47 protein-coding genes, 1 tRNA gene, 5 other RNA genes and 3 pseudogenes (2 of these 56 only partly in view) are annotated in these 57,671 nt (G+C 51.6%); 22 read left to right on the top strand and 34 right to left on the bottom strand.

All coding sequences use genetic code 11. The annotated features are described in order from the left end of the window. The 6 genes from K6K13_RS06760 to wecA all read right to left on the bottom strand — a co-directional run. On the bottom strand, nt 1–1,061 hold the 5' portion of the coding sequence (locus tag K6K13_RS06760) for a N(5)-(carboxyethyl)ornithine synthase (protein ID WP_222160080.1). It extends 64 nt beyond the left edge of the window; the window shows 1,061 of its 1,125 coding nt (coding positions 1–1,061); the start codon lies at nt 1,059–1,061; its stop codon lies beyond the left edge, outside the window. 1 nt (nt 1,062) lies between these two features. Next, entirely contained in the window at nt 1,063–2,061 is a 999-nt protein-coding gene (locus K6K13_RS06755; RefSeq protein ID WP_222160079.1) for an ATP-binding protein, read from the bottom strand. A 65-nt stretch (nt 2,062–2,126) separates the two neighbouring features. After that, entirely contained in the window at nt 2,127–4,298 is a 2,172-nt protein-coding gene (gene wzc / locus K6K13_RS06750) for a tyrosine-protein kinase Wzc (protein ID WP_222160078.1), read from the bottom strand. Nucleotides 4,299–4,313: 15 nt separating this feature from the next. Next, complete coding sequence (locus K6K13_RS06745; protein ID WP_222160077.1) at nt 4,314–4,748, bottom strand: arsenate reductase/protein-tyrosine-phosphatase family protein; 435 nt, start codon at nt 4,746–4,748, stop codon at nt 4,314–4,316. A 26-nt stretch (nt 4,749–4,774) separates the two neighbouring features. Further along, nucleotides 4,775–5,911, bottom strand: coding sequence for a polysaccharide export protein (locus tag K6K13_RS06740; protein WP_222160076.1), 1,137 nt, complete (start codon nt 5,909–5,911; stop codon nt 4,775–4,777). A gap of 114 nt (nt 5,912–6,025) precedes the next feature. Then, a complete protein-coding gene (gene wecA, locus K6K13_RS06735; RefSeq protein WP_222160075.1) occupies nt 6,026–7,114 on the bottom strand; it encodes a UDP-N-acetylglucosamine--undecaprenyl-phosphate N-acetylglucosaminephosphotransferase in 1,089 nt (362 codons plus the stop codon). Between the two features lie 593 nt (nt 7,115–7,707). On the opposite strand from wecA, the gene K6K13_RS06730 reads away from it, so the two are divergent. The 3 genes from K6K13_RS06730 to hepT are packed head-to-tail and all read left to right on the top strand — an operon-like array spanning nt 7,708 to nt 10,099. Next, nucleotides 7,708–9,294, top strand: a complete 1,587-nt coding sequence (locus tag K6K13_RS06730; protein ID WP_222160074.1) for a TerC family protein — start codon at nt 7,708–7,710, stop codon at nt 9,292–9,294. A 23-nt stretch (nt 9,295–9,317) separates the two neighbouring features. Then, a complete protein-coding gene (mntA, locus tag K6K13_RS06725) occupies nt 9,318–9,701 on the top strand; it encodes a type VII toxin-antitoxin system MntA family adenylyltransferase antitoxin (protein ID WP_222160073.1) in 384 nt (127 codons plus the stop codon). Next, on the top strand, nt 9,698–10,099 hold the full coding sequence (gene hepT, locus K6K13_RS06720; RefSeq protein ID WP_222160072.1) for a type VII toxin-antitoxin system HepT family RNase toxin: 402 nt from the start codon (nt 9,698–9,700) through the stop codon (nt 10,097–10,099). Before mntA ends, hepT begins: the two co-directional genes overlap by 4 nt. A 57-nt stretch (nt 10,100–10,156) precedes the next feature. Here hepT and dcuC read toward each other — a convergent pair whose 3' ends face one another. From dcuC to apbC, 5 genes are all read right to left on the bottom strand, one after another. After that, complete coding sequence (gene dcuC / locus K6K13_RS06715; RefSeq protein ID WP_222160071.1) at nt 10,157–11,509, bottom strand: anaerobic C4-dicarboxylate transporter DcuC; 1,353 nt, start codon at nt 11,507–11,509, stop codon at nt 10,157–10,159. A 411-nt stretch (nt 11,510–11,920) separates the two neighbouring features. Further along, a complete protein-coding gene (gene asmA, locus K6K13_RS06710) occupies nt 11,921–13,771 on the bottom strand; it encodes an outer membrane assembly protein AsmA (protein WP_222160070.1) in 1,851 nt (616 codons plus the stop codon). Nucleotides 13,772–13,815: 44 nt separating this feature from the next. After that, nucleotides 13,816–14,397 (bottom strand): dCTP deaminase, encoded by a 582-nt coding sequence (dcd, locus tag K6K13_RS06705; protein WP_222160069.1) that lies wholly within the window; start codon nt 14,395–14,397, stop codon nt 13,816–13,818. Nucleotides 14,398–14,434: 37 nt separating this feature from the next. Beyond that, nucleotides 14,435–15,076: a uridine kinase gene (gene udk, locus K6K13_RS06700; RefSeq protein WP_222160068.1), complete on the bottom strand. Its 642-nt coding sequence runs from the start codon at nt 15,074–15,076 to the stop codon at nt 14,435–14,437. Between the two features lie 809 nt (nt 15,077–15,885). Further along, on the bottom strand, nt 15,886–16,995 hold the full coding sequence (gene apbC / locus K6K13_RS06695; RefSeq protein WP_222160067.1) for an iron-sulfur cluster carrier protein ApbC: 1,110 nt from the start codon (nt 16,993–16,995) through the stop codon (nt 15,886–15,888). A gap of 226 nt (nt 16,996–17,221) precedes the next feature. On the opposite strand from apbC, the gene metG reads away from it, so the two are divergent. From metG to fdnI, 4 genes and pseudogenes are all read left to right on the top strand, one after another. After that, nucleotides 17,222–19,249, top strand: a complete 2,028-nt coding sequence (gene metG, locus K6K13_RS06690; protein ID WP_222160066.1) for a methionine--tRNA ligase — start codon at nt 17,222–17,224, stop codon at nt 19,247–19,249. A 344-nt stretch (nt 19,250–19,593) separates the two neighbouring features. After that, nucleotides 19,594–22,642: pseudogene (fdnG, locus tag K6K13_RS06685) on the top strand (formate dehydrogenase-N subunit alpha). Between the two features lie 11 nt (nt 22,643–22,653). Next, the gene (gene fdxH / locus K6K13_RS06680; RefSeq protein WP_222160065.1) at nt 22,654–23,544 is read left to right on the top strand and encodes a formate dehydrogenase subunit beta; all 891 of its coding nucleotides are present in this window, start codon (nt 22,654–22,656) and stop codon (nt 23,542–23,544) included. After that, a complete protein-coding gene (gene fdnI, locus K6K13_RS06675; protein ID WP_222160064.1) occupies nt 23,541–24,179 on the top strand; it encodes a formate dehydrogenase-N subunit gamma in 639 nt (212 codons plus the stop codon). Before fdxH ends, fdnI begins: the two co-directional genes overlap by 4 nt. A gap of 71 nt (nt 24,180–24,250) precedes the next feature. Here fdnI and pgl read toward each other — a convergent pair whose 3' ends face one another. After that, nucleotides 24,251–25,249: a 6-phosphogluconolactonase gene (pgl, locus tag K6K13_RS06670; protein ID WP_222160063.1), complete on the bottom strand. Its 999-nt coding sequence runs from the start codon at nt 25,247–25,249 to the stop codon at nt 24,251–24,253. 96 nt (nt 25,250–25,345) lie between these two features. Here pgl and K6K13_RS06665 point away from each other — a divergent pair, with 96 nt between their 5' ends. Continuing rightward, a complete protein-coding gene (locus K6K13_RS06665) occupies nt 25,346–26,167 on the top strand; it encodes a pyridoxal phosphatase (RefSeq protein ID WP_222160062.1) in 822 nt (273 codons plus the stop codon). Nucleotides 26,168–26,199: 32 nt separating this feature from the next. On the opposite strand, the gene modC is transcribed toward K6K13_RS06665, so the two are convergent. The 4 genes from modC to K6K13_RS06645 all read right to left on the bottom strand — a co-directional run bounded on the left by modC (nt 26,200) and on the right by K6K13_RS06645 (nt 29,048). Then, nucleotides 26,200–27,258, bottom strand: coding sequence for a molybdenum ABC transporter ATP-binding protein ModC (modC, locus tag K6K13_RS06660; RefSeq protein ID WP_222160061.1), 1,059 nt, complete (start codon nt 27,256–27,258; stop codon nt 26,200–26,202). Further along, the gene (gene modB / locus K6K13_RS06655; RefSeq protein WP_222160060.1) at nt 27,258–27,947 is read right to left on the bottom strand and encodes a molybdate ABC transporter permease subunit; all 690 of its coding nucleotides are present in this window, start codon (nt 27,945–27,947) and stop codon (nt 27,258–27,260) included. Before modB ends, modC begins: the two co-directional genes overlap by 1 nt. Next, complete coding sequence (gene modA / locus K6K13_RS06650; protein ID WP_222160059.1) at nt 27,944–28,720, bottom strand: molybdate ABC transporter substrate-binding protein; 777 nt, start codon at nt 28,718–28,720, stop codon at nt 27,944–27,946. Before modA ends, modB begins: the two co-directional genes overlap by 4 nt. A 178-nt stretch (nt 28,721–28,898) precedes the next feature. Next, entirely contained in the window at nt 28,899–29,048 is a 150-nt protein-coding gene (locus tag K6K13_RS06645) for an AcrZ family multidrug efflux pump-associated protein (protein WP_196906231.1), read from the bottom strand. A gap of 237 nt (nt 29,049–29,285) precedes the next feature. Here K6K13_RS06645 and modE point away from each other — a divergent pair, with 237 nt between their 5' ends. Both modE and modF read left to right on the top strand, forming a co-directional pair. Beyond that, nucleotides 29,286–30,077, top strand: a complete 792-nt coding sequence (modE, locus tag K6K13_RS06640) for a molybdenum-dependent transcriptional regulator (RefSeq protein WP_222160058.1) — start codon at nt 29,286–29,288, stop codon at nt 30,075–30,077. Nucleotides 30,078–30,178: 101 nt separating this feature from the next. Further along, on the top strand, nt 30,179–31,660 hold the full coding sequence (gene modF / locus K6K13_RS06635) for a molybdate ABC transporter ATP-binding protein ModF (RefSeq protein WP_222160057.1): 1,482 nt from the start codon (nt 30,179–30,181) through the stop codon (nt 31,658–31,660). A gap of 66 nt (nt 31,661–31,726) precedes the next feature. Here modF and K6K13_RS06630 read toward each other — a convergent pair whose 3' ends face one another. Further along, the gene (locus K6K13_RS06630; RefSeq protein ID WP_222160056.1) at nt 31,727–32,443 is read right to left on the bottom strand and encodes a PAS and helix-turn-helix domain-containing protein; all 717 of its coding nucleotides are present in this window, start codon (nt 32,441–32,443) and stop codon (nt 31,727–31,729) included. Between the two features lie 281 nt (nt 32,444–32,724). Beyond that, a complete protein-coding gene (locus tag K6K13_RS06625; RefSeq protein ID WP_222160055.1) occupies nt 32,725–33,090 on the bottom strand; it encodes a hypothetical protein in 366 nt (121 codons plus the stop codon). A gap of 1,016 nt (nt 33,091–34,106) precedes the next feature. Between K6K13_RS06625 and galE the strand changes: the two are divergent. The 8 genes and pseudogenes from galE (at nt 34,107) to gpmA (ending at nt 44,202) form a co-directional block, all read left to right on the top strand. After that, a pseudogene (galE, locus tag K6K13_RS06620) lies at nt 34,107–35,124 on the top strand (UDP-glucose 4-epimerase GalE). A 19-nt stretch (nt 35,125–35,143) separates the two neighbouring features. Next, entirely contained in the window at nt 35,144–36,187 is a 1,044-nt protein-coding gene (gene galM, locus K6K13_RS06615) for a galactose-1-epimerase (protein WP_222160054.1), read from the top strand. 139 nt (nt 36,188–36,326) lie between these two features. Further along, on the top strand, nt 36,327–36,737 hold the full coding sequence (locus tag K6K13_RS06610) for a hypothetical protein (RefSeq protein WP_222160053.1): 411 nt from the start codon (nt 36,327–36,329) through the stop codon (nt 36,735–36,737). 189 nt (nt 36,738–36,926) lie between these two features. Beyond that, on the top strand, nt 36,927–37,307 hold the full coding sequence (locus K6K13_RS06605) for a copper-binding protein (RefSeq protein ID WP_222160052.1): 381 nt from the start codon (nt 36,927–36,929) through the stop codon (nt 37,305–37,307). Nucleotides 37,308–37,319: 12 nt separating this feature from the next. Beyond that, the gene (locus tag K6K13_RS06600; RefSeq protein ID WP_222160051.1) at nt 37,320–38,597 is read left to right on the top strand and encodes a TolC family protein; all 1,278 of its coding nucleotides are present in this window, start codon (nt 37,320–37,322) and stop codon (nt 38,595–38,597) included. Next, complete coding sequence (locus K6K13_RS06595; protein ID WP_222160050.1) at nt 38,594–40,114, top strand: efflux RND transporter periplasmic adaptor subunit; 1,521 nt, start codon at nt 38,594–38,596, stop codon at nt 40,112–40,114. The genes K6K13_RS06600 and K6K13_RS06595 overlap by 4 nt, the downstream gene beginning before the upstream one ends. Beyond that, the gene (locus tag K6K13_RS06590; RefSeq protein ID WP_222160049.1) at nt 40,111–43,242 is read left to right on the top strand and encodes an efflux RND transporter permease subunit; all 3,132 of its coding nucleotides are present in this window, start codon (nt 40,111–40,113) and stop codon (nt 43,240–43,242) included. Before K6K13_RS06595 ends, K6K13_RS06590 begins: the two co-directional genes overlap by 4 nt. 207 nt (nt 43,243–43,449) lie before the next feature. Then, complete coding sequence (gpmA, locus tag K6K13_RS06585) at nt 43,450–44,202, top strand: 2,3-diphosphoglycerate-dependent phosphoglycerate mutase (protein WP_222160048.1); 753 nt, start codon at nt 43,450–43,452, stop codon at nt 44,200–44,202. A 63-nt stretch (nt 44,203–44,265) separates the two neighbouring features. Here gpmA and aroG read toward each other — a convergent pair whose 3' ends face one another. From aroG to K6K13_RS06570, 3 genes are all read right to left on the bottom strand, one after another. Further along, on the bottom strand, nt 44,266–45,321 hold the full coding sequence (gene aroG, locus K6K13_RS06580) for a 3-deoxy-7-phosphoheptulonate synthase AroG (protein ID WP_222160992.1): 1,056 nt from the start codon (nt 45,319–45,321) through the stop codon (nt 44,266–44,268). A gap of 213 nt (nt 45,322–45,534) precedes the next feature. Next, the gene (gene pnuC, locus K6K13_RS06575) at nt 45,535–46,263 is read right to left on the bottom strand and encodes a nicotinamide riboside transporter PnuC (RefSeq protein ID WP_222160047.1); all 729 of its coding nucleotides are present in this window, start codon (nt 46,261–46,263) and stop codon (nt 45,535–45,537) included. A gap of 167 nt (nt 46,264–46,430) precedes the next feature. Further along, nucleotides 46,431–47,147, bottom strand: coding sequence for a DUF554 domain-containing protein (locus K6K13_RS06570; RefSeq protein WP_222160046.1), 717 nt, complete (start codon nt 47,145–47,147; stop codon nt 46,431–46,433). A gap of 271 nt (nt 47,148–47,418) precedes the next feature. Between K6K13_RS06570 and K6K13_RS06565 the strand changes: the two are divergent. Beyond that, nucleotides 47,419–48,277, top strand: a pseudogene (locus K6K13_RS06565) (SDR family oxidoreductase). 53 nt (nt 48,278–48,330) lie between these two features. On the opposite strand, the gene K6K13_RS06560 reads toward K6K13_RS06565, so the two are convergent. From K6K13_RS06560 to K6K13_RS06550, 3 genes are all read right to left on the bottom strand, one after another. Continuing rightward, nucleotides 48,331–48,756, bottom strand: a complete 426-nt coding sequence (locus K6K13_RS06560; RefSeq protein WP_222160045.1) for a winged helix-turn-helix transcriptional regulator — start codon at nt 48,754–48,756, stop codon at nt 48,331–48,333. A gap of 98 nt (nt 48,757–48,854) precedes the next feature. Next, a complete protein-coding gene (locus K6K13_RS06555) occupies nt 48,855–49,439 on the bottom strand; it encodes a TetR/AcrR family transcriptional regulator (RefSeq protein ID WP_222160044.1) in 585 nt (194 codons plus the stop codon). A gap of 284 nt (nt 49,440–49,723) precedes the next feature. Next, complete coding sequence (locus tag K6K13_RS06550) at nt 49,724–50,773, bottom strand: aldo/keto reductase (RefSeq protein ID WP_222160043.1); 1,050 nt, start codon at nt 50,771–50,773, stop codon at nt 49,724–49,726. Between the two features lie 108 nt (nt 50,774–50,881). Here K6K13_RS06550 and K6K13_RS06545 point away from each other — a divergent pair, with 108 nt between their 5' ends. The 3 genes from K6K13_RS06545 (at nt 50,882) to K6K13_RS23115 (ending at nt 52,768) form a co-directional block, all read left to right on the top strand. After that, nucleotides 50,882–51,685, top strand: coding sequence for an SDR family NAD(P)-dependent oxidoreductase (locus K6K13_RS06545; RefSeq protein ID WP_222160042.1), 804 nt, complete (start codon nt 50,882–50,884; stop codon nt 51,683–51,685). Between the two features lie 80 nt (nt 51,686–51,765). Continuing rightward, nucleotides 51,766–52,263, top strand: coding sequence for an NADP-dependent oxidoreductase (locus K6K13_RS23120; protein WP_252120436.1), 498 nt, complete (start codon nt 51,766–51,768; stop codon nt 52,261–52,263). A gap of 4 nt (nt 52,264–52,267) precedes the next feature. Next, a complete protein-coding gene (locus K6K13_RS23115; RefSeq protein ID WP_252120435.1) occupies nt 52,268–52,768 on the top strand; it encodes a zinc-binding dehydrogenase in 501 nt (166 codons plus the stop codon). 110 nt (nt 52,769–52,878) lie between these two features. On the opposite strand, the gene K6K13_RS06535 is transcribed toward K6K13_RS23115, so the two are convergent. The 10 genes from K6K13_RS06535 to tolA all read right to left on the bottom strand — a co-directional run. Continuing rightward, nucleotides 52,879–53,006: non-coding RNA, RtT sRNA (locus K6K13_RS06535), on the bottom strand. A 44-nt stretch (nt 53,007–53,050) separates the two neighbouring features. After that, nucleotides 53,051–53,178, bottom strand: a non-coding RNA gene (locus K6K13_RS06530) — RtT sRNA. Nucleotides 53,179–53,222: 44 nt separating this feature from the next. Continuing rightward, a non-coding RNA gene (locus K6K13_RS06525) (RtT sRNA) lies at nt 53,223–53,350 on the bottom strand. Nucleotides 53,351–53,394: 44 nt separating this feature from the next. After that, nucleotides 53,395–53,522: non-coding RNA, RtT sRNA (locus K6K13_RS06520), on the bottom strand. 44 nt (nt 53,523–53,566) lie between these two features. Beyond that, nucleotides 53,567–53,694: non-coding RNA, RtT sRNA (locus K6K13_RS06515), on the bottom strand. 44 nt (nt 53,695–53,738) lie between these two features. After that, nucleotides 53,739–53,814 (bottom strand) — tRNA-Lys (locus K6K13_RS06510). Between the two features lie 171 nt (nt 53,815–53,985). Then, entirely contained in the window at nt 53,986–54,777 is a 792-nt protein-coding gene (cpoB, locus tag K6K13_RS06505) for a cell division protein CpoB (protein ID WP_222160041.1), read from the bottom strand. Between the two features lie 9 nt (nt 54,778–54,786). Continuing rightward, nucleotides 54,787–55,293, bottom strand: a complete 507-nt coding sequence (gene pal, locus K6K13_RS06500; RefSeq protein ID WP_222160040.1) for a peptidoglycan-associated lipoprotein Pal — start codon at nt 55,291–55,293, stop codon at nt 54,787–54,789. Nucleotides 55,294–55,324: 31 nt separating this feature from the next. Continuing rightward, nucleotides 55,325–56,617 carry a Tol-Pal system beta propeller repeat protein TolB gene (gene tolB, locus K6K13_RS06495; RefSeq protein ID WP_222160039.1) on the bottom strand — a complete coding sequence of 431 codons (1,293 nt, stop codon included), beginning with the start codon at nt 56,615–56,617 and terminating at the stop codon, nt 55,325–55,327. 151 nt (nt 56,618–56,768) lie between these two features. After that, nucleotides 56,769–57,671: the 3' portion of a cell envelope integrity protein TolA gene (gene tolA, locus K6K13_RS06490; RefSeq protein ID WP_222160038.1), read on the bottom strand. It continues 282 nt past the right edge of the window; the window shows 903 of its 1,185 coding nt (coding positions 283–1,185); its start codon lies off the right edge, out of view; its stop codon occupies nt 56,769–56,771.

Below are 57,671 nucleotides of genomic sequence, written 5' to 3'. Positions count from 1 at the left end.
TTTTTGATATGTCCATTGTGTATTTCGACTGCATCAGACAATATAGAGTTCGACATCCAACTGTTGTGCACTAAATCAGGTAAGAAGTCCAAAATAGACTTCGTTATCTCATAGGATGCAGAATCCCAATATAACGTTGGTGTATGGTCAACACAGTAGTAGCGAACCAAATTAGCAATTTTCAATACTGGTTCAGCAAATGATGTTGGTTGTGCAAAGGAGAATCCCATACCTTTATCACAGCTTATATCAATGATATCCACATGTCTTTTAAATCTTATCAAGTCAGCTTCAGTTATAAACACCATCGGATTCATTGTATCTTGGAGCACACAATTAACAATGATATCGAAATCAGATAAAACTGATGAAGAGCTCTCAAACTTGCCATTTTGATTTTCTAATAAAATTGATTTACCCTGCTCTCTGATAATTCTGAAGTATGATACATTTTCGATAGGCGCATTTATTAAATAACTTGGACGATTACTATATACCGTCACTTCATTAATACCTAAAGATCTCAAACTATTTATAGCACCTCTAGCTGTTGCACCAAACCCGAGAACAGCCGCCTTAAGGTTTTTACCAAAATAGCCAGTTTTCCCAGTCAGCATCATCATATGCTGTACTGCAGCATAACCAGCTAGTTCATTATTCCTATAAAAAATGTGAGTGTGATCTTTTCCTCCATACATAGCTTCCCAGGCAATTATAGTCATTCCACTTGCAATAGCCGCACTAGTAATTTCAACACCCTGAACGCAATGAGCCCATCCCCAAAGAATTTTCCCTTCAGAGAAAAACTTAAAATCATCTAGTTCAGGTTTGGGGAGCAAAAAAACATCTGATTCAGAAAAGAGTTGTTCTCTCGTAGCAACACCAGCAAAGTGTTCACTAAAAAAATCATCTGTTATACCAAATTTCTCACCATATCCAGACTCGAAAATTAAATTTTTTTTTACAGAACCAGGAATACTAGAGAATAAAGCAGGGTGTAATGGAATTCTATTTTCAAATTTTTTACTTGACGTACCAAAAACTCCAATAAAATTCCCCATATTATCCCTCAGCGTCTAAAATATCCGAAAAGTCTTTAACCCTAAGATTCCAGCATGCATTTTGACAATGGATTCCTTCTTCAAATACAAAAGAATTATCTTTATAAATATACCGCCCAGGGACACCATTCACTTTCATCTGATATGGTCTATATGCGCCGATTATACTTTGCATTTCATTGACAAAATACTCACCATTTTCCGTTTCAAATATATCTAAAACCATACAGCGCATATTCATATTTTCTGTAGTATTGTGTAATAATGCTAAAAGTTCATTGCTAGGCATTTCCCACCCAACAAGTTCAGAGCCACTAGCAAACCCATTATCACCTAATAATTTTTGATGCCCAAAATAACTATTACCAATCCTAATCATTCTCCACTCCCATTTAATCTTTAAGAACTCTTGGATTAGCATATAGTGTTTCGTAGCACGACCTAATCGAGGTAATGGTATATTTTTATACTTTATATAAGGAAACCAACCAATACTTAGCTCTGGTGATAATCGACCAAAGATGGAATGGGCAATATTTTCAAACTGCCGCTTGTTTTCTATTACCTTAACTACGGAACCACCCGCACCGATGTTACTCTTATATATCACGGGATAATTAATTTCTTTTGAATGGTTTAATGCATTCTTTTTATCTAAAAAAACCACTGTTTTAGCATGCGGTATATTATAACCACTTAAAAAAAGGTGCATATTTCTTTTGTTTTCATAAGTATATATTTCGGAAAAAGATGGATATGTTTTTTTCTTCAGAACATGATTTATATAATACACTCTTTCATCAAAAATACTTTTATGTTCCTGATAAATACAAGGCGGTCGCACAAGGTAGCCCTGAATATCAGGAGTGCATTGTTCTAACCAGTCCGTCGAAAAAAAATCTATAATTTTATAATCGAGATGTTCATCTTTGCATGCTGCGATTATCTTATCCAATTCCAAACCGGGGTAACAAATAATCCCTATTCTTTTAGATTTCATGAATTTTAATCCAATATAATGACCATCCTTCATCTGTTAAAACAGATAAAGGATGGAATGAATAACTATTTATCTGTTTTGTACTCATAAGTATAATAATGATAATTACCATACCCATAATAACCAGCAGCACGCTTATCAATCTTGTTAAGAATCACACCTTTAATCTCAGTACCATTCTGTTCAAAACGACGCATACTCACTTCAATCTCTTTAACTGTATTCATTTCAAAACGAGCTACAAGTAAAGATGTACCTGCATGCCGACTAATAATCGCGGCATCTGTCACGGCCAGAATAGGAGGAGTATCCAACAACACCAAATCGTAATTCTCTGCAGTCCACTTAATAAACTCAGCGAAGCGGCTATGCATCAACAACTCAGAAGGATTAGGCGGCACCTGACCTCGCGGGATAAAATCCATCCCCTCCATATGGGTTTTACTTACCGCATCTTTGATCTGCATCTGTCCAGAAAGAATGTCTGAAAGACCATTATTACTATGTGAGCCCATCAACTCATGGGCATAACCTTTGCGCATATCACAGTCAACAATCAGCACACGCTGCCCTGCTTGTGCGATCACGGCACCAAGGTTAGCGCTAATAAAGGTCTTACCAATTGAGGGACTCGCGCCCGAGATCATTAGCACATTGTTTTTGGCTTCCATCATCGCAAAGTGCAAGCTAGTACGTAGACTTCGGATGGCCTCAATGGCTAAGTCAGCGGGGTTCCCGAGTGCCAACAATTCTGTAGAACGTGTGTTGCTTTTCTTGCCTTTCGCCAGCAGCGCTTTATCTTTCTTCTGCTGCCATTCAGAAAGCGGCACGCTAGCATACACATTAATACCCAATTCTTCTAATTGCTCCGGACTTTCAATACCTTTATGTAAAAGAGTTTTCAATATGACAAATGCTGTCGATATCATTCCACCTAAAACCATAGCTAATAGAACAATTAACGTTTTTTTAGGTTTAACAGGTTTAGGCTGAACAACTGCTTTGTCGATGATACGGACATTGCCAACGGTGCTGACTTTATTAATACTTAACTCTTGCTGCTTATTCAGCAGTTGCATATAAACATCTTGTCCAGATTGAACATCGCGAGTTAAACGCAAAACTTCTTGCTGCGTCTTTGGCATTGCCCCTACCCGCTTATTAATTTTATCGCGTTCTTGTTGCAACGTTTTACGTTTTTCCATCAAAGCACGATAAGCAGGGTGTTCCCGAGTATATAACTTGGATATTTCAGCTTCTTTGAACGTCAACTCATTAAGCTGAGATTCAACAGACACCATGGTGTCTAATACAGCTTTAGCTTCCAAAGATAAATCTACTGAGTCATTCTGCTGACGGAAGGTATTTAATTTATTTTCTGCATCATTCAACTGACCGCGGATATTTGGCAATTGCTCTTTTAAAAACTCAAGGCTGCGTGACGCTTCTTCTGATTTGCGCTCTACATTCTGCTGCAAATAGTTTTGGCTAATACTGTTCAAAATTTTAGTGGTTAACGCCGGATCTGTACCTTCCAAACTTAGCCCTAAAACTCCAGTGTCTTTCCCTTTGTCTGCGACGGTAAAGTCGTCCAACAAATTATTAATGACCGTTAAAGGATTCAGCTTTCTCACTCGAAAAACCGTACCCTTTTCAGCTGCAATATCACTAACCAGTATTTCAATACTGTTATGACTTTCTACTTGACCAACTTTGCCATCAAAGTTGAGTGTATCACCACCAGATATACGATAGTTTTGGTTATCGAGTACCTCTAGCGTAATCACTTCATCTTGCCAACTTTCGGGTACATCCAAACGTGAAACAGCGATTTTACCCGGTTCAGCATCGGTTAACCGCGCAATGCCTCGACCAATAACAGGGAAGTATTTCTGACGCACATCAATATCCAGCGTCAGATCAGTAACGGTTTTCCCCATCACCATCCGCGATTTAATCAGCTCAATTTCAGCAGCTGATTGTGGCTTGGCATCCGGCAACATGCTGGAAATATCTTTGATCAAAGAATCACCGCCGCTTTGCTCCACCTGAATCAGCGCATCCGCTTTATAAATCGGCGTCGCCAGCATGGCATAAGCAATACCCACAATGGTAAACAACGCCGTTACACCAATGATTAACCAACGATTATCTAGCAGGGTTCCAAGGAATCGCCCCAAATCAATCTCATCTGAACGATCAGTTTCAGATGTTTTCACTGAATTTTTCTCTGCCATCGGTTTCTCTGAAAATTATCGATTTAAAGCCTGCGCCCATTTTTGGGCCGACTGCTCTAGTTGCAAATAAACAAATTCAAAAGCCTCACGGCTTTTGCGATAAGGGTCAGCAATTTCTCGCTGGTTCAGCCAGTGGCCAAACAACATTGTTTTGCCACGCACTTCCGGTGCCATGCGCCCCACGGCATCGATGTGGCCCTTTTCCATCACCAAAATCAGGTCATATTCTCTGCAAAGAGATTTAGTGAGTTGCTGGGCGGAGTGGCCTTCCAGTGAAAGGCCGTGCGCACTGGCCACATCACTGGCGGTGTTATCTGCGGCATGCTCAACCAGTGCCCCCAGTCCCGCAGAAGCAATTCTTTTATTCGGCAACAACTGTTTTAGTAACCGCTCCCCGGTCGGGGAGCGGCAAATATTGCCTACACATACGACTAAGATGGAATCAAACATGACGTTCTTCGCGTATCAGTGAACGGTTACGGCCAGGTACGAATACGCAACGCGCTTTCGGTAAGGTCATTGAAGCCGGAGATGGTCGGCACCAGTTGTGACACGACGCGGTTCCAACGCACAATCGGTGCGGTGGTCACGTACACCACATCATAAGGCTGTAGCTGGAACTCGGTCCCCATCACCAACGCGGTGGCATCAGCGGTGTTGAGCTGATAAATATCGGCCAGTTTTGGACCTTGCGTACCGCGCAGTGGGCGGATAACAAACACACCGGTGGCATCAGACATCGCCTGATCCATCCCTTCCGCGTTACCTAACGCTTCGGTGAGCGTCATACCGCTGCGGTCCATTTTCAGGGTGCTTTGCTTTTTCACCTCCCCCATCACAAACACCTTCAGGCCATCGTTACGCGGCACATAAAGAATATCGCCAGGGTAGAGAAGTTGGTTCTGAGACAGGTCACCGTTTTGCATCAGCGCCTGGAGGGAAATACGTTTTTCCTGCCCGTTATGGGTGAGCACCACGTTGCGCCAGTCGGCGTTTTCTGTCAGCCCACCGGCTTTGTTAATCGCATCCAGAATGGTGAGCGGCACATTAGTTACAGCCTGCTGCCCAGAGGTTGCGACTTCGCCAGAAACATACACTTTCTGTGAACGGAATGCGGCGATACTCACTTCCACCTGTGGCGACTCTATATATTGTGCCAGACGGCCCATTATCTCGTCGCGCACTTGAGTGACTGTTTTGCCCGCGACTTTCACTTTACCAATGTAGGGGTAAAAGATGGTGCCGTCAGAATGAACCCAGTTACCCGTGTCCGCAGCAGTGCGGTAAGTACCCGCAGGGGTTGTCAGCTCAGGGTGATCCCACACGGTGATCATTAGCACATCGCCTACACCGATCAAGTATTCGTAATTTTGCAGTTCACGATCCAACGCGGAGTTAGCCTGCGCTACCAGCGGTTTTGTCCGCATTTTCTCAATCAGGTAGGGCGTCATCGGGTAAACGTTGACCAGTTTACTGATGTTGAAATCTGCATCCTGCTGCTTGATGACTTCTTTACCGCTGGTCGTCAAATGCGAACCAGGAAAAATGGTACAACCGCTCAGCAATAAGGCAGATACCATCAACGGTATCACTTTTCTTTTGTAAGCTATCATCCTGTTTATACCATCACTTTTAATAAGTTATAAGTCGCCGCCGATCCTCTGCCTCTATAATAAAGAATTCGGGTGCTATTGATTCAATGAGTTACGGCTGTAAAAACGGGTAATTTACTTGTTCAGTGGCGTTTGGCTCACGTTGCTGCGCAAATGCTCTGACTGACCGCTACCGCGGCGAGCCCACGTCAGCAAACGCCATACCCGGGTAATTGACCAGAAATAGCCGATGAATGCCAGTAAAAACAGGCTAAGCATAACAGACTCTCGGATTCCTGCACGCTCGCCAATAATACCTACCAGCGCAAAGATAAACGCCACGCCAACAATGGCTAACAAGGTTTGGCGCGGCCCCAGCCCCGCACGCAATAAAATGTGATGAAGATGCTCACGGTCAGGCTTGAAGGGGCTGTCGCCACGGCGAATGCGGCGCGTCATGATGGTGACCATGTCCATCAAGGGTACAGCGATAAACCATAAGGCGGTCACTGGGCGAATTACCGCGTCATGCCCCTGCGTAGCCACAATCAGCAACCAGATAACCGTAAAGCCAATCAAGGTGCTGCCGGCATCGCCCATAAAGACTTTAAATTTTTGTCCCCATGGAATGCCGAGATTGAGAAGGATATAAGGAATGGATGCGGCTAACAGGCATAAACTCCACTGCGCCAGTTCATGCTCACCGTCCAGATAAAACATCACGGCCAGCGCACCAAACGTGACACAAGAGAGTGCGCCCAGTAAGCCATCGATGCCATCGACCATGTTGAACGCATTGATAGCGCCCCAGACGGCGAGCAGCGTCACCGCATAGCCCGCCCACCCCAGCACCAATTCATAACCAAACAAAATGTTACCCAGGCTCGCGAGATGAAGCCCGGAATACATCATGATGCTGGCCACCAGTGCTTGCAGAAAGACACGAGGCATAACAGGGAGATCGAAGCGGTCATCCAGTACACCAACGAAAAGTAACGCACTGGCGCAGACCATATAGAGGGAAAAATCAGGTAGCCATTCAGAATGGAGGATGTAGAGGATCCATAGGGAGAGATAAATAGAAACGCCGCCCACCAGAGGAATATGCCCACGGTGTTTTTTGCGCGCGTTCGGTTTATCCACTAACCCTACTTTTATTGCTGCTTTTCTTGCCAGAAAAAGCGCAATAAAAGCGCTTATAAAGATAACCGTAATTTCTTGCATTTTTGCACCATCATCAACCGTGAAGTTACTTCGCACCAGGCACGCTACCGCCCTTGGCTTATAGCCGCCAACGTGCTGTTAAAATACGGACTACCATCCGTGGGCCACATTATGATTCTTGGGTACTTATTTATTGTTACGGACTAGTCAAGCAAAAAAACCGCGAAACGTTCAGAAAAGGACCCTATAGTGCCGCGCACGCCACTATAGTATGGAGCACATTTCACTCTGTACAGGAAGTTCGTGGATTTACAAAGATTTTCAGATTAGGCCTAGCCCGCGCAACAAAACCGCAATAACCTTAAGAAATAACATGTCTTTTTATGTTTGAGTGTTTTTTAAACAAATCAGTTTTATTTAATAATTCCTTACAAATGCTAGCACTCTTGCGCGTGGCGAGATACCGTTTTTTGAAAGTTAGCGATTTTAAATCAGCAAGTTATAATGCTAAATAGTTGTAAATAAAGCAATTATAGTTGCAACGATTTTATGAAAATGCTGCCAGACTGGCAATATCCCCACAAATGCTGGTTCAATGTGGGCTGCGCTGCTACCCTATATCGGTTCTGGTTGATGAAGGTGAAAAAATTTATATGGAGTGGATCGCTGATCCCACTATCTGGGCCGGTTTGGCAACGCTTGTGGTGTTGGAACTGGTATTAGGTATTGATAACCTTGTCTTTATTGCCATTCTGGCGGAAAAACTCCCCGAAAAACTCAGAGATCGCGCCCGCGTTGTGGGCTTGTCGCTCGCGTTATTGATGCGTTTGGTGCTGCTGGCATCTATGTCTTGGCTGGTTTCTCTCACCGCCCCGCTTTTTACCCTGTTTCAACAGCCCTTTAGCGCGCGCGATATCATAATGGTGATCGGTGGGCTGTTTCTGCTGTTCAAGGCCACGGTAGAGCTCAATGAGCGGTTAGAAGGCAGAGATCAGGAGCAGCATGGCCAACGCAAAAGAGCGCGCTTTTGGGCGGTTGTGACGCAGATTGTTATTCTGGATGCCATCTTTTCGCTCGATTCGGTGATCACCGCGGTGGGTATGACCGATCATTTGCTGGTGATGATGTCTGCCGTGACCATCGCCATTGGATTGATGCTGCTCGCCAGCAAGCCGTTAACCCGGTTTGTAAACGCTCACCCTACCATTGTCATCCTCTGCCTCAGCTTTTTGCTGATGATCGGCTTTAGTCTGGTCGCGGATGGTTTTGGCTACCATATTCCCAAGGGCTACCTCTATGCAGCGATTGGTTTCTCCGTATTGATTGAGGTGCTAAACCAGGTTGCCCAGTTCAACCGCCGCCGTTTTCTCACCTCTGATGTGCCACTGCGCCAGCGTACCGCCGATGTGATCCTGAAAATCCTGCGCGGTGAGCATGAAGATGCGGAATTGAATAACCAAACCTCGGACCTGATTGGTGATAACGCACAAAGCGGTAATGCGGTGTTCAACCGTCAGGAACGGCGCATGATCGAACGCGTGCTCGGCATGGGGCAGCGTAGCGTCAGCAGCATCATGACATCTCGCCACGATATCATCGCCGTTGAGCTTCAGTCTCCCCAGGATGCACTGGCAGCGCTGTTGGAAAAAAGTCCGCACACCCGGCTGGTCGTGATGGACAGCCCCACTTCGGATGAACCAGTAGGTATCGTGCACGTGGCCTCCCTGTTGCAACAACAATTGCGCCATGAACCGCTCGATTTGCATAAGCTGGTACGCCAGCCGCTGGTGTTCCCTGAACAGATCTCTTTGCTACAGGCGCTAGAGCAGTTCAGAACGGCAAAAACCCACTTTGCGTTTGTGGTGGATGAGTTTGGTTCGGTGGAAGGCATTGTTACACTGAGCGATGTGATGGAAACCATCGCCGGGAATCTGCCAGTCGAAGGAGAGGATGTCGATGCGCGCCACGACATCACGCAAAATGAAGATGGCAGTTGGATTGCCAACGGCTATACGCCACTGGAAGATCTCGCCATGTACATCCCGCTTACGCTCGATGAAAAACGTGAATATTACACGCTGGCCGGGTTGATGATGGAGTATTCGCAGCGCGTGCCGCAAGAAGGTGATGAACTCACCATCGACGGCTATCGCTTCAAGATAGTAAGCATGGAGAGCCACCGAATTGTTAAAGTGGCGATCACTCAGGAGCACACGCCTGAGCAGGATTATGAGGTATAATTACTGCAAAGCGGAGATATCTCATGCGTGATGCATTAATCAGTTTGATAAAAGAGGCAATACCTACTGTCAGCCTTATTTACCTGTTCGGCTCTCATGCGACAGGAAATGCGGGTCCTGATAGCGATATAGATGTTGCAGTGTTGGTGCAAGACCCTCTCGATCCCGTTTATCGCTGGAACCTTGCTGGCGAAATAGCCAACACGTTGCATCGTGATGTCGATCTGGTTGACCTTAGACAAGCGTCAACGGTATTGCGCATGGAGATTATTCGTCACGGAGTGTGTCTGTATCAACGCAATCAGGAAGCAGAGCACTTCGAGATGACCACGCTTTCCATGTATCAACATTTGCAGCAAGAGCGTGCAGAAATTTTGGCAGATTTCAAACAGAGCCTGCATCAATGACAGATATCATCATCAATAAAAGTGCAGCGATACGCCACTGTTTGCAACGAATTCGGGAAGAGTTTAATCAAGATGCAGAACACATTGCTACCGACTTCACCCGGCAAGATTCCGTTATCTTAAACCTTTTGCGCGCCTGTGAAGCCGCCATTGATTTAGCAAACCATACTATCCGCGTAAATCAGCTGGGTATTCCGCAAAGCAGCCGCGACAGCTTTGCCTTACTGGCAAAAAACCGCATCATTACGACGGAGTTGGCTGAAAAATTACAGAAAATGGTCGGGTTGCGTAACATTGCTGTTCATGACTATCAAACGCTTAATCTGGATATCGTCATCCACGTTGTTCAGCATCACCTCATTGATTTTGAGGCGTTCATTAAGCAACTCGCCGGTTGATTGATTCTGTTTCCAAAACATCCCCCACCGATAAACAGTGAGGGATGCTTATTTTCCTTACGCCGGAATCAAAATTTCCGTCGCCACCACCACCACAATCAGCCCGACCAACACCGGCACTGATGTGCGTTTTACCACTTCAAACGGCGAGACCTTCGCCATCCCGGCCACCGCGACTACCACGCCTGACACCGGAGAAATGGTTCTGCCAAGGTTAGAGGCTTGCAACATCGGGATCGCCAGGTAGGCTGGGTTGATGCCCATCTGTGAAGCCAGCTTGGGGATCAGTTCGACAAATGCATAGAACGGTGCGTTACCCGACCCGGTGGTCATTGCCGCCAGCATGGTGATCACGACCAGCACCAGCATGATAAGCAGAGCGCCGCTGCCAAAGGATTGCACCAACCCAATCAAACCGCTGATAAAGCCGATGGTGCTCAACCCCTGCGCAAACACACCGGCAGCAACCAGCAGCACCACTACGCTGGAGAACGCTTCAGCCATGCCCTTGTAGGCGACATCCAGCCCGGCGTAAATGGTTTTGGCGTTAAAGAAACGCAGGAATTCACACACCGCTGCCAGCAGCATGCAGATCACCAGAATGGTGATAATGTGCAGTTCCGGTCCCCACTTGCCATCAAAAATCAGCACACCGATGATCGGCGTGAACGGCAAAATGGCGTACAGGCGCGGCGCATTAGTTTCAATGTCTTTCGCTTCGACCATTTCATGGCTGATATTCTCTTTTCGGTCGATATAGCGCTGCCAGAAGAAGTGGGCAATCGCCATAGACACAATGGCGGCGATAGAAATGGGCAGTGTCACCTTAAAGGCAAAATCCACCAGTTTCATCTGTGAAGCCTGTGCCGCCAGCACCACGTCACCAGAAGTTGGCGACAGGATCAATGCCGCCGGCGAGGCGCAGATCGCCGCCGCCGCGCCACGGCTGATGCCGACATTCACCATGACCGGGAACAGTGTTGCCATCAGCAATACGCCCAATCCGGTGGCAGATGACACAGCCAATGACATCAGGCAGGCAACGAAATAGGCGGCAATCATCAGCAAATAAGGGGAATTGATCACTTTCAGCGGGCGTGAAACCAGTTTTACCACAACGTCATTGGCACCAATATGCGTCATGTAGGCAGCAAAACCGCACAGTACCATGATCATCATGCCGAGATCGCCGCCGCGACTCATCAGCAGAATTTTGACGTATTCAACAATATCCGTTAAGCCCCACCCCGTGGATTTCGCACTGGCGGGCAGTACGCTTTTGCCCATCAGCACGCTGATCAGCAGCAGCAGCAACCCGCCCGCCATCAGCACGCCGGTCGCGGAATAGCCTTTAATGATGTAACGGCCCACCAGCACCGTCACAACCACACCTATAAGGAGTTCAATCATGATGTTTCTCTGTCAAAAGTGAACGTAAGCCAATGCCTGACGGGCAGACATCAAATAGCGCTCTGGTATAAGAAAACGTGATAAAAGCAGGGAAGTTTACTGATTTGTAGAAAAACTACAAATGGCAAAGATCAAAGAAGTAAAGTTTATTTCCGCAAAGGAGATAAGGTTAATAAACTGGCTATTGGCGTATTGAAAGAAAAAAAACAGGAACGCGTGTTGTTAACGTGGCAATCCCACTGTCGTTCTCAGCATAGACCGAGGAACACAGGCAGAAGATGCAGGTTGAGTCTGTGGGAGATTCCCACCTTCGCGGGAATGACGGACGCCGCTCTTGATTGGTGAAGAGGGACGGAAATAATAAGTCCCCCTATTTATCGTCCTCGGCCTCAAGATTGCGGCATGGGCGAATCAAAGCTTGTCGAGAAGCTGTTTTAGCCCTTTACTGGTCTGGCTCTGCTGATTTTTATCTGCCCACTCATTGAGCCGCTTTTTCATCTCATCCTGAAGGCGTTTACGCAGCAACTGATCGACTTGCAGTTGATAGCTCAGGTTATTGATCGGGCAGTAAATACGCAGCGGTACGCTGGTAGATTTTAAAATGTCCACCAACTGCTCGTTGCCACGCCAGCCGTCGGTAATGCGCACGTTAAAATTCATGTCACATTGTTGAGCCGGGAGATCAAACTGGCTGGTGCCAGTGAGCGACAGCAGGGCGGATTGACCAGTGATATCACTTATCCGCAGTTTGCCCGCATTAAGATCGGCATTGCCCGTCAACCGTGTAATGTCGGTATAGCGATCGTAGCGCTCTAACGCCTGCACATTGCTGTTGTTACGCACCACCGCCAGCTGAATCATCTGCTGGATATTCACACCCTGAAAACGCAGGTTATCCACGCTCAACGCCGCGTTACCCCGCCACTGACGCATCAAGGCATCCAGCGAGAAGGTATCACCACTAAACTGTCCCTTTAACGACAGTTTCCCACTGACCGTTTGCGGCAACGCAAACGCTACTGTCAGCGGCTCAACGCTCACTCCCTCAATAGTGGGTTGCAACGTGATTTTCGGTGTTGTCTTCGCATCCATTTTTCCGGTCAGTGCAATATGTCCGCCGTTAAGCTCACTCTGCAACGAGGAAAGGGTCAGCACGCCAGCCTGATTGACCGCATTGAGGTTAAGTTTGCTGAAGGTCAGGCCACGGTAGATAAGCGTGTCCACTTGCAATGCCAGCTGCGCGCTGAACGATTGCCATAAGGCATCTCCCTCACCCAGCCCACGTTCCGTCGAGACCACCGGCGTAACCGTCTTGATCGCGGTGGGCGTAGCGTTTTGCGTTTGTGGCGTTGGCGTACTTCCCAGTAGCGCATCGAGGTTTAGCCGCGCCGCGTTAATGTCCAGCGTATATTCCGGGTGATCGCCCAAGGTTGCTGTCGCATTCCCGCTCAGTTGACTGTCACTCATCGCCAGCGTGAACTGACTTACCGTGACTTTTTCTGGCTGAGTCACACCCGCTGCTTGTTGGTAACTGGCTTGAAGGCTACCACTGCCGCTGATGCCGCCAGCGGGAATTCCTGCGCCCTGAAGCTGGTATTGAAATTGTTCGATGCTGGCGTCGATTTGCTGCGGATAGTGCTGCATATCGAGATTCGCCTGAAGTGATACGGCAAGATCGCGCTGATCGCGATTAATGCGGCTGGTCAACTCCAGCGCCAGTTGGCGATCGCGACGCTCTTCCAGCGTGAGGTTGATATCGCGCACGTTGAGTTGTTCGTCGTCGCCACGTTGCAATATCAACAGGCTATCCACGATTTTTAACTGATTGACGGCAAGTCGCCAATTACGCGTCTCTTCCGGCGTTGACGACCCCGCTGGCGCAATGGGTGCGGTGCTGGAACGATGCGCTTCGCTTTCAGGCGTTAAGCGCACCACCGCCCCTTTGAGCATCACCTGTTTCACTTCCAGACGATGTGACAATAGCGGCCAGAGTTTGACATCCAGACGCATGTTTTCTGCACTGACAATCGGTGCCGCCGCTCCCGGTGCAGTTAGCGACATACCGCCGGAGAGAATGCTGAGTTGCGGCCAAACGTGCCAGCGCAAATCCCCTTCTAACTGCAAACGGTATCCGCTGCGGGCATCGACCTGGCTTACCATATAAGCGCGGAAATCGTTGGGGTTCACCAGCATGACCAGCGCCGTCATACCGACAGCCAGCACCACAAGTAAAATCGCCAGCGTCGTCAACACTCTTTTCATGCCATCCTCCCAACAATCAGTGCAACAGCATTATGCACTGGCGATCAATCCTTATCGATTCGGCTCGCCACAGCGCCCTGCTGATCTTTGTATTTCGCATCTTCACGACGGTTGTAGGGGCGCGCGGCCGGGCCAGAGAGCGGTTCAAAACTCAATGCACCGATAATCATGCCAGGACGTAATGCCAACGGTAGCTTACCTGAATTATAGAACTCCAGCACAATTCTACCCTGCCAGCCGGGATCGATGCGATGTGCAGTTACGTGGACCATTAATCCCAGTCGCGCCAATGATGAGCGACCGTCAAGCCAGCCCACCAGATTGTCCGGCAATGTCACCGACTCTAACGTCACCGCCAGCGCCAGTTCGCCAGGATGCAGGAAAAACGCTTCTCCTTCCGGCAAGTTGATTTCATCACTCATCACGCGATCGAGCGCCGCGCTGACTTCATCTTTCGGGCCGCTTAAATCGATAAATGCGGCGGTGTGTCCGCTGAAAACGCGAAACTGATTGCCCAGTCGCACATCCAGCGTTGCGCCGTTAATTCGTTCAACGGGAGGACGGGGGGTGATAACCAGGCGTCCATCGTCTAGCCAACTTTCTATGTCGCGATCGCACAGTCTCATGTTGTTCCCTTTTCTCGTTTACGCCGTCTTCGGTGAATTATTCAAAAAACTGACTGATTTTGGCTTTCAGAATATCAATGGCAATACGGTTTTTACCGCCGCGTGGCACGATAATATCTGCATATTGCTTGGACGGTTCAATAAATTGCAAAAACATCGGGCGTACTGTTTTTTGATACTGCTCCATGACCGAATCCATGGAGCGACCACGTTCGTTCACATCACGGCGCATACGACGCAGCAAACAGATATCCAGCGGGGTATCGACAAAAATGGAAAAATTCAGCTCAGCGCGCAAGCGGACTTCCGTCAGTAACAAGATACCCTCTAAAATGATCACTTTCTTTGGCAGCAAGCGTACCGTCTCTTGCTTACGGGTATGCTCAACGTAACTGTACTGTGGCAACGCAATCGCTTGTCCGGCCTTGAGCATTTTCAGATGCGTTAATAGCAGGTCATGGTCCATGGCATTGGGGTGGTCGTAGTTGGTTTTCACCCGCTCTTCCATGCTCAGATGGCTTTGATCTTTATAATAACTGTCTTCCGGGATGACCCCGATATGCTCATCCCCCACCTGATCGCGCAACTCGCGATAGAGCGTACTGGAAATAAGACTTTTACCAGAAGCGGATGCTCCTGCAATTCCGATGATGACACACTGGTGAGACGTCGCAGCCATGACAATAAATGACCTGATAAATGAGGGAAATGCCGAATGGCATAGTAACGGGTAAACAAACAGTAACGAGCGAATTATAGGGAGTTAAGGCAGGCAGCGCCAGCCCTACTCATGGTCATTTCTGGTTTGCAAGGGAATTGGTGAGCGTGCACACGTTGTCACGGCGCAACGAAAGATAACAAACGTGAAAACAGGTGGAAGCGATGCCTTATGTGGTGCATTTCCCGCTCACCGAGCGAGCTGAACAGTGAAGCAGCACGCTTTCACCGCCGGAAGATCAGTCATACTGACGTTCCCGCCGCGTTACCAGCCAACAGGTCTGCCACAATCCGTGCTGTTATCTACACATCCGCGAGCACGGACACGTTCCATACGCAGGTCCCTTCTGAATATCCCATCGTGCCCCATCGAATAAAGTGGTCCACTGACATGCATACCGGGTGGTCCATTGACATGCATACCGGGTCTTTTATTCTGTTGCGCCTCATAATTATAAGGCGCACATGATAGGAGAGTGGCAACGGGCAGTGTGAAAATAAACCATCTTAAGATTGTCGTCATCGCGCTGACCCTCAACATCAGTAAGTTCATCGGACCGAAAAACTATCACAGGTATCGCACCTGAGATACCTACAGCGCGTTTTGATTGGCGTTTGGTTTAAATGAACTGGAGGTGTCCGGTCATAACGCCGGGAACGCTGATAATGGGTGAGTGATTTATCAATGCGAGAATCCGCCAGGCGGACTGCGGGTTTATCGCAGGCAGTTCCCGCCAATGCGGGAACCCTATTGACCCTGCATAAAATCGATCACACTGCGCGGAACGAAATCTCGGTCGGAATGACTTCACCCTGCCAGTAAAGCTGTGCAGCCACTTGCCCAGCCAGTTCACGATACAGTGAGGTGAACTCGCTGTCCGGTTTGCTGGCAACGGTGGGTTCACCGCGATCGAGATCTTCACGTAGCGAGATATGCAGCGGCAGTTGCCCCAGCAGGGCGCAGTTGTATTTTTCCGCCAATTTCTGCGCGCCGCCGGTGCCAAAAATAGGCTCCAGATGACCACAGTGGCCGCAAATATGCACGCTCATGTTCTCGACGATACCCAGCACCGGCACGCTGACTTTCTCAAACATGGTGATACCCTTCATGGCATCCACCAACGCAATATCCTGCGGCGTCGTCACCACTACTGCGCCCGTCACCGGCACATTTTGCGCCAGCGTCAACTGAATATCCCCGGTGCCCGGCGGCATATCCAATACCAGATAATCGAGATCCGGCCAGAGCGTATCTTGCAGCAGTTGCAACAGGGCTTTACTCGCCATCGGGCCACGCCACACCATCGCATTATCATCCGTCACCAGATAACCGATAGAGTTGGTCGCCAGGCCGTAAGCCATGATGGGCGCCATGTGTTGACCATCCGGCGAGGTCGGGCGCTCGCTGGCGGTGCCCAGCATGGTCGGAATGGACGGGCCATAGATGTCGGCATCGAGAATACCCACCGACGCGCCCTCTGCGGCCAACGCCAGCGCCATGTTCACCGCGGTGCTGGATTTCCCTACGCCGCCCTTGCCAGAGCTAACGGCAATAATATTTTTAACACCTTTGACACCTGCCTGGTTGTTAACGCGGCGCAGCGTGGCAATACTGTGCGTCAGGCGCCATTCCACATCCTTGGCACCGGTTAAACGCATCAACTCGGGGCTGACGGTCTCTTTTAATACGTCCAACCCACTCAACCAGGCAAACGGCATCACCAGCTCGATGCGCAGCACCTCATCCAGCAAGGCACAATGATGCAGGGCATTGAGGGTCGTCAGGTTATTTTTCAGCGTCGGGTGCTTAAACGTGGAGAGGACACCGGTCACCAGTGCCTTCAACGTATCGGGGGTTTGCTCAGGGATTGTTGCGTTCATCCCGGCTCCTTATCGTTCTCATTATTTTGTGGAAAAACGGCCATAGCATAACAGAATGCCCCGTTCCGATCGTTGACCTCAGTGAAAAAATCGACCCGAGTCGCGTGAACGCCGTATTGCTGGCGTTTGGCAGGATTTTCCGCTTGCAGCGGTTTACGCCATAAGGACCTATCGGTTAACATCGGGATTCCTTCTCATCATCATGAAAGAAAGTAAGTTCCCCACTATGACTCAAGTCGCTAAGAAAATATTGGTAACCTGCGCGTTGCCTTATGCTAACGGATCAATCCACCTCGGCCACATGCTGGAGCATATCCAGGCTGATATTTGGGTCCGTTATCAGCGAATGCGCGGTCACCAGGTTCACTTTATCTGTGCGGATGACGCCCACGGTACACCAATCATGTTGAAAGCACAGCAGATGGGTGTGGCACCGGAGCAGATGATTGCGGACGTGAGTCAGGAACATCAGCGGGATTTCGCTGGCTTTCAGATTAGCTACGACAATTATCACTCCACCCACAGTGAAGAGAACCGGGAGCTGTCCGGTCTTATCTATGGTCGTTTGAAAGAGAACGGTTTTATTAAGAACCGCACCATTTCGCAGCTCTACGATCCGGAAAAAGGAATGTTCCTGCCGGACCGTTTTGTCAAAGGCACCTGCCCGAAATGTAAAGCGGCCGATCAGTATGGCGATAACTGCGAAGTGTGCGGTGCGACCTATAGCCCAACGGAATTGATCGATCCGAAATCAGCGGTTTCCGGCGCTACGCCGGTGATGCGCGAGTCAGAGCATTTCTTCTTTGATTTTCCCGCGTTCAGCGAAATGCTGCAAGCCTGGACGCGTTCTGGCGCATTGCAGGAGCAGGTCGCCAACAAGATGCAAGAGTGGTTTGATGCCGGCCTGCAACAGTGGGATATCACCCGCGACGCGCCCTACTTCGGTTTTGAAGTGCCGGATGCGCCGGGCAAATACTTCTACGTCTGGCTGGATGCCCCGATCGGTTACATGGGGTCGTTTAAAAACCTGTGCGACAAACGCGGCGATATCGATTTTGATGAATTCTGGCGTAAAGAGAGCAGCGCTGAACTGTACCATTTCATCGGTAAAGACATCGTCTATTTCCACAGCCTGTTTTGGCCCGCCATGTTGGAAGGCAGCGGTTTCCGTAAGCCGACCAACCTGTTTGTGCACGGCTACGTGACGGTAAACGGCGCCAAGATGTCCAAATCGCGCGGCACCTTTATCAAGGCCGAGACCTATCTGCAACATCTGGATGCGGATTGCCTGCGTTATTACTACGCCGCCAAGCTGTCGTCACGCATTGACGATATCGACCTCAATCTGGAAGATTTCGTACAGCGCGTTAATGCCGATATCGTTAACAAAGTGGTTAACCTCGCGTCGCGTAACGCCGGTTTCATCAATAAGCGTTTTGGCGGGAAACTGGCGGAAACGCTGGCCGATGCCGAGCTTTATGCCACCTTCGCCAATGCGGCTGACAGCATTGCCGAAGCCTACGCCAACCGGGAATCCGGCAAAGCCATCCGCGAGATCATGGCGCTGGCCGATATCGCTAACCGCTATGTGGACGAACAAGCCCCGTGGGTGGTGGCAAAAGAAGAAGGCCGCGATGCGGATTTGCAGGCGATTTGCTCGATGGGCATCAACCTGTTCCGCGTATTGATGACCTACCTGAAGCCGGTATTACCATCACTGGCCGAGCGTGCCGAAGCGTTCCTCAACACTACATTGACATGGGATGCGGTAGCACAACCGCTGCTGGGTCATGAGGTGAAAGCGTTCAAAGCGTTGTTCAACCGCATCGATCTCGACAAGGTCAATGCGATGGTTGATGCCTCCAAAGAGGACATGAGTGCCAAGACGGTGGTGACCGGCCCGCTGGCTGACGATCCGATTCAGGACACCATCTCTTTTGACGATTTTGCCAAAGTGGATATGCGCATTGCGCTGATCAAGCAGGCAGATTTCGTGGAGGGCTCTGATAAGCTGCTACGATTGACGCTGGATCTCGGCGGTGAAACGCGCCAGATTTTCTCCGGCATCCGCACGGCGTATCCCGATCCGAAAGCGCTGGAAGGGCGTTTGACCATCATGGTCGCCAACCTGGCCCCGCCTAAAATGCGCTTTGGCGTGTCGGAAGGCATGGTGATGGCAGCTGGTCCTGGTGGCAAGGAGATTTTCCTGCTCAGCCCGGATAGCGGCGCACAGCCGGGAATGCAAGTGAAATAACGCATTAAGCCGCCTTCGGGCGGCTTTTTTATCGCCCTTTTTTTGCCGCAAAACATCTCATAGAGGTAGCATCTCTCCCTCTTTCCTGTTGCTTAATTGTGTCTTTTTTGTACGGTGGCTTTTTTGCCGTTTTGGCTATTTTTGCAGCGAAAAAACAACCGTCAGATTACAAAACTGAAACCAAACGCTATATAATCTATTATATATCACTATAAAAACATACCTTTAAAGGAGTAAAAAGGTGTTTTAAATACTTAAATTTTGATTTCGCGCAAAACCCCTATCGTGAGTGTTGTTAAATTGCCTGCAACAAAAAATAAACAAACAATCACATAGGGAAACTAATGCAAATCAATCGAAGAGGTTTCTTTAAAGTTTGTGCAGGGGGGATGGCTGGCACCACCCTCGCAGCACTGGGCTTTGCCCCAACGGAAGCAATGGCATCGGTACGTCAGTACAAGTTACTGCGCGCCAAGGAAACTCGTAACAACTGCACCTACTGTTCCGTCGGGTGCGGTGTGTTGATGTACAGCCTGGGTGATGGCGCGAAAAACGCTAAACCTGCCATTTACCATATCGAGGGGGGATCCGGATCATCCGGTAAGCCGTGGCTCACTGTGCCCGAAAGGCGCAGGGCTGGTTGACTACATCCACAGTGAAGGCCGTTTGAAACACCCCGAATATCGCGCACCAGGCTCCGACAAATGGCAGCGCATTAGCTGGGATGATGCCATTGACCGCATTGCGCGCCTGATGAAGGCCGACCGCGATGCCAACTTTGAACGCGTCAACGCCAAAGGCACGGTGGTTAACCGTTGGTTGACCACCGGCATGCTGTGTTCTTCTGCCGCCAGCAATGAAACCGGTATCCTCGATCAGAAATTCGCCCGATCACTGGGTATGGTCGCTATCGACTGCCAGGCACGCTTATGCCATGGCCCAACCGTTGCCGCACTCGCGCCGACCTTTGGTCGCGGTGCCATGACCAACAACTGGGTGGATATCAAAAACGCCAACCTGATTATCGTGATGGGCGGTAACGCCGCAGAAGCCCACCCGGTTGGGTTTAAATGGGCGGTCGAAGCGAAAACCCATAACGATGCCAAGCTGATCGTGGTGGACCCGCGCTTTAACCGCTCCGCCGCCGTGGCCGATCTCTATGCCCCAATCCGGGCAGGTTCCGATGCAGCGTTCCTGCTGGGGATTATCAACTACCTGATCACCCATGATAAAATTCAGCACGAATACGTGAAGTCTTACACCAGCGCTAGCCTGATCGTGCGTGAAGACTTCGGGTTCGATGAAGGGCTGTTCAGCGGTTATAATGCAGATACCCGCCAGTACGACAAGACCAGTTGGAACTACGAACTGGATGCCAACGGCTTTGCCAAACGCGACATGACGTTGACGCATCCGCGCTGCGTCTGGAACCTGCTAAAAGCGCACGTGGCTCGCTATACCCCTGAGATGGTCGTTTCCCTGTGCGGTACACCCGCGCACCATTACGAAGAGATCTGCCGTTCTCTGGCAGAAACCAGCGCCCCCGATAAAACCGCGACCTTCATGTACGCGCTGGGTTGGACACACCACACCAATGGCGCACAGATTATTCGTGCCGCTGCCATGATCCAGCTACTGCTGGGCAATATCGGTATGGCCGGCGGCGGTGTTAACGCCCTGCGCGGTCACTCCAATATTCAGGGCTATACCGACCTGGGGCTGCTCAGCCTTAACCTGCCGGGCTACATGCCGCTGCCGTCGGAAAAGCAAAGTGACCTGAAAACCTATCTCAAGCAAATCACGCCAGATGCGCTGCTGCCGGACCAGGTTAACTACTGGAAAAATACGCCAAAATTCTTTATCAGCATGATGAAGAGCTTCTATGGCGACCACGCGCAAGCGGACAACCAGTGGGGCTAAGAGTGGCTACCGAAGTGGGATCGCAGCTACGACGTCATGATGCAGACCGAACTGATGGTTGAAGGCAAGATGCACGGTTATATCGTGCAAGGCTTCAACCCGCTGGCCGCGTTCTCCAACAAGAACAAAGCAACGGAAGCACTCTCCAAATTGAAGTACATGGTGGTTATCGACCCGCTTGCGACCGAGACCTCCACGTTCTGGCAGAACCACGGCGAATTTAACGACGTGGATAGCGCCGCCATCCAGACCGAAGTGTTCCGTTTGCCTTCCAGTTGTTTTGCAGAAGAAAACGGCTCTATTGCCAACTCCGGCCGTTGGTTGCAATGGCACTGGGCGGTGGCTGAGCCACCGGCAGAAGCGCTGCATGACGGGAAGATCCTCGGTAAATTGCTGATGCGTCTGCGTGAACTGTATCGCGAAGAAGGTGGTGTATGCCCTGAGCCGTTGATGAACATCAACTGGAACTATCAGGACCCGGAAGACCCAACGCCGGAAGAGATCGCGCGCGAAGGCAATGGTATGGCGCTGGCCGATATTTATGACGACAAAGGCACGCTGATCCTGAAAAAAGGCCAGCAGTTGGCGGACTTTTCGCAGTTGCGCGACGATGGCACCACCTCCAGCTTCTGCTGGATTTATGCCGGTAGCTGGACGGAAAAAGGCAACCAGATGGCTAACCGTGATAACAGCGATGCCGGTCTGGGGGCAACGCCGGGCTGGGCTTGGTGCTGGCCGCAAAACCGCCGCATCCTGTACAACCGCGCCTCTGCTGACCTGCAAGGGAAACCATGGGACAGCAAACGCAAGCTGCTGGAGTGGAACGGCCAGAAATGGCAAGGCATTGACGTGCCTGATTTCGCCGCTACCGTACCGCCCGGCAAAGACGCAATGCCGTTTATCATGCTGCCGGAAGGCGTGGCGCGTCTGTTCTCCATGGACAAACTGGTCGATGGCCCGTTCCCGGAACACTACGAACCGGTTGAAACGCCGCTCGACACCAACCCGCTGCACCCGTCCGTGGTTTCCAGCCCGGCGGCGCGGCTGTTTGCCCGCGATATCAAAACCATGGGTAAAGCGAGTGACTTCCCGTATGTCGCTACCACCTACTCCATTACCGAGCTGTTCCGTCACTGGACCAAGCATGCGCGCATCAACGCCATTCTCCAACCTGAGCAGTTTGTGGAAATTGGTGAAAACCTGGCGCAGAGCAAAGGGATCAAAGCGGGGGATGAGGTGAAGGTTTCCTGCCAGCGCGGCTTCATCAAGGCCAAAGCGGTGGTCACCAAACGAATCAAGACCTTGACCGTCGCCGGTAAAGCGATTGAGACCGTCGGGATCCCTTTCCACTGGGGCTTTGAAGGCACCACGCGCAAAGGCTTCCTGGCAAATACCCTCACGCCCAGCGTCGGTGACGCTAACTCGCAAACGCCAGAGTTCAAGGCGTTTTTGGTGAATGTGGAAAAGGTGTAAGGTAGCGCGCTATGTCAATGCAATCTCAAGATATTATCCAACGTTCGGCTACCAGTAGCCTGACACCGCCACCGCACGTGAGAAACGACAAAAGTGAAGTGGCCAAACTGATTGACGTCACCACCTGTATTGGCTGCAAAGCCTGTCAGGCGGCCTGTTCCGAGTGGAATGACATCCGTGACGAAGTGGGCCATAACCACGGGGTGTATGACAACCCGATGGATCTGAGCGCCAAATCGTGGACGGTGATGCGCTTTTCTGAAGTGGAAAGCGCCGATCGTCTGGAGTGGCTGATCCGTAAAGATGGCTGTATGCACTGTAGCGATCCGGGCTGTTTGAAAGCGTGCCCGTCTGCCGGTGCCATCATTCAGTACGCGAACGGCATTGTCGACTTCCAGTCCGAGCACTGCATCGGCTGCGGTTACTGTATCGCTGGCTGTCCCTTCAACGTTCCGCGTCTCAATAAAGACGATAACCGGGTGTACAAATGCACCCTGTGTGTGGATCGCGTTAGCACGGGTCAGGAACCGGCCTGTGTGAAGACCTGTCCGACCGGCGCCATTCATTTCGGTACCAAGGAAGAGATGAAACTGCTGGCGGAAGAGCGCATCACGCATCTGAAAAAACGCGGTTACAACAACGCGGGTCTGTACGATCCAGAAGGGGTGGGTGGTACACACGTTATGTACGTGTTGCACCATGCCGATAAACCGTCACTCTACAACAATCTGCCCGACAATCCGCAGATCTCCACCCCGGTCAACTTGTGGAAAGGCATCCTCAAACCGCTGGCTACGCTCGGCTTTGTCGCGACCTTTGCCGGTTTGATTTTCCACTATGTCGGCATTGGGCCCAATACGGAAGAAACAGAGCATGACCACGATGAGGAGGAGAAGCAATGAGCAAGCAGAAAATGATTGTGCGCACCAAATTCGTTGACCGCATCTGTCACTGGATTGTGGTGATCAGCTTCTTCCTGGTGGCGCTGTCGGGGATTGCGCTGTTTTTCCCCACGCTGCAATGGCTGACGCAGACCTTTGGTACGCCGCAGATGGGGCGCATCATGCACCCGTTCTTCGGTATTCTGATCGTGGTCTGCCTGGTGCCGATGTTCTTCCGTTTTGTGAGCCACAATATTCCTAAACGCCGCGACCTTCCCTGGTTCCTGCATATCGTTGAGGTTCTGAAAGGCAATGAACATAACGTCGCGGATGTGGGCAAATACAACCCGGGCCAGAAGATGATGTTCTGGAGCATCATGGGGTTAACGCTGGTGTTGCTGATTACCGGCATCATCATGTGGCGGCCGTACTTTGCTCACCTGTTCCCGATTGACATCGTGCGCTACGCCATTCTGGTTCATGCGGCGGCAGCTATCGTGTTGATCCACGCCATCCTGATTCATATGTACATGGCGTTCTGGGTACGCGGTTCCATCAAGGGCATGATCGAAGGCAAAGTCTCTGCCAAGTGGGCGCGTAAGCACCACCCGCGTTGGGCGCGTCAGGTGCTTAACGAAGAAGAAGAGAATAAGTAAATCTGGTTTCCCGGCGACAGGCCGGGAATATCCTGTTGGCGTTCCCGCACTGCGCGGGAACCCCGTCTGGCTTAATCAAGCGCCAGAATACTCACCCACATCGGCCCCTGCCCTACGGCATAGCGCGCCAACGGTTGCAGCTTTCCGCTTTCCTGCTCGATGCGATACACCTCAATGTGCTGGGACTTCTGCCCGGCAGAAATCACAAACTCACCGCGGTTATCGATATTGAAACCGCGCGGTTGCGTCTCCGTTGGTTGATGTCCCACCAGCGTCAGGGTGCTGCCATCTTCGGACACCTGGAAAATACTTAACAGGCTGGCGGTACGATCGCTGCAATAGAGGAAACGACCATCTGGCGTCAAATGAATATCCGCCGCCCAGCAGGTATCCGCAAAGCCCTGCGGCATGGCATCCAACGATTGCACGGTACGCGCTTTGCCTGCCACCGAGTGCAGCTCAATCACGTCAACCGAACTGTTCAGCTCATTCACACAGTAAGCAAAACGCTGATTGGGATGAAAATCCATATGCCGGGGGCCTGCGCCGTCCACCGCATGCAGGTCCGCTTGCGCCGCAACTGACAGCTCACCCTCAGCAGAAACCTCATACAAACGAATGCGATCTTCTTTCAAGCACGGTGCCCACAGCACCTGGTTTTGAAGATCAATATTGCTGGAGTGGCAACCTGACAGCCCATCCAGTTGTTGAATTGGTTCCCCCACAATGCCTTCGGCATCAATCGGGCTGACGCTCAACGTTTCTCCGCTGTAGGATGCGCTAAACAAAAAACGTCCTTGACGGTCAGTGGATAAATGCGTCGGACTTCCCGGCAACGAGGCAGAACCCACCTGCGTCAGCAAACCTTGCGCATCGATGCGGTAACTGATGGCCGAGAACGTCGGGCGTACCCCAACGTAAAGATGCTGTTTGTTGGGCGCTATCACCATCGGCTGCACCTGACCCGGCGCATCGACAACCTGTAACAACGTGAGCTGCCCCGAAGACGCCAATTGCCAGACGTGAATCTGCTGGCTTTCCGGACTGGCGATATAGACCACTTGCTGCATGCTTTTCTCCTTGGTTTGTCGCATTTTGCGCCATGCCACTTAGGGTGTAACATTATGGGCATTAACGCAATTCTAGACTCTCTTAATAGGACCGCTATGACGTATCGTATCATTGCTCTTGATTTGGATGGCACATTGCTGGACAAACAAAAGAAAATTTTACCGGAGTCCCTCGCAGCACTGGCGCAGGCACGCCAGCAGGGCGTCAAAGTGGTGATCGCCACTGGGCGTCACCATTCCGCGATTCATCCGTTCTATCAGGCGTTGGATCTGGATACACCCGCGATTTGCTGCAATGGCACCTATCTGTACGATTATCAGCATAAGCAGACATCGCAAGCCAATCCGCTGACGGCTGCTCAGGCTAAAAACGTGCTGACCCTGTTAGGCGAGTATGGCATTCACGGTCTGATGTACGCCGATGACGGCATGTTGTATCAAGAACCAACCGGCCATGTGATACGCACTCAGGCGTGGGGAGAAACGCTGCCGCCACACCAACGCCCCACCTTTCTTCACGTTGACAGCCTGATTAACGCCGCCGATCGAGTACAAAACATCTGGAAATTCGCCTTGTCGCATTCGGATACGCAAGCGCTAGACAACTTTGCCAATCGGGTCATGGACGAGTTTGGTTTGACCTGCGAGTGGTCCTGGCAGGATCAGGTTGACGTCGCCCAAAGCGGAAATAACAAAGGCAAGTTGCTGAGTGAGTGGGTCACATCTCAGGGGTATTCTATGAGCGAGGTGCTGGCCTTTGGCGATAACTTCAATGACATCAGTATGCTGGAAGCCGCAGGACTTGGCGTTGCCATGGGCAACAGTGATGACGCCGTTAAAGCGCACGCCGATCTGGTTATCGGACACAATGAAGAGCCGGCTATTGCACAGCTAATCCGTCAGCGAGTGTTGCAGTAAGAAGGTTATCCCCGGCGAACGCCGGGGAATGACTAGGCCGTAATCGACACACTTTTGATCTGCGCATACAACCACATATCCGCACGCAGTCTCAGGTCATCGCGCGCCCAGGGTGAAATCCTAGCCCACAGGATTTGCCCTCCCACCGACAGCTTCACTTCAACCTGCTCATCGACGTCGATACATTCCAACACTTTAGCGGGCAACACGTTACGAATACTGCTCGCCGTTGGCGGTTGCAACACCAAAGAGACATCGACCGCGTTGATACGAATACGCAGCGGCGTTTTCAACGGCATGGCGACCCGATTCACCCACAGTCGTTGTTCGCCCAGCGACAGCGCCGTCATGGCATAACGCTCATGCTGCTCCATCACTTTCACATTGAGAATACTGCTTTGCTCATCGCTCGGTAGCCAGGGGCGCATCGCGCTGCTCGCCCACACCTCTTCCAACCGACCTTCCGCTTTAACCTTACCGTTATCCAGCACCACCACCCGATCGGCAAGCCGCACGATCTCTTCCATGCTGTGGCTGACATACAGGATAGGAATATTGACCTCTTTCGCCAACGTCTCCAGGTAGGGTAATAGCTCACGTTTGCGCGGCAAATCAAGCGACGCCAGCGGCTCATCCATCAGCAGCAGTTCCGGTGCAGTCAGCAAGGCGCGGCCAATCGCTACACGCTGCTTTTCGCCACCGGAGAGGGTCAGCGGTAAGCGGTTTAACAGTGCCTCAATGCCCAGCAATGCCACAATGGCATCAAACTGCGATTTCATGGATGACGCCATGCCATAACGCAGATTGCCTTGCACACGATAATGCGGAAACAGCCGTGCATCCTGAAAGACATAACCCACATGGCGCTTTTCGGGCGGCAAGCAGATACGTTTCTCGGCATCCATTAACACACGATCGTTGAGCACAATTCGGCCAGACTGTGGGCGCGTCAGCCCCACCACCGCATTGATCAACGACGTCTTTCCGGCACCAGATACGCCAAACACCGCAGAAATGCCTGATGCAGGCAATTGGGTATCCACACGCAAATCAAGATCGCCGAGGCGTTGATGAAAATTAAGCTCCAGCATTACACCCCCAACCGTTTGCGACCCCAGCGGGTTAACCACTCAGAGAGCAGCAACGACGCCATTGAGAGCAGAATGGCAATCACACACAGGCGCGCTGCATCCGCTTCTGCACCAGGTGTTTGAATCAATGTGTACATGGCCGACGGGATAGTGCGCGTTTCACCCGGAATATTCGACACAAACGTAATGGTTGCACCAAACTCCCCCAGCGAGCGAGCAAACGCCAACACGGTGCCTGCCACAATACCGGGAAATGAAAGTGGCAACGTGATGGTGAAGAAGACACGCCAAGGGTTAGCACCCAGCGTGCGGGAAGCCAGCTCCAGCCGCGTATCCAACGCTTCTAACGCCAGACGAATGGCGCGCACCATCAGAGGAAACGCAATTACCGCAGAGGCTAACGCGGCACCGCGCCAACTGAAACTGAAGCTGAGGCCGAACCATTCATAAAGCCATTGGCCGATAATCCCTTTTCTGCCCATCCCGATGAGCAACAAATAGCCAATCACCACTGGTGGCAACACCAGCGGCAAATGGATAATGCTGTCCAACAGCGATTTACCGGGAAAACGGCAGCGTACCAACACCCATGCCGCCAGGATCCCTAGCGGCAGGCTGAATATGACAGCGGTGATGGAAACTTTAAGACTAAGTTCAATGGCTTGCCATTCGTAATCCGTGAGCATCATCCGCGCGGCGTGAAACCATAGCGTTTGAACACATCCGCAGCGGCAGGCGTTTTCAGGTATTCGTAAAAACCGGTCACCGTCGCGTTGTTATGATCTTTGATGATAGCCATCGGATATTCGACCGGCTTGTGGCTCTCTTTCGGGAAAATGCTGACCACTTTCACCTTGTTGCTGGCAACCGCATCGGAACCATACACAATGCCTAAAGGGGCTTCTTCACGTTCTACCAGCGCCATGGCGGAACGCACATCGTTAGCGCGTGCCATCACCGGAGAGAGTTCATCCCAGGCTTTCAGATTTTGCAGCGCTTCTTTGGCATAGATCCCGGCAGGCACATGGTCCGGATCGCCAACTGCCAGATGGCCGCCTTTCAACAGGCTCTTCCAGTCGGTTTTATCCGTGATGGCAAAATGCTTCACATCACTGGTTTTCGGTGCAATCACCACTAGCGCATTACCCAGCAGGGTATAGCGAGTCGCAGTATCGGTCAGATTTTTATCCTGAGCGTAATCCATCCACTGCTGGTCGGCAGAAATAAACAGATCCGCAGGCGCGCCTTGTTCAATCTGGCGAGCCAGCGTTGAAGAAGAAGCAAAAGAGGAAACGATATCGACGTTTTTCTCTTTCTTATATTGAGCGCCAATTTCCTGCAACGCATTGGTCAGCGAAGCGGCGGCGAACACGGTGATTTTCTGTTCCGCGGCGAAGGCGGGCATCGCCAGGGTTGCGCTCAGGGTTAGTGCTACACCCCATTTCATCCATTGCTGTTTCATCGGTCTCTCCCAAGAGTAATTACATCAGGACGTTATCGTTGTATTCGGAATAATATAACGATAAAAGCCACAATGTCATGCGCTTTTGCTCGCATAATCCGAAGAGAGTACATACAAAAAAATAATGCCCGGTCGAAGCGACCGGGCACCATAAACATAAAAGAGAAACCGAGTGGGGTTACTTTCTTACAACGCGTTCATCGGCATGACCAATACGGGAAAAGACATTAAATACTTCGCCTAAACCGTAGATAGCACCGAGGATGATCGCCATCATCACGGGCACCATGGCAACTGCAAACAGCAGGCTTTTGAGCAAATCCAACATGCTTACCTCACTTATCGCTAACGGTCCGCTCATCAATACACGCGACATTCATCGCGAATCTCAACGTACCCCAACGAAAAATCATTACGGGTGATGATGAATAGTGTACCGTAACTGTAAGAATTAATACGACCATTTGTGCGGTTTGCCCGCACCGCTCAAACGCGCGACAATAGCGCCGCACCGAACGTCACACACGCTCGGTTTTGTCTTTTTTAATCTCCCTGGACCGTGACCATGCAAGCTGAAATCCTTCTGACACTCAAATTACAACAACGTCTTTTTGCCGACCCACGACGCATTGAGCTGATCAAACAGATTCGCCACACCGGTTCCATCAGCCAAGGGGCCAAACTCGCAGGTATCAGTTACAAAAGCGCCTGGGATGCCATCAACGAAATGAACCAACTGGCAGAGCAGACCATTGTAGAACGCATGACCGGCGGTAAAGGCGGCGGTGGGGCCACGCTGACGCGTTATGGCGAACGGTTGATTCAGCTCTATGATTTACTTGCACAAATACAGCAAAAGGCGTTTGACGTGCTGCAAGATGATAATTTGCCGCTGGACAGCCTGCTGGCCGCCATCGCGCGATTTTCACTGCAAACCAGCGCCCGCAACCAGTTCTTTGGCACGGTGCAAGCCCGCAGTCGGGACGCAGTTCAGCAGCACCTGAGCGTACTGCTGGCCGATGGAAAGACGGCGGTGAATGTCTTACTGACCCAACAGAGCGCCGAGCGACTGGGGCTCAATGAAGGTAAAGAAGTGCTGGTATTGATTAAAGCGCCCTGGATTGCGGTGTACGATACCACCGCAACTCGGCCGCAATCCGATAACGAGCTAACTGGCGCCGTGTCATCGCTGGAAGCAGGGCAGGATAGCAGCGAAGTGCTGATCGCACTGGCAAGCGGCGAGACACTGTGCGCCACAGTGCCAAACGAGCAAGTGACACAACAAAAACTGCGCGTGGGCATGCCGGTGACGGCCTGCTTTAATGCCGACCGTGCGATTGTCGCGACCTTGTGCTGATCGCTGAACGCCTGTGGCACAAATCAACATAGGAACAGCTTGACAACGACGGCAATGCCCTTTATTTCTGGGGGTATTACTTGCTAAAAAAGAGATAAAGAATGTCGTCGTTGCAAATTTTGCAAGGTGTTTTTCGCATAAATGACACACGCGTTTTGCGCCTTGATGCCTTGACGCTGGAAGAAAAATCGCAATGGGCCTTTGTGGGCGCGAACGGCAGCGGAAAATCTGCACTGGCGCGCGCACTATCGAGTGAACTCCCGCTGCTGGAGGGATCGCAACAAAGCGATTTTCCTCGCGTTGCGCGTCTCTCCTTTGAGCAGTTGCAACAACTGGTCACGCAAGAGTGGCAGCGCAACAATACCGATATGCTCAGCATTGATGAAGACGATACCGGACGTACTACCGCTGAAGTGATTCAGGATGAGATTCACGATCCAGTCCGTTGTGCCACGCTGGCAGCCTTGTTCGGCATCACTCCCCTGCTCTCGCGCCGTTTCAAATACCTCTCTACCGGTGAAACACGCAAGGTTATGCTGTGTCAGGCGCTGATGCCAAAACCCGATCTGCTGATTCTGGACGAGCCCTTCGATGGTCTCGATGTCGCTTCTCGTGCACAGTTGGCAGAACATCTGGCAGAGTTGGCACAGCGCGGCTACACGCTGGCGATCATTGTTAACCGGTTCGATGATATTCCTGAATTTATCAACCATGTTGGTATTCTGGCTGACTGCACGCTGACGCGCACCGGTACGCGTGAAGCGGTATTGGCTGATGCCTTAATCGCCCAACTCGCATTTAGTGAAACGCTTTCCGGTACAGCGCTACCGGCCCCAGAAGACCCACTGCATACACCGACGCTCCCAGCCAATCAAGCTCGCATCCTCCTGCGAGACGGCGTAGTGCAATATAACGATCGCCCCATTCTGCATCACCTTGACTGGGAGGTATTACCCGGTCAGCATTGGCAAATCGTCGGTCCAAACGGCGCGGGGAAATCAACATTGCTGAGCCTGATTACTGGCGATCACCCACAGGGGTACAGTAACGATCTAACGCTGTTTGGCCGCCGTCGCGGCAGTGGCGAAACCATTTGGGATATCAAACGGCATATCGGTTACGTCAGCAGCAGCCTGCATTTGGAATACCGCGTCAGCAGTAGCGTGCGCCATGTTATTACCTCAGGCTTTTTCGATTCGATCGGCATTTATCAGGCCGTGTCCGATCGCCAACGGTTCTTAACGCAGCAATGGCTCGACCTGTTGGGACTGGCGACACAAGCGGACTCCCCGTTCCACGCATTATCATGGGGGCAGCAGCGCCTGGTCCTGATTGCACGCGCACTGGTGAAACACCCGGCACTGTTGATCCTTGATGAACCGCTACAAGGATTAGATCCGCTCAACCGACAATTGGTGCGGCGCTGGTTGGATGTATTGATCGGTGAAGGTGAAACGCAACTGCTGTTTGTTTCCCACCACGCAGAAGACGCGCCGGAATGCATCACGAACCGTCTTACCTTTGTAGCACAAGGGGATATTTACGGATATCAGTTTGAAACGCTGATAGGTAACGCGAAATAAACAATAAAGGCCGCCAAGCGGCCTTTATTACGTTAACTGTGATATGTATATAAATTGCAAACTATATCACCACTCATCTAAATCATAATTGTTTTCAAACATAGCTCGTTTGTATTCAAGAAATCGCCGCGGAAGGTAACGATGGTAATTTTTATCATGACAAAACTCTGCAAAATCATCAAAATGGGATACACCAACTTTGGTATAGAGTCTTTGCAGAGCACTCTCAATGGTACGGGGCGAAAGGAATAACATATCACCTATCGCTTTACAGGTTCGCCCTTGCAGTTTTAAGAAAATGATTTCACATTCTTTCTCTGTAAAGAAATCATCTGGCCGATTGAGTAATAAAGACCCTGGACATCGCCCATTGATAAAATCATTAGGTGTGAAGGTTTGTAGCGTTTTTGCATAAGTCACGACCCCAACACATTGATTATTATTGTCATAAAAAGGCATCTTTTTCACAATATATGGATAGCTAACAGCCTCAGGGTGGACTTCCAACAAACTGAGTCCTTTCTTTGAAGCACTAACTTGTTTATCTTGAAGTTGCCACTCTTTAACAACATATGGATTTTCCGTCAATCTGGAGCAAAGTTCATATTCCGTTCTATGTAAAAAATCATTTGGTGTTCTCAGACCAGCAAGCTTTGCCGTTGGCAAATTAGCATATATATAAACAGAATCTAAATCTTTTATAAAGTAAGGGTCGGGGACCTGATCTAAAATATTCTTAAGAATTCTTGGGAGATAATTATCATCGTGAACATCATCATTCATAAAACCACCTTTTCACCATATATGAATTAAAAAACCCCTTGCAACCTCTGCATGTTAATTCAGCAATAAACAATTTAAGAGTGTAAGTTAATGATGAGACTTTACTAATTCCCACACTCAATAAATTCAGAACCAGTGAAATAATCAAGATATTAAAACATGATAAAACGACTACTAATAAAACATTTTGGCAAATAACGATGATAACCCCGGAGATAACAAAACTCATAAAAATCATCACAGTGCTTCACATCTGCTTTATTGTAAATTATCTGCAACGATCACTCCACATCCCGAACTGAGCAACCCAACCGAGAAGCGATACTTTTTGGTGTCTGCCCCTGTAGGCTTAGATAAATAATCTCACACTCTTTTTCACTAAAAAAATCATCAGGCTTAGTTAATAAAAATGACCCCGTATTATTACCTCCCATCAATTGCGTATAAGAAAAATCCTCTAAAGCTCTGCAATAAATAACAACACCCTGACACCTGTTATCTTCATTGTAAAACGGGAATTTTCTAACCATATAAGGATAATCTACAGCTTCAGGATTAACCTCTAACGTATCTATTTTTTTTCTTAATGAAGCTACTTGTCTATCCTGCCATTGCCACTCTTTAACAATATCCTTATTTTCTGTCAAACGAGATGAAAGATCGTTCTAATTCTTATACAACAAATCATTCAACGACTGTAGTCCCATTTTTTTAACGGCGGACAAATTAGCATAGATGAAAATCGAGTCCAATCCTTTGATAAAATAAGCATCATTATGTTGATCAAATAATGACGTCAACATTTTTGGAAGAACTATGCTTGCATGCTCATCACTTTTCATGACGACCTCTTATTGCAATAAAAAATTAATATTCTATAGTAAAACAATCATTACTGACGTATAGCGCCTGCAAAAAAACCACAACCATGAATTTCATACTTAGCAGAACGAATTGACATTAAACAAATAAAAACCATAAAAGAACATCATTTTTTGAAATTTTACACCATCCGTTTCATGTTTTTTTACAAATTACGACAACACTAGGAATACATATTCATTTTTATAAAACAGCAGTAAGGTGATTGAATTATTGTAGTAACATTCACTATATCAGCATCGTATCAATCCCTCTCAATGAATGCGGAAACATACAGCCCATATAGAAATAAAGCACGCTATTATTTACATAAAGATGAGTCGTAATATATAAGAACCATTAGAGGATTTACGCTGAAAAAATAAATCATAATCGGCGTATCCAAAAGTAAAACCAGACTGAAAAGATCTCATCACTCGCTCATCGCATTTATCTTCACCAGGGACCCTTTTGCATTTTCACGCGCGCTGCGGCGCGCTGTCTCATTTCTCCTCACGCCTCGTCGCTCATCATCAAGTACCCCTTCACCGGCAGATATGATATTTTTTCCCCTGCCTACACGGCGCAGGAGGTAGGGTTTCTTATTGATGGATCAAAGTGATAGCGATACCACGCTATTATGACGCCAATAGTTGATGGATTTTTCAGGTGTGAAACGGATTATTCCTCTCGGCAAGATTGATAAAAAACCTCATAATTTCAGCGAATTTCTTCGTTGCAGATCACCTTTTCACCCCACAGGCTATGCTAGTTTTATTCAATATTGGTCATCGAGGTTCTTATGAATGTTTTAGTGACAGGTGGTAGCGGTTACATCGGCAGCCATACCTGTGTTCAGCTCTTAGAAGCCGGGCATCAGCCGATTATTCTGGATAACCTGTGCAACAGTAAAGCCAGCGTGGTGGAAACCCTTACCCGCCTCACCGGCAAAACCGTGCCGTTTTATCAAGGTGATATTCGCGATAACGTTTTATTAGACCGCATTTTCGCCACTGAAAATATCGATGCCGTGATCCATTTTGCCGCGCTAAAAGCAGTCGCAGAATCCGTCAGCAAGCCTGTTGAATACTATGACAACAACATCTATGGCACCCTGACGCTGGTTAAAGCGATGGAAAAAGCAGGCGTTAAAAACCTGATTTTCAGTTCATCTGCCACGGTCTATGGCGATCAGCCACGCATCCCTTATCAGGAAAGCTTCCCCACCGGTATGCCCGCCAGCCCTTACGGGCGCAGCAAGTTGATCGTGGAGCAGATCCTGACAGACTTACAGAAAGCGCATCCGGAATGGAGCATCGCCTTGTTACGCTATTTCAATCCGGTTGGCGCCCACCCTTCAGGTGAGATGGGCGAGGACCCACAAGGCATCCCTAACAATCTGATGCCCTTTATCGCGCAAGTCGCCGTTGGTCGCCGCGAATCGCTGTCTGTCTTCGGTGATGACTACCCGACGGAAGATGGCACCTGCGTCAGAGATTACATTCACGTGGTCGATCTGGCCGATGGTCACGTGGCGGCAATGAAAGCACTGCATCAACGCCCAGGAATACACATCTACAATCTGGGCGCAGGTGTCGGCTACAGTGTATTGAACGTCGTGCAAGCATTTAGTCAGGCATGCGGCAAACCGCTGCCCTATCACTTCGCCCCGCGCCGCGAGGGCGGATCTTCCCGCCTATTGGGCCGACCCGGAAAAAGCGGCCAATGAACTCCACTGGCGCGTTACCCGGACGTTAGCGCAAATGGCGGAGGATACCTGGCGCTGGCAATCCAAACATCCCAATGGCTATCCCGACTGATACCCTGAGGAGCAGGTGTATGCTGAACGAAAAAAGTGCTGAATTGGCCCCCGATGGCCAGCCTTTTACCCTGACTACGCTACAAAACCGCGCAGGAATGCGCGTTATGTTGATGGATTGGGGTGCAACCTGGCTCTCTTGTCAGGTCCCTCTGCCGGAGGGAGAAGTGCGTGAAGTACTGCTCGGCTGCACAACACCTGCGGATTATCCGCGCCAACAGGCCTACCTTGGCGCGTCTATCGGGCGCTATGCCAACCGCATCGACCACGCCCGTTTACAACGTAACGGCGCAAACTACATACTGACACCCAATCAGGGCCAACACCAGTTGCACGGTGGGCCCGATGGGTTTCACGCGCGCCGCTGGCGCATTGTGCAGCAGGATGCTACGCAAATCACTTATCTGCTGGTTTCGCCCGATGGCGATCAGGGCTACCCTGGGCAATTGACCGCACAGGCACGCTATCGGTTAACCGAACACAACGCGCTGGAAATTGAGTATTCCGCGCTGACAGAGAAAAGCTGTCCGGTATGCCTGACCAACCACGCCTATTTCAATCTGGATGGGCATACCAGCGATGTACGCCACCACCGTTTACAACTGTTCGCCGATCATTATTTGCCCGTGAACAGTGAGGGGATCCCCGTTGACGGCCTTGCGCTGGTCAACCACACCGGTCTGGATTTCCGCCAGCCTAAAACGTTATTGCAGGATTTTTTGCGCGACGACGATCAGAAAGCGGTCAGCGGCTACGATCACGCTTATCTGCTGCATCGGACCTGCGGCTCCAGCGAATGCCCGGCGGCAAACCTATGGTCTGCGGATGAGAAGGTGATGATGAGCGTTTTCACCAGCGCCCCGGCCTTGCAGTTTTACAGTGGGAACTTTCTCGCAGGAACCCCAGCCCGAGAAGGCAATCGATATGACAACTATGCCGGGGTGGCGATGGAAAGTGAATTTTTGCCAGACAGCCCAAATCACCCGGACTGGCCACAGCCAGACTGTTGGCTGAAACCCGGTAAGCCATACTGCTCACTGACAAGTTATCAATTCTTTACATAACGCCACCAAGACAGACTGGGCACGCTTTTGCACAGTAAATTTATGTCAAGAGCGTGCGCAGCGAACAATTCACGCTTTCGCTTACGCAAAAATTATTGTTATATGTAGGGCTATTCGATGACTCCGTGGGAAGCTCCGCATGTTTGGGTTGCCTTTCAGACAATTACCGCAACGCAAGCGCCGTCTATTGGCGTTTGGCGTGGTTGTCTGTTGGTTGATGCTCAATACCCAACTGGCGTTGGCCGCCCATCTGTGCGATGTCCAACCGGTGGTACAAACCACGCAGGTGGTCAGTCACCACGGTATGAACATGACGCAGACGTCCCACCACGCCTCAGTCATGGTGAAAGCGCCGCTGTGTGATAAACACTGCACGCCGGATACGGCGCAAAAGACGACCTCGCCGCTGCACCTGGATGCGATAGCACATGACACGAGCACGCTGCTGGTGTTGGCGAATGATTCCCCCCTTCCTGACCAACACACGTGGTTAACCCCACTGCGGACCGGGCCACCGGCTGAGATTGTATACTGCCGTTTCAGAGAATAAATCCAGATAAAACAACATATTGGTTTTCTATACCCTAAATAATTCGAGTTGCAGGAAGGCGGCAATCGAATGAATCCCGATGAGCTTACTCAGGTAAGTGATTCGGGTGAATGAGCGCAGCCAACGCACCTGCAGCTTGAAGTATGACGGGTATATCCTTTGTTATGTTTTATTCTGGAGATATCTATTATGCGTACGTTATTGACCGTCATTGCCCTGTTTGCTTCTGTTGCCACTACTGCCCCTGCTTTTGCCGAAACATCGTCTGTCACCGCGCACGATCACAATGCCATGATGTCCATGCCGATGGATCACAGCAGCATGAACCACGGCACTCAACCCACCAGCGCCGCGACGGTGTATCAAGGCTCGGGTGTGGTAAAAGCCTGGTCGGACACCAGCGTTACCTTCGCCCATCAACCGATTCCCGCACTTAACTGGCCCGCCATGACCATGCGTTTTGGCCTCAGTGCCTACAAGGGCAGCCCGTTAAGCGTCGGACAAACGGTGAACTTCACCTTTATCCAAAGCGCCTCCGGCTACGATCTGATTTCAGCATCCGCTAACTGATTCGAGGTCGATATGTTGACGCTTCGTCTACAGCAGGCGGGTTATGCCCTGCCGTGGCTCTTTGGCTGCGTGATATTTACGGCTCAGGCCACCACGCTCGATCAAACGCTGGCGGCCGCCGAACAGTATTCGGCAGAAATTTCTGCCAACCATCACCAGGTAAATGCCTTGAATAACATGGCGGATTCCGCCATGCAGCTCCCCGATCCCAAACTGAAAGTCGGGATTGAGAACTTTCCGGTCAGTGGAGCCAATGCGCATCGGTTCACCCGTTCTGACATGACCATGCAACGTGTGGGCATCATGCAGGATTATGTCAGCAGCACTAAACGCGAACGCAAATCAGATGCTATTCGCGCTGAAGCGCGTAAAGCGGAGGCTAATCAGGACGTGATTCGCTCCGGGTTGCAGCGAGAAGCGTCGCTGGCGTGGTTCGAACTGGCGCTCGGGCAACATGCACAGGACGCCGTTGAACGCCTGCTGAGCGACACACAGCGGCAGCTTGGCATGCAAAAAGCCGGGGTCGCGAGCGGCAGCAACAGCGCGAGCAGCGTTCTGGCGCTGCAACTCACGGTCAATGAAATGAAAAATCAATTGGATAACGCTAAACGCGACGTGGCCGTGGCCCGTTCCCGGCTCAAACAATTGACAGGGGTGGACATTACCCGTGTCAGCGGCGATTTCCCCGTCATCACCCGGCTTCCCGCCAGCCAGAGTGCGTTGATTGATGCCATCAAGCAGCACCCGGAAATCATTCAGGCCGCGCGCGAAGCGGATGCCGCCAAGGCAAAATCAGCGCAGTCCGCCGTTGCCGCCATTCCGGATGTCGGGGTGGAAGTGTACTACGGCAAGCGGGCCGATGGGTTAGAGGATATGGGTGGCGTAATGCTGACGGTCGATCTGCCCTTATTCAAATCACAGCGGCAGGATAAAGATTACGCGGCCGATCTCTCCCGAACCTATGAAGCCAACGATCAGTTGACCTTACTGACGCGTGCGCATCAGGCCACGCTGGATGCGCTTATCGCACAGTATCAGGCGGCGAAATCCATCTACGACCGCCAGGCCAATGAGGTGATCCCGCTGCAACGCTCACGGCTCAAGTTGCTGGATGCAGAATATCGCACTGGCAGCAGCGGACTGGCAGAAAACCTTGATGCCAGACGCGCTCTGCTGAACAGCGAAATTGAACAGATCAACGCGCAAAAAGCGCTCGCTGCCAGTTGGGCCGCTATTCGTTATTTGATCCCTCAGGATACAAAGCTATTACCGCAGGATACAAAACAATGAAACCGATCGTTACGTTAAGCGTCGTCGCTATTGCCGTTGCTGCCGCGCTCGCCGTGGGCTACCAACTGGGTACCAACTCGGTCCACAGCGGAAACCCGGTTGCCAGCACAGCAACGACTGCGTCACAAGAAACGCTAAGAAAAGTGCTCTATTGGTATGATCCGATGACTCCAGGGCAACGCTTTGATAAACCGGGTAAATCCCCCTTTATGGACATGGACCTGGTGCCACGTTACGCGGATGAAGCCCAGGATGACGGAGGTATCACCATCAGCGCACGCCAACAGCAAAACCTGGGCGTGAAAACAGCACAGGCAACGCAGCGTACGCTAGATCTGCAACTGATGGCCTTCGGCACTGTCGCCACGGATGAACGTGGTATTGAAACCCTGTCGGCGCGCGCCAACGGACTGGTCGAAAAATTGTATGTGAAAGCGCCACAGCAGTTCGTTCAGCGTAACGATCCTCTGGCACAACTGTGGATGCCGCAGTGGTCAGCCGCACAGCAGGAATACCTCGCCATTCGCCAGTGGGGCGATGCATCTCTGGTTGCCGCCGCACGCGAACGTCTGCAATTACAGTTTATGCCGGAAGAGATCGTCAAAGCCGTGGAGCGTTCGGGAAAACCGCAAACCCGTATCACACTGCGTGCACCCGCACAGGGTTATATCAACAAGTTGGACGTGCGTGAGGGCGCGCAGGTCAACGCCGCACAATCCCTGTTCGAATTGGCCACGCTCGACCCAGTATGGATTGTGGTGGATTACCCAGAAAGCCAGGCCAGCCTGCTGTCGCGTGGCAATAATATCAGCGCCACCACCGACAGTTGGCCGGGGAAAACCTTTCATGGCAAGGTTGATGAGCTGTTGCCCAATCTGGAAGCCTCAACGCGTACGTTGAAGGCCAGGCTGACACTGGAAAACCCGGAACATTTGCTCAAACCCGGCATGATCCTCAACGTGACACTGACGCATCCCTTCACTACGCCTCCTGTGGTCGCCATTCCTGACGAGGCGCTCATTACCACGGGCACGCACAATCGGGTGCTGCTGGCGGACGGTAACGGTCACTTCACCCCGGTAGAGGTAAAAACAGGCCGTAGCCAAAAGGGTTGGGTAGAAATCACGCACGGCCTTGAAGCGGGTCAGTCGGTGGTGACGTCCGGGCAATTCCTGATCGATTCTGAAGCGAGCCTGAAAAGCGCACTGCCGCAAATGGCTGGCGATCAATCCCAGCAGGAAACCTCAGCGGCCAGCGCCGCCCCCACCTATCAGGCAGAAGGGAAAATCGAGGCAATAGACGGCGACACGATCACCCTGTCGCACGGCCCGGTTGCCGCGCTGAACTGGGGCCCGATGACCATGGATTTCCAGGCCCCATCCGCGCTGCTCCCTGCGTTGGCTGTTGGTCAGCATGTCAGTTTCACCTTTGTGCTGCCCGAAGAGGGCGCGCGGTTGGTGAGTGTCACCCCCGTGTCTAACGGCAATGCCCACCAACATGAAGGACATCAACAATGATTGCCGCCATTATTCGTTGGTCGCTGCGCAATCGACTATTGGTGCTGCTGAGCGCCATGCTGTTGGCTGCCTGGGGATGGTGGGCAGTGCAAAAAGCGCCGCTTGATGCGTTACCCGACCTCTCTGACGTTCAGGTCATCATCAAAGTCGGCTACCCCGGTAAAGCGCCGCAAGTGGTGGAAGACCAGGTGACCTACCCGCTCACCACGACCATGCTTTCGGTGCCCGGTGCTAAAACCGTGCGCGGCTTCTCCATGTTCGGCGATTCATATGTCTACGTGCTGTTTGAAGACGGCACCGATCCCTACTGGGCGCGCTCGCGCGTGCTAGAGTATCTCAGTCAGGTGCAGTCAACGCTGCCGCCTCAGGCAAAGGCCTCTCTTGGCCCGGATGCCACCGGCGTCGGCTGGGTATACGAATATGCCTTGGTCGACAAAACCGGCCAGCACAGCCTTGGCGATCTGCGCGCCATTCAAGACTGGATCATCAAATATGAGTTAAAAACCGTACCCAACGTATCGGAAGTCGCGAGCGTCGGCGGCATGGTTAAACAGTACCAGATTGTGCTTAATCCGGACCGATTGCGCGCCCTCAACCTCTCCCATGAGATGGTGCTGAGTGCGGTACAAAACGCGAATCAGGAAGGCGGCGGTTCCGTGGTCGAACTCGGGGAAGCAGAGTACATGGTGCGCACCTCGGGCTATCTCAAAACGCTTGATGACTTTAAGCACGTGGTGATCGCCACCCGAGACGGCATCCCTATTATGCTGTCAGATGTCGCCACCTTGCGCATCGGTCCAGAAATGCGGCGTGGCATTGCTGAACTCAATGGTGAAGGCGAAGTGGCGGGCGGCATTATCGTGATGCGTTCAGGAAAAAATGCGCTGGAAACCATCGATGCGGTCAAACTCAAGCTGAACGACATCAAACGCAGCCTGCCCGCAGGCGTGGAAATTGTTCCCGTTTACGACCGTTCACACCTGATCGAAAACGCCATTACGACGCTCACGCACAAGCTGATCGAAGAGTTTATTGTCGTTGTTCTGGTCTGTACGCTGTTTCTGTTCCACTTCCGTTCGGCGCTGGTCGCCATTGTGACACTGCCGCTGGGTATTCTCGGCGCGTTCATTGTCATGCACTACCAGGGGGTGAACGCCAACATCATGTCGTTAGGCGGTATAGCTATCGCAATCGGGGCCATGGTGGATGCGGCGATTGTGATGATAGAAAACATGCATAAGGTGCTGGAACAGTGGCGGCATGAGCATCCAAACCAGCAACCCGCCTCTGATGACTATTGGAAGATTGCCGAAAAGGCTGCCGTGGAGGTTGGCCCGGCGCTCTTCTGTAGCTTGCTGATCATTACCCTGTCGTTTATTCCGGTGTTTTCGCTTGAAGCGCAGGAGGGGAAAATGTTTGCCCCGCTCGCCTTCACCAAAACCTACGCCATGGCGGTATCCGCCGGACTGGGCATTACGCTGGTGCCGGTGCTGATGGGCTACTTTATTCGTGGAAAAATTCCCGATGAACACGCCAACCCGCTCAACCGCTGGCTGATCCGTGCCTATGAACCGTTGCTGGATCGCGTGTTACAGTGGCCCAAAGTGACGCTGGCGGTAGCCGCGGCCCTGCTGATCGCCACGCTCTATCCACTTTCCCACTTGGGCAGCGAGTTTATGCCCGCATTGGATGAAGGCGATTTGCTCTATATGCCTTCAACCCTGCCGGGAATTTCCGCACGGGAAGCGGGACGGTTATTGCAACAAACCGACCGACTGATCAAAACCGTGCCGGAAGTCGACACCGTGTTCGGCAAAGCCGGACGGGCAGAAACCGCCACCGACCCCGCACCGTTGACCATGATCGAAACCACGATACGCTTTAAGCCCAAAGATCAGTGGCGGCCCGGCATGACCATGGACAAACTGGTCAGTGAACTCGACAGCATTGTGAAAGTACCGGGGATTGCCAATATCTGGGTTCCGCCCATCCGCAACCGACTGGATATGCTGGCGACAGGGATCAAAAGCCCAGTGGGCATCAAAGTGAACGGCAGTAACATTGCGCAAATTGAAGCCGTGGCCGAGCAGATTGAGCAGGTAGTGCGCGGCGTTCCCGGCGTTACCTCTGCGCTGGCGGAGCGTCTGGCCGGTGGGCGTTATATCGATATTGATATCGATCGCGCCAAGGCCGCGCGCTATGGCGTGTCGGTCAAAGAACTGCAATCCATCGTGTCTGTCGTGGTCGGTGGGGAAAATATTGGTGAAACCATTGAGGGGCGCGAACGTTATCCCATCAACCTGCGCTACCCGCGGGAGATCCGCGATTCGCTGCAAAAACTCAAGCATTTGCCAGTGATTACCTTAAGTGGTGGGCAAATTTCGCTCTCGGAACTGGCCGATATTCGTATCAGCGATGGGCCACCCATGCTGAAAAGTGAAAACGCGCGCCTTTCGGATTGGATTTACGTCGATATTCGCGGCCGCGACTTGAAATCTGCGGTGCAGGATATGCAACGAGCGGTTGAACAACAGGTGAAATTACCGGAAGGCGTATCGTTGAGTTGGTCGGGGCAATTTGAGTATCTGGAGCGCGCAACCGCCAAACTCAAAGTGGTTTTGCCGTTCACACTGCTGATTATCTTTATTCTGCTCTATGTGACGTTCAGCAAGGTGAAGGATGCGCTATTGATCATGGGCACCCTGCCTTTCTCGCTGATTGGCGGCGTATGGCTGCTTTATCTGCTGGGCTATAACTTATCGGTGGCAGCAGCGGTGGGTTTTATCGCGCTTGCCGGGGTAGCAGCCGAGTTTGGCGTTATCATGGTGTTATACCTCAACCACACTATTGAAAAACGTCAACAATCTAATGAGACGCTGGCGTTACCCCTGCTGCGTGAAGCCATCCATGAAGGTGCCGTGTTGCGCGTGCGTCCCAAAGTGATGACAGTCGCCACTATCATGGCCGGGCTATTGCCTATCATGTGGGGCGGCGGCACCGGGGCGGAGGTGATGCAACGTATTGCCGCACCGATGGTGGGTGGCATGGTAACCGCCCCTCTGCTCTCGATGCTGGTGATCCCCGCGTTCTACCTGCTGACGCACCGTAAGCGAGGCGATAGCGCCTGAGTGGCAATCCCGTGATGTCGGCCCATACTCATCTTGGGCCGACCGGTCATTGCTGAGAGCTGAAACGAGCAAGCGATAACGTGATAATGAGCAAAGTTAATGCAGATAAATCAGGTTTATCGGTGACTATTGATTGCCGTTAATTGCAGCGCAGCAATATAATGAGACCAGTTATCACTGAAATCTTAGGAATGAAGGAGTTTAGCTATGGCTGTAACTAAGCTGGTACTGGTGAGACACGGTGAAAGCCAGTGGAACAATGAAAACCGCTTCACAGGCTGGTACGATGTTGATCTGTCCGAAAAGGGCCGCTCAGAAGCCAAAGCCGCTGGTACGTTGCTGAAAAATGAAGGTTTCTCCTTCGATTTCGCGTATACCTCTGTGCTGAAACGCGCCATTCACACGCTGTGGAACATCCTGGACGAGCTGGATCAGGCTTGGCTGCCGGTGGAAAAGAGCTGGAAACTGAACGAACGCCACTACGGCGCGTTGCAGGGTCTGAACAAAGCAGAAACCGCCGAAAAATACGGTGATGACCAGGTTAAACAATGGCGTCGTGGTTTTGCTATCACTCCGCCGGCGCTGACCCGTGAAGATGAGCGTTTCCCTGGCCACGATCCGCGTTACGCTTCGCTGACTGACGCTGAGCTGCCGCAGACCGAAAGTCTGGCGCTGACCATTGAACGCGTTGTACCGTTCTGGAACGAAACCATCCTGCCACGCATCAAGAGCGGTGAGCGCGTTATCATCGCTGCACACGGTAACTCCCTGCGTGCGCTGGTGAAATACCTGGACAACATGGGCGAAGACGAAATCCTCGAGCTGAACATCCCCACTGGCGTACCGCTGGTGTATGAGTTCGATGAAAACTTCAAGCCGATCAAACACTACTATCTGGGTGACGCTGACGAAATCGCAGCGAAAGCCGCTGCTGTTGCCAATCAGGGCAAAGCTAAATAAGTTACGTTTGACATGCAGTAACAAAAAACCCGGCTTACGCCGGGTTTTTTTATATCAACGCTATTACCGCGCGCGCCGTTGTTTCACTGCGGCAGCAAGTTGGCGCAATAAGGTGTCAGTATCTTCCCAACCGATGCACGCATCTGTCACACTGCGGCCATAAACCAGCGGCTCACCGCTTTCCAGACTCTGGTTGCCTTCCACCAGATGACTCTCCACCATTACACCGGTGATGGCGCGTTCACCGCCAGCAATCTGTGCGCACACATCAGCGCCAACGTCCATCTGCTTCTTGAACTGTTTGCTGCTGTTGGCATGGCTGAAATCGATCATCACCTGCGGGCGCAGTGCAGCTTTTTCCAGCCCATCCTTCACAGCGCTAAAGTGCTCGGCGCTGTAATTCGGTGCTTTCCCACCACGCAAGATAATGTGGCAATCGTTGTTGCCGCTGGTGTTGACGATGGCAGAGTGGCCCCATTTGGTCACTGACAGGAAGCAGTGCGGCGCACTTGCGGCGTTAATGGCATCGATCGCCACTTTAATCGTGCCATCGGTGCCGTTTTTGAAGCCTACCGGGCACGAGAGGCCAGAAGCCAATTCGCGGTGCACCTGCGATTCCGTAGTGCGTGCGCCGATGGCGCCCCAGCTCATCAGATCTGCCAGATACTGCGGCGATATCATGTCCAGAAACTCACCCGCAGCAGGTAACCCGCTATCATTGATTTCCACCAGCAGTTGACGGGCGATACGCAATCCATCGTTAATCTGGAAGCTGTTATCCATGTGCGGATCGTTAATCAGCCCTTTCCAACCCACGGTCGTGCGCGGTTTCTCGAAATAGACACGCATCACCACTTCTAAATCGTCGCTCAACTCGTTGCGCAGCGTGAGCAAACGGGCGGCATATTCTTTTGCAGCCTCGGTATCATGAATCGAGCACGGACCAATCACCACCAGCAGACGATCGTCAGTGCCATGCAGAATCTTGTGAATTGCCGAGCGGGTAAATGAGACCGTTTCTGCCGCACGCGCGGTAGCCGGAAATTTCTCCAGCAGTGCGACAGGAGGTAACAACTCTTTGATCTCTTTAATTCTTAAGTCATCATTTTGGTAATTCATCATTCATCCATCGATGCTTGCGCAGAACATGCCACATCTTGCTAATAGGAAACGGTTGCAGGGCGATTACCCTGGCGTTTAAAAACGGAACTGTTCATATTGCAGCGCACAAATGATAAGTCAAGCGTATGGCGTACCCACAACAATATCGCGTTATTTTACGCGATAAAATGCTGTTAGCTTACCGCTACACCGCGTTTTCCAACGCGCACTTTACGCTCTGCGCTGTAGGTACGATGGTGTTGGACGCTGGCGCGCTTCCTTGATCCACAGCCAGGTGCCATTGAGGGCGATACCCGTCAAAATCAAGTATTCCAACTCCATCACATAAACCCCCTGGTAGGTGAAGATCACCACGCTGATAACGTTAACCACAACCCACAAAATCCAGTTCTCCACGTACTTACGTGTCATCAGTACCATGGCTACCATGGAGAGCACCATCATGCTGGAATCCCAGAAGGGAAAGGCATCCGGCTGCAAGGTCGGCATAGTCACCTGCACGCCTATGCTCTGCATCACCGTCACCGCAACCCCTGTCAGCGCAGCAAACACCGCATCGATGTAGACCGTCATCAAACCAATCATGAGTGCACCCAGCACTGACCAGGCAAGCAATCTGGGGAGAGGCAGCCAGCGTATTTTCAAGACGATATCCTGCTGCTCCGTGCGCCGTGTCCAGGCATACCAGCCATAGATATTGGCCACAAAGAAAAAGATTTGCAGCAGCAGGCTGGCATAAAGCTGAATCTGGAAAAAAATAACGGCAAACAGCGAGACGTTGATCAAACCAAACAGGTAATTGATGGTTTTTTCCAGGCTGGCAAGCCAGATACAAAGCAGGCCGCACAGTGCGCCGATGGCTTCAATCCAGGAAAGATCGTACCCACCCGTGCCGAACGGGATATGAATCAAAATGTTGCTGGTACTAAAAAAGTCCATCTTGCCACCCCATGTTTATCGTCAAATGAGGAAATCCTGCGTCTGCCAGGCTCCCAAACGGGATATAGGGTAGCAGCCGGTTAGCAAGAAGGCACTTAATGTTTTACATACTAAACAAATAATGTGTAATAAGTTCAATTATCCTATTTTGTTTAGCGAAGATAAAACTAACCGAACCAGCGATGCCAATAAATCGACAGCGGGATGATAAACAACAGCGCAGGCAAGAAATTCACCACGGCGAACATTTTGATCTGCGCGATACGCAGTCCTACCGCCATCATGATAATGCCGCCACAGGCTGCAAAATCCCCCATGGTGATGTCATTCATAAACGGCATGATCAATTGCGCGGAAAAAAATAACAGCGCCTGAACCAGAAATTGCGGTACGGCGATTGAAATCACTGCCGCGCCGAGCGTAATGGAAAAAATTAGGGCAGTGAACACATCCAGTGCAGATTTGATAATCAGCAGTTGATAGTCACCCGTCAGCCCTTCCGTCAGCGCACCAACCACGCCCGTGCCGCTGGCACAGAACAGCACGATTAAGGCCGTAAAATTCTGTGTATACACATCCGTCGGCAGTTTGTGCCGAGGCGGTGGCAAAACACGGCTTAACACCCGTTGGATCCAGATGCCGGCGAGTTGTATACCGTGCTCCAATCGCAACAGTTCGCCCAAGGCAACACCCAGCACCACCGCCAGTGCAACCGCAGGCAATTGGTGCACCTTGATGACCAAGGTTATCCCCATCGCGATGGAGATCATGGCAAACGCAGGAGGAAGACCATCGCGTAGGCGCTGTGGAATAAAACGGCTCAGGGAAATACCCAATACGCCGCCGATAATAATGGCGGAACCGTTAATCAGAGGACCAATCATAATACTCCTTACACCCACATCGGCGTGTTGCAGACAACGAGACATCAGTGGGTTTGCCCCGGCAATCACGGCGGGCAGACAAAAACAAAGAACCTACTATACTCCCACCAGACCCCGGCAGGATGCAATATCAGGTATAAGTCAACCAGGCACGCTCAGGTGAGTCATCAGGATTGTAGCACTTACGTTTATGTAAGTACTTACTAAAAGTTATTTAAGGCCTTATAGTGAGTTCCACATCAATCACGCCATCCGGCGAAGGAGTAAGATCATGACGATTGCCGTAACGGGAGCCACCGGCCAACTCGGCCAGTTAGCAGTTAGTTATCGCCAAACTCAAACAAAAAACGGCGAGCAGTAATATTGTCGCGCTGGTGCGCAGCCCGGAAAAAGCCCAAAGCCTGGGTGTCACCGCTCACGCGGCCGATTATACGCAGCCGGCTACGCTCGAAGCTGCCTTATCCGGTATCGAAACCCTGCTGTTAATTTCTGGTAATGAGATCGGTCAGCGTGCGGTACAACACGCCAATGTGATCGCTGCGGCGAAAAAGAGTGGCGTAAAGCGCATTGTGTATACCAGCTTGTTACACGCTGACACGTCACCGCTCAATCTGGCACCGGAGCATGCTGAGACGGAAAAAACCCTGAAAGCGTCTGGGCTTGACTACACCATCCTGCGCAATGGCTGGTACACCGAAAACTACACGGGCTCGATTGCGCCAGCGCTGGCTAACGGTGCTTTCTATGGCAGCGCCGGAGAAGGGAAAATCGCCTCTGCCGCACGAGAAGATTTTGCCGAAGCCGCTGTCGTGGTGCTCACTCAGCCAGGTCACAGCGGGAAAACTTATGAATTAGCTGGCGATGAGCCTTACACGTTGGCACAGCTGGCTGCTGAAATATCGAAGCAAAGCGGCAAGCAGATTCCGTACCACGATATTCCTGAAGCGGATTACGCCGCAGCACTGAAAGGCGCGGGTCTGCCGGAAGGGTTTGCCGCCGCTATCGCATCGTGGGATGTGGGGGCGTCACAAGGTGGTTTATATGAAGCGTCACATCAGCTCTCCGCGCTGATTGGCCGCCCCACTACGCCACTGTCCGTTTCCGTAGCCGCAGCATTAAAAACGCGCTGATACCGCCCGTCCTGCCTTTCCGGCAGGACTCTTTTTTGAACGACCGGTTATTCCTACGGATTTTTCGCTGGCTGCGGGGTCTGTTCCTGCAAAATAACCGGTAGATTGACTTCTATCCAATCAGCCAGATCGCGCACCTTTTCCGCCGCTTCGCGCCCTAAGGGCGTAAGGGTATATTCCACATGCGGGGGAACGGTGTTGTAGACATGGCGATGCACCATGCCATCGGCCTCCAGCCATTGTAACGTCTGTGACAGCATGCGCTCGCTAATGCCCTCAATGCTGCGTCGTAATGCGCTAAAGCGCTGCGTACCCGGCAGTAACACAATCATCACCAACACCCCCCAGCGGCTGGTGAGATGCTTAAGCACCTCGCGTGAAGGGCAGTTGGCCGCCAAAACATCACCGCGATCGAGTTTCTCCGAAAGCGTGAGCGTATGCCGATCGATATCGGCTTGTGGCACAGCAGATGTGGTCATTAAGCGCTTACCTGGGTGTTCGTACTAACTAAAAGTAATCGAATCCTACGCCAGTCGCTGCCCAAACGTCAATCTGACCAGAATCGCTTCAGTGGCGTTTATACCGCAGCGTCGATCAATGCGTTTTTGGCCGACAGAAGAAACGCATCTGACAACGCGTCTCCGGCAGTGGCTCGCGCCAGTGTCAACGCGCCCAACAACAGGGATAATTGCACCAAAACGTGCTGTCTGCGCGGTTCAGCATCTTGGATATCGGAAACGGACTCCAACCGTTCCAGCAGTGCCTTAACGCCTTCAAGATAGACGTCGCGCACCGGTTTAGCGTCCCCCTCGCGGGCAACGTCGCTGGCTAACGCCGTTATTGGACACCCATCCTTCGCCGCGTCGCGGTGTGTCGGGGAAAGATAGGCCTCCACCAGCGTGCGGAAATCATCATGCTGTGACTGATGCCTGATTTCCTGCCAACGGGAGGCGGAATCATCAAGCGCTTTACGGCTGGCAATCGCCGTTAGCTCATCTTTAGAGGAAAAATGCCCATAAAAACCACCATGTGTTAATCCCGCTGCCGCCATCAGATCGTTGACGCTGACCCCATTCAGACCGCGTTCACGAAAAAGCTGCGAAGAGACCTGAATAATTTCCTCACGATTACGCGCCATCTGCTGTTTTGATACACGGGCCATGATGTTCTCCTTTTCAGTCAGGCATCATCTTAGGTGATGGAAAAATAAGACTCAATATACCCGTCATACTTCACGGTGCAGGTGTGGTGACTGCGTTCGTTATTCGGCCCATCTCTGGGCACCACCTCTTACGAGGCCGCCGCACACGGCGTTCAAATCAGCTCCCGGAAGATTTGTCACACGAATCACTGACCTGAGTACGCTCATCGGGATTCACGCCCTCGCCGCCTTCCTGCAAGGCGAATTATTTAGGGTATAGATGATGCCTTTCATCGATAATCCATTTAGGCGCGTGGCACCCACGGCGCGATATAGTGAACGCCCTCACCGCCTTGCGCCCGGGGTCGCGTACCGGCAATCTGCTCGTGTGGTGTCCCCAGAGCGATGGCACTGACCTCATCCAGCTGTGCGACCTGTTGGTCGCTCAGCGTGATATCCAAAGCCAGCAGCGTGTCATTCAATTGCCCCAGTGTGCGCGAGCCTAGAATAGGAATCAGGCTGGTGCTGGCACGAGCCGCTTTATAGCGTAGCCAGGCGATGGCAACCTGCACCGGGATCGCATTCAATTCCTGTGCAATGGCAAAGACCGTATCCAGCAAGGCGGTGTCCTGTTCGACATGTACCAATCTTCCGCCAAACCCCTTCAGTCTCCCTTCTGCGCTTTGGCGGTATTTCCTTGTCAACAGTCCCCCTCCCAGCGGCGACCACGGCGTCACCGCCAGTCCCAGTGCTTCTGCCATCGGCAGCAGTTCTCGCTCTGCGGTGCGTTGTACCAGGCTGTATTCCACCTGAACACCAGCAATACGCGACCACCCGCGCAGTTCTGCTAGGGTGTCAGCGCGGGCAATGCGCCATGCAGGAAAGTTGGATAAGCCGGCATACTGGATTTTCCCTGCGCGAATCAAATCGTCGAACGCGCGGACGATCTCTTCGATGGGGGTCAGTTGATCGTCGAAGTGGGCCCACAGCACATCAATGCGATCGGTGCGCAGCCGTTTGAGGCTGTTTTCAACCGACGAAATCATATTTTTACGGCTGTTACCGGTGCGAGAGATACCTGCGTTGGGCAAGGCGCTCAGCGTGTATTTTGTCGCCACGACAAAATGATCGCGATCGGCTGCGATAAACTCTCCGACCATTTGTTCGGATTCGCCAAACTGGTAGGCATCCGCGGTATCGATAAAGTTACCGCCAGCATCCGCATAGCGATCGAAAACCTGTTTTGCCTGCTCTTTTTCAGAACCGTATCCCCAGCCCGTGCCGAAGTTACCGGTGCCAAGCGCCAATTCAGATACCCGTAAACCCGTGTTACGTCCAAACGTGGTGTATTGCATAGGGATGCCTCATTTAAATGTCGATTGACATTTAAAATATATGTCATTCATCATCTATAATGCAAGCATGATATTCATCTCCTATTTATCAGACACGAGAGCACATTTATGAACACAGACCTTTCCGTTCTCATCACCGGTGCCTCATCGGGCATTGGCGCTACCTATGCTGAACGTTTCGCCCGTCGCGGCCACAACCTGGTGTTGGTCGCCCGTGACCGTGCGCGCCTTGACACCTTAGCCACCCGCCTGCGGCAAGCGCATGGCGTTGCCGTCGATATTCTTCCCGCCGACCTCACCCAACCAGACGACCTGGCCGCCGTCGAAGCGAGACTGCGCGATGACGATCGCATCGGGATTTTGGTAAACAACGCCGGTATGAGTATCGCGGGGAGGTTTGTGGAACAGGCAACCGACGATATAGCAAGGTTGGTCACACTCAACACTACCGCCCTCGTTCGCCTTGCCAGCGCGATCGCACCGAGACTGACGACCGTTGGCACAGGAGCCATCATTAATCTTGGATCGGTGGTTGGATTAGCGCCGGAGTTCGGATTAACCGTTTACGGTGCCACCAAAGCATTTGTGCTGTTTTTGTCACAGGGACTTAGCCTCGAACTGTCTCCGAAAGGGGTCTATGTTCAGGCCGTGCTTCCCGCTGCCACACGTACGGAAATCTGGGAGCGTTCAGGTACTGACATCAATACGCTCCCTGCCGTAATGGAAGTCGATGAATTAGTCGATGCGGCGCTAGTCGGCTTCGATCGTCGGGAACCCGTCACCATCCCCCCACTGCATCACGTTGAACAGTGGGAGGCCTATCAGGCAGCACGCGGGGCGATGCTGTCAGGCTTTGCGCAACAGCATGCCGCTGAACGTTATCGGGCCGTTCCCAGCGCTGACGCCGTATAACGCAAGGAAAGTGTCTCTGCCTAGGTGGTAGATCCATCATCTCGGCAGATATCCCTCTTCATCAAGGAAATCGCTCGACTATGAAGGCCTATATCATCGATCGCTACGGCAAGAAAAACACCGGCAGAATGGGCGAGTTCCCTGAACCGACGATGCACGACGATGACGTGCTGGTGCAGATTCATGCGGCCAGCGTCAACCTATTGGATGCCAAAATCCGTAACGGTGAATTTCGGCTAATACTGCCGTATCGCTTACCTCTGGTGTTGGGAAATGACGTTGCGGGCGTTGTTGTGCGCGTTGGTGCGAGTGTAAAGCGGTTCAAACCTGGCGATGAGGTTTACGCTCGACCCCAGCAGGCGCGTATTGGCACTTTTGCCGAAAGGATCGCCGTGCCAGAAGACGCTCTGGCATTAAAGCCCCACCATCTCAGCATGGAGGAAGCCGCATCCCTTCCACTGGTTAGCCTGACCGCCTGGCAAACGTTGGTGGAAGCTGCGGGGCTGAAGAAAGGCCAAAAGGTGCTTATCCATGCCGGTTCCGGCGGCGTAGGTACCCCTTGCGATTCAACTGGCTAAGCATTTGGGCGCTTTTGTTGCTACCACCACCAGCGATCGTAATCTTGCGTGGGTGAAGGCGCTAGGGGCGGATGTGGTAATTGATTACCACAAACAGGATTTTGCAACGATCCTGCACGATTATGATGTGGTGCTCAATGGCCTTGGAAAAGCGACATTGGAGAAATCGCTACAGGTGCTGAAACCCGGCGGTCAGCTTATTTCAATCTCTGGTCCACCGTACCTCGCGTTTGCAATAGCGCAAGGGCAGCCCTGGTGGCTACAACAGGTAATGCGGCTTCTGAGTTACCGAATCCGGAAGAAAGCTGCACGTTTGGGCATCAGATATCAGTTTGTCTTTATGCGTGCCAGCGCAGAGCAGTTGGACAAGATTAGCGTGCTTATTGAATCCGGTGCCATCAGGCCGATTGTGGATCGCGTATTTCCCTTCGACGCAACGGCGGATGCATTGGCTTACGTCGAAACAGGGCGAGCGAAAGGTAAAGTTGTCATCAGCATGAAATAGCGTTGCTGTCTCGCTTCGCTCGGCTCGAACCTGAACGCAGTTTCTCACCTGCACGACAGATGCACATAAATAGTTAGCAATTGGAATTGATAGAAAGCGTATCTGGGAAATGGTGGGTCGCGCAGGATAACTCGGCCGTTGGCCTCGCCCCTTCGGGGTCAACGCTAACGCGTTGCTGTCTCGCTTCGCTCGGCTCGAACCTGAACGCAGCTTCTCACCAGCACGACAGATGCGCATAAATAGTTAGCAATTGGAATTGATAGAAAGCGTATCTGGGAAAAATGGTGGGTCGTGCAGGATAACTCGGCCGTTGGCCTCGCCCCTTCGGGGTCAACGCTAACGCGTTGCTGTCTCGCTTCGCTCGGCTCGAACCTGAACGCAGCTTCTCACCAGCACGACAGATGCGCATAAATAGTTAGCAATTGGAATTGATAGAAAGCGTATCTGGGAAAAATGGTGGGTCGTGCAGGATAACTCGGCCGTTGGCCTCGCCCCTTCGGGGTCAACGCTAACGCGTTGCTGTCTCGCTTCGCTCGGCTCGAACCTGAACGCAGCTTCTCACCAGCACGACAGATGCGCATAAATAGTTAGCAATTGGAATTGATAGAAAGCGTATCTGGGAAAAATGGTGGGTCGTGCAGGATAACTCGGCCGTTGGCCTCGCCCCTTCGGGGTCAACGCTAACGCGTTGCTGTCTCGCTTCGCTCGGCTCGAACCTGAACGCAGCTTCTCACCAGCACGACAGATGCGCATAAATAGTTAGCAATTGGAATTGATAGAAAGCGTATCTGGGAAAAATGGTGGGTCGTGCAGGATAACTCGGCCGTTGGCCTCGCCCCTTCGGGGTCAACGCTAACGCGTTGCTGTCTCGCTTCGCTCGGCTCGAACCTGAACGCAGCTTCTCACCAGCACGACAGATGCGCATAAATAGTTAGCAATTGGAATTGATAGAAAGCGTATCTGGGAAAAATGGTGGGTCGTGCAGGATTCGAACCTGCGACCAATTGATTAAAAGTCAACTGCTCTACCGACTGAGCTAACGACCCATCATGGTGCTACTTCGGCGTTTTCAACTTGCCTTGGCAACGGCGGCATATATTACTAACTTATCCGCGCAGTGCAACCTATTTTCCTGAAAAAGGGTTCAACTGCTTAATCATCAAACGACAAAGCACAAAAATCGCTCATGGCGCGCAATTTTTGTGCCTGGAAAGGGGTTAAAGCCCAGTCAGCCGCTTTTGTGCCTGCTTGGCGCTTTCGGTGTTGGGATACTGCTTGATGACCTGCTGGTAGACAGCCTTCGCTTTATCCGTCTGCCCCTTTTCCTGCATGATCACCCCAACCTTAAGTAAGGCTTCGGCGCTTTTGGGGGATTTGGGGTAATTCTTGACCACGTTCGCAAAATAGTAAGCGGCGTCGTCTTTCTTACCTTTGTTGTAGTTCAACTGGCCCAGCCAATAGTTGGCATTTGGCTGGTAAGTTGAATCAGGATATTTTTTGATAAATGCCTGAAAAGCGGCAATAGCCTGATCGTACTGTTTTTTCTCTAGCACCAATGCCGCAGCAGCGTTGTAGTCGCTGTTAGCGTCACCGGTACTGGCCGGTGCAGCCGCCGCGCCCGCACCATTGCTGGCGGGGTTGGCGGTGGAGGCACCCGTATCCGTTGCTGGCGCAGAAGACGCCGACGGCGTTGACGACGAGGAGCCCATGCTATCCATTTGCTGATAGATTTGCTTCTGGCGTTCAACAACCTGATTCAACTGATACTGATTTTCCTGAATCTGCCCGCGCAAACTGTCAATATCGCGCTGCGTATCAGAAAGCTGCTGCTGAAGTTGCGTTAAAAGCTGGCTGTGAGCGTTGGAAATACGCTCCATTTGGGTGACACGGTCTTCCACCGAGCCAGAGCCGACATTACTGATTGGCGCTTGGGCAGTAGCGGCCCAAGGGACCGCTACGCCAACCAATAACGACAGACCCACGAGATGACGTCTGAAGTTACTGTTCATGCAATGCTCTTAGTATACCAGGACCGCACGACGGTTTTTGGACCATGCTGCTTCGTCATGACCCAGAACCGCTGGTTTCTCTTTACCGTAAGAAACGATAGAGATCTGATCGGAAGAAACACCTTTGCCTTGCAGGTACATCTGAACCGCGTTAGCGCGACGTTCACCCAGGGCGATGTTGTATTCCGGCGTACCGCGTTCATCCGCATGACCTTCGATAGTCACTTTGTAGGACGGGTTGCTGCGCAGGAAGGAAGCGTGCGCGTCCAGCATCTGAGCGAAGTCAGAACGGATATCGTACTTGTCCAGATCGAAGTATACGATGTTGTTACGTTGCAGTTCTTGCATTTGCAGGCGAGCCTGCTCAGAAGAAGACATATTGCCGTTTTCATAACCGCTGCCTGCAGTGCCAACGGTAGACTGGTCATTGCCGTCTTTCTTGTGTGAACTACATGCGGCGATAGCCAGCACCGGCAGAGCCAACATCAGGCCTTTCAGTACTTTATTGAATTGCATCTCTTATGTCCTTTGAAAAAATTATTTATGTTTATAAATACGGCGACCAGGCAGGGAATTTAACCTGTCCATCAGTTGCCGGAAGACGCGCTTTGAAACGTCCGTCAGTAGACACCAGTTGCAGCACTGAGCCCAGCCCTTGTTTAGAGCTGTAAATCACCATCGTGCCGTTCGGTGCGATACTCGGCGTTTCGTCCAGATAGGTGCCCGTAATGACTTGAACGGCCCCCGTCACTAGATCTTGTGTAGCAATATGCTGAGCACCACCGTTGGAACTCACCATCACTAACATTTTGCCATCGTCACTGACTTCTGAGTCCTGATTCTGCGCCCCTTCCCAGGTGATGCGCTGCGGGGCTCCGCCATTGACATTAATTTTGTAGACTTGTGGACGTCCAGCCTGATCCGAAGTATATGCCAAAGTCTGGCTGTCGGGGAACCAGGTTGGCTCAGTATTGTTGCTGCGACCATCCGTCACTTGACGGATCTGACCGGAACCGATGTCCATGACATACAGGTTCAGACTGCCGCTTTTGGACAGCGCAAAGGCCAGTTTGCTGCCATCCGGGGAAAACGCCGGAGCACCGTTGTGACGCGGGAAGGACGCAACCTGACGGATTGCACCGTTGGCCAAGGTTTGAATCACCAGCGCAGAACGGCCGCTTTCAAAGGTAACGTATGCCACTTTGCTGCCATCCGGCGACCAGGCTGGTGACATCAGCGGTTCCGGAGAACGGTGCACCACAAACTGGTTGTAGCCATCGTAGTCAGAGACGCGCAGTTCGTAAGGGAACTGACCACCGTTGGTCTGCACCACATAGGCGATACGGGTACGGAAAGCCCCTTTGATACCAGTTAATTTCTGGAACACTTCATCACTGGCGGTATGCGCGGCATAACGCAGCCATTGTTTAGTGACCTTGAACTGGTTTTGCGCCAATACGCTGCCCGGATTACCCGAGGTATCAACCAATTGGTAAGAGATCACGTAGCTGCCGTCTGCACCGGGCTGAACCTGACCGACGATAACGGAATCGATACCCAGCGCCGTCCAGGCAGCAGGGGTGACTTCCGAGGCAGAACCCGGCTGCTGCGGCATACGGCTGGGATCGATCGGATTGAATTTACCGCTGTTGCGCAAATCCGCACCAACGATACCACCAATATCTTCCGGCGCTGCGCCACCGCCAGCCCACTTGAACGGAACCACAGCGATAGGACGTGCCGAGTCAACCCCTTGGGTAATCTCGATACGCACTTCGGCGTGCAGCGCTGTGACCCACAGCATTAAAAAACCTAGTGCAACTTTACATGCCTGCTTCATTTCATCTCCCTTATCCAGAGGTATCGCCTCGGATAAATTAGCAGAATTTTAACAAACCGGTATCACCAAAACACAATACCCGTGGGTGGTGCTATCATCCTTGTCCTAAAGGTGCCATGTGGCACCGTTAGCATCGTACTGCGCGCCCCGATTATTGCGGTTTGAAATCAATCGGTGCGTTTTTGAAAGCTTCATACACATCCGTGCTTGGCGGCTTCGGTATTCTTGCCTGCTTGGCTGCGGCAATCGCTGCCTGACACAGTGCCTGATCGCCACTTTCCGCTTCAACGGAAACGAGCAGACCATCCGGTGCCAGTTTGATGCGCAATGTACAGGTTTTACCCCGATAAAGCTGCCAGTCATAGAATTTGCTCTGGATCGCCGCACGCACCTGACCGCCATAACTGTCTAGCGCGGCCCCTGAGGCACCGCTCTTTTTCGCCGTGCCAGCACCGGCTGGCGCACCGCCACCTGATTTAGGCGCGTTTTTCGACGACGCCAAACCACCGAGCAGATCGTCAACGGAATCAGACTGTGCGGCAGCCTCGGCGGCAGCTTTTTTATCCGCCGCCGCCTTGGCTTTTGCATCTGCTGCGGCTTTCGCATCAGCCGCCGCTTTCGCTTTGGCATCAGCTTCCGCTTTGGCCTTGGCATCGGCTTCCGCCTTCGCTTCTGCAGCCTTCGCTTTAGCATCGGCTTCTGCTTTCGCCTTAGCTTCTGCATCCGCTTTGGCTTTCGCATCCGCTACCGCTTTGGCCTTGGCTTCTTCTTCCGCCTGCTTTTTCGCGGCAGCAGCAGCGGCTGCTTGTTTCTTCACTTCTTCTTCAGCTTTTTTCTTCGCGTCAGCGGCAGCTTTGGCCTGTTGTTCCGCTTCGGCTTTCGCTTTCGCGGCAGCGGCTTCCGCCTGCTGTTGCTGTTCTTTGGCCTTCGCGGCAGCGGCTTCCGACTGTTTACGCTGCTCAGCCTGCTTTTGCGCCTGCTGCTTGGCGTCCTCTTGCGCTTGAAGACGCTCTTTTTCAAGCTCTTTCAAGCGCTGTTGCTCGGCAGCCTGCTT

The organism is Symbiopectobacterium purcellii (genome assembly GCF_019797845.1).
In the GTDB taxonomy this organism is placed as follows: Bacteria; Pseudomonadota; Gammaproteobacteria; order Enterobacterales; family Enterobacteriaceae; genus Symbiopectobacterium; species Symbiopectobacterium purcellii.
Note: the sequence above shows the minus strand (reverse complement) of the source record. Positions and strands in the feature narration are given on the sequence as shown.

Coding starts and splice junctions, on each gene's coding strand:
- K6K13_RS06595 (WP_222160050.1), top strand. CDS start 38,594: ATGAAACCGATCGTTACGTTAAGCGTCGTCGCTATTGCCGTTGCTGCC.
- fdnI (WP_222160064.1), top strand. CDS start 23,541: ATGAGCAAGCAGAAAATGATTGTGCGCACCAAATTCGTTGACCGCATC.
- modA (WP_222160059.1), bottom strand. CDS start 28,720: ATGAAACAGCAATGGATGAAATGGGGTGTAGCACTAACCCTGAGCGCA.
- apbC (WP_222160067.1), bottom strand. CDS start 16,995: ATGAACGCAACAATCCCTGAGCAAACCCCCGATACGTTGAAGGCACTG.
- hepT (WP_222160072.1), top strand. CDS start 9,698: ATGACAGATATCATCATCAATAAAAGTGCAGCGATACGCCACTGTTTG.
- K6K13_RS06740 (WP_222160076.1), bottom strand. CDS start 5,911: ATGATAGCTTACAAAAGAAAAGTGATACCGTTGATGGTATCTGCCTTA.
- K6K13_RS06630 (WP_222160056.1), bottom strand. CDS start 32,443: ATGAATGATGATGTTCACGATGATAATTATCTCCCAAGAATTCTTAAG.
- tolB (WP_222160039.1), bottom strand. CDS start 56,617: ATGAAGCAGGCATGTAAAGTTGCACTAGGTTTTTTAATGCTGTGGGTC.
- aroG (WP_222160992.1), bottom strand. CDS start 45,321: ATGAATTACCAAAATGATGACTTAAGAATTAAAGAGATCAAAGAGTTG.
- wecA (WP_222160075.1), bottom strand. CDS start 7,114: ATGCAAGAAATTACGGTTATCTTTATAAGCGCTTTTATTGCGCTTTTT.
- K6K13_RS06550 (WP_222160043.1), bottom strand. CDS start 50,773: ATGCAATACACCACGTTTGGACGTAACACGGGTTTACGGGTATCTGAA.
- dcuC (WP_222160071.1), bottom strand. CDS start 11,509: ATGATTGAACTCCTTATAGGTGTGGTTGTGACGGTGCTGGTGGGCCGT.
- udk (WP_222160068.1), bottom strand. CDS start 15,076: ATGGCTGCGACGTCTCACCAGTGTGTCATCATCGGAATTGCAGGAGCA.
- galM (WP_222160054.1), top strand. CDS start 35,144: ATGCTGAACGAAAAAAGTGCTGAATTGGCCCCCGATGGCCAGCCTTTT.
- pnuC (WP_222160047.1), bottom strand. CDS start 46,263: ATGGACTTTTTTAGTACCAGCAACATTTTGATTCATATCCCGTTCGGC.
- K6K13_RS06590 (WP_222160049.1), top strand. CDS start 40,111: ATGATTGCCGCCATTATTCGTTGGTCGCTGCGCAATCGACTATTGGTG.
- K6K13_RS06545 (WP_222160042.1), top strand. CDS start 50,882: ATGAACACAGACCTTTCCGTTCTCATCACCGGTGCCTCATCGGGCATT.
- modB (WP_222160060.1), bottom strand. CDS start 27,947: ATGATGCTCACGGATTACGAATGGCAAGCCATTGAACTTAGTCTTAAA.
- asmA (WP_222160070.1), bottom strand. CDS start 13,771: ATGAAAAGAGTGTTGACGACGCTGGCGATTTTACTTGTGGTGCTGGCT.
- metG (WP_222160066.1), top strand. CDS start 17,222: ATGACTCAAGTCGCTAAGAAAATATTGGTAACCTGCGCGTTGCCTTAT.
- K6K13_RS06555 (WP_222160044.1), bottom strand. CDS start 49,439: ATGGCCCGTGTATCAAAACAGCAGATGGCGCGTAATCGTGAGGAAATT.
- K6K13_RS06570 (WP_222160046.1), bottom strand. CDS start 47,147: ATGATTGGTCCTCTGATTAACGGTTCCGCCATTATTATCGGCGGCGTA.
- K6K13_RS06610 (WP_222160053.1), top strand. CDS start 36,327: ATGTTTGGGTTGCCTTTCAGACAATTACCGCAACGCAAGCGCCGTCTA.
- K6K13_RS23120 (WP_252120436.1), top strand. CDS start 51,766: ATGAAGGCCTATATCATCGATCGCTACGGCAAGAAAAACACCGGCAGA.
- pal (WP_222160040.1), bottom strand. CDS start 55,293: ATGCAATTCAATAAAGTACTGAAAGGCCTGATGTTGGCTCTGCCGGTG.
- K6K13_RS06755 (WP_222160079.1), bottom strand. CDS start 2,061: ATGAAATCTAAAAGAATAGGGATTATTTGTTACCCCGGTTTGGAATTG.
- K6K13_RS06600 (WP_222160051.1), top strand. CDS start 37,320: ATGTTGACGCTTCGTCTACAGCAGGCGGGTTATGCCCTGCCGTGGCTC.
- mntA (WP_222160073.1), top strand. CDS start 9,318: ATGCGTGATGCATTAATCAGTTTGATAAAAGAGGCAATACCTACTGTC.
- K6K13_RS06645 (WP_196906231.1), bottom strand. CDS start 29,048: ATGTTGGATTTGCTCAAAAGCCTGCTGTTTGCAGTTGCCATGGTGCCC.
- modE (WP_222160058.1), top strand. CDS start 29,286: ATGCAAGCTGAAATCCTTCTGACACTCAAATTACAACAACGTCTTTTT.
- K6K13_RS06730 (WP_222160074.1), top strand. CDS start 7,708: ATGGAGTGGATCGCTGATCCCACTATCTGGGCCGGTTTGGCAACGCTT.
- pgl (WP_222160063.1), bottom strand. CDS start 25,249: ATGCAGCAAGTGGTCTATATCGCCAGTCCGGAAAGCCAGCAGATTCAC.
- K6K13_RS06665 (WP_222160062.1), top strand. CDS start 25,346: ATGACGTATCGTATCATTGCTCTTGATTTGGATGGCACATTGCTGGAC.
- dcd (WP_222160069.1), bottom strand. CDS start 14,397: ATGAGACTGTGCGATCGCGACATAGAAAGTTGGCTAGACGATGGACGC.
- K6K13_RS06745 (WP_222160077.1), bottom strand. CDS start 4,748: ATGTTTGATTCCATCTTAGTCGTATGTGTAGGCAATATTTGCCGCTCC.
- wzc (WP_222160078.1), bottom strand. CDS start 4,298: ATGGCAGAGAAAAATTCAGTGAAAACATCTGAAACTGATCGTTCAGAT.
- fdxH (WP_222160065.1), top strand. CDS start 22,654: ATGTCAATGCAATCTCAAGATATTATCCAACGTTCGGCTACCAGTAGC.
- K6K13_RS06605 (WP_222160052.1), top strand. CDS start 36,927: ATGCGTACGTTATTGACCGTCATTGCCCTGTTTGCTTCTGTTGCCACT.
- modF (WP_222160057.1), top strand. CDS start 30,179: ATGTCGTCGTTGCAAATTTTGCAAGGTGTTTTTCGCATAAATGACACA.
- modC (WP_222160061.1), bottom strand. CDS start 27,258: ATGCTGGAGCTTAATTTTCATCAACGCCTCGGCGATCTTGATTTGCGT.
- gpmA (WP_222160048.1), top strand. CDS start 43,450: ATGGCTGTAACTAAGCTGGTACTGGTGAGACACGGTGAAAGCCAGTGG.
- K6K13_RS06560 (WP_222160045.1), bottom strand. CDS start 48,756: ATGACCACATCTGCTGTGCCACAAGCCGATATCGATCGGCATACGCTC.
- cpoB (WP_222160041.1), bottom strand. CDS start 54,777: ATGAACAGTAACTTCAGACGTCATCTCGTGGGTCTGTCGTTATTGGTT.